We start from the raw sequence: 57,671 nt of genomic DNA, 5'->3' as shown, positions 1-57,671 counted from the left end.
TTAAGCTGATTTACTTTCATTTAACGGGGCAGAACCGATATACTGAAATCAACAAGTGATACGAGGAGGATTTATAATGAAAATTATCGTCATTGGCGCTACCGGCCGTGTTGGCGCTCAAGTCGTTACCAAACTGGCAAGTGACAAGGAAAATGAAGTATTTGCCGGTGCCCGAACACCCGAAAACGTTCCAAACGCTTCAAACGTGAAGGCATTCAAGATTGACCTTCACGATACAAAGGACACAATCTTATCTGAACTACCGGATGCCGACGCGCTGATTTTTACCGCCGGATCAGGTGGTAAAGATTTACTCCAAGTCGATTTAAATGGTGCTGTTAAAGTAATGATTGAAGCTGCTAAAAAGGGGATCGATCGTTTTGTCATGCTAAGCTCTCGTGACTCACTAACCCCAGATTCATTTAGTGGTCCGAATCCATCACCACTGGCTAACTACCTCATTGCCAAGCATTTTGCGGATCTCTGGTTAATTAAAGCAACTAACTTTGATTACACAATTTTGCAACCCACCGCACTAACTGAAAAACCTGGAAGTGGCAAAGTCACCCTTGGCTCATATAGCAGTAACGAGAACAGCATCAGCAACGTTGCCGCTGTGTTGGCCGCGATTGTCCAAGATGACAGCACGATTGGTAAAATCATTGAAATGAGCGACGGTGACATGGCGGTTGATGATGCATTAAAGAACTTAATATAAAATCGCTAAATTAACTTAATCAGTCATAAACGGTTCATTTATTAAACGGCCAAACAGAACTAGCTTCTTGATAATCATCGGTTGCTGATCGTCGTATCCGGCCGGTTGATTAATCAGATTCCAATCCAATACTAGCCAGAACTAAATATAACAAAAACAGCTATTTATTCGAATGATAGATAGCTGTTTTTGTCATATTTGTGATAATTGCTAACATGGGGCGGTTACTTGTAAAAATATTTTTAATAATTCATTTGAATATTAGATGCGTTGTTTTTAGGCATTTGTGACCGGTTTCATCTTAAAGCCGTATTAAAATTCGCTAAGAATCAGCTTAACATCGACTAGACGAAGAATCTTGTCAATGTTAGAATTTATGACATTAAAGCAAGAAGGAAGCGAATGTTATGAATACTGCAAACACCTCATTTATGATTCTGTCCAGTATCTTGGTCTTATTCATGACACCCGGCCTCGCCTTTTTCTATGGTGGGCTAGTGTCAAAGCGAAACGTTGTTAACACCATGTTGTCGGTTTTTATTATGACTGGTGTCGCAATCGTCCTCTGGGTAATGGTTGGTTACAGCCTGTCATTTGAAGGTAACATTGGTGGTGTCATTGGAACACTATCTAATTTCTTTATGAACGGCGTCAAATTGGGTGCCCTCACAGCAACAAAGATTCCAACCGGTATCTTCTCTATTTTTGAAATGATGTTTGCTATTATTACTCCGGCATTGTTCGTCGGCGCCGTTGTTGGTCGAATTAAGTTTAACTTCTTATTAGTCTTCTTAATTCTCTGGTCAATCCTGATTTACTACCCAATGGTTCATCTGGTTTGGAGTCCCAATGGTCTTTTGGCCGGTCTGGGAACTTTAGACTTTGCTGGTGGAACCGTTGTTCATATTAATGCCGGGATTACTGCGTTTGTCTTGTCAGCCTTCTTGGGCAAACGAATCCACTATGGTGATATTCCTCATACCCACTACAATTTGCCATGGGTTTTACTTGGGGCCACGATTCTTTGGATCGGTTGGTATGGCTTTAACGCCGGTTCAGCATTAGGCGTTGATAACATTGCCGCGCAGGCAACGATCACAACAACCATGTCAACTGGGACTGCCATGGTAACTTGGATGATCTTGGATATGGTTATCTCAGGAAAGCCAACGTTAGTGGGAGTTTGTACCGGAACACTTTGTGGCTTGGTTGGGATTACCCCAGCCTGTGGATTTGTAACCATCGCAGGCTCATTCTGGATTGGCATGTTTTCGACATTCGCCAGCTACTTCTTTGTTAACTATTTAAAGGATCGAATCGGTGTTGATGATGCCCTTGATGCCTTTGGCTGCCACGGTGTCAGCGGAATCGTCGGTAGTATCTTTACTGGCTTGTTTGCAACCAAAGCAGTTAATCCCATCGTTGCCCATAACGGTCTCTTCTACGGTGGCGGCTTTCATCAACTTGGTGTCCAAATTATTGCGACTCTAGCAACAATTATCTTCGTTTCTATTGCAGCAGCAATCATTATTAAAGTTATGAGTTTGGTAATGCCAATGCGAGTTGATCGTAAAGAAGAAGAGCTTGGCCTCGATCAAGGTGAACACGGTGAGGAAGCTGACTATACTGTTCAAATGAGCGATGATTTAAATGAATACCGTTCTGACCTGAATCTCTACTCCAAGGAGTTTAGAGGCCAGATGGCCCAACTTCAACACCCTAAAGCACCTCATGAATAAATGATTTCATTTTAAGAACTAACAATGCTTTTGAATTTAGGTAGCGTATACTAAATTCAAAAGCATTTTTTATTGAGGTGATAAGATGACGTATTCACGATCAGAACACATTGAATTAGTTAATATGTGTATGATTTATAACGAAGAAACGAAGGAAGTCTTAGTTGAAGACAAAACAGACGTTGCCTGGAAGTTCGGCCACACCTTTCCTGGAGGCCATGTTGAGAAAAATGAGAGTTTGGCTGATGCCATGGTTCGAGAGGTCTTTGAAGAAACCGGGTTAAAAATCAGTCACCTTGAATCCTGCGGTACCGTTGAGTGGTTCAACGATGATCCCAGTTACCGGCGAATAGGCTTTCTCTATCGAACTACTCATTTTTCGGGTCAACTGACTCAAAGTAACGAAGGAAAGATTTATTGGTTTCCGTTAAAGGAACTAACCGAAGCCAACACCGCCGAAAGTTTTATGCAGTTTCTCAAAATTTTTACCGATCCCCACACCGTAGACGCCACTTCGCCAGTAATGAACGGCTCATTAACGATAATCCGCAAGTAAGACACCTGACACAAATCATATTATAATTGACTTAGTCAAGATGATTGGTAGGAGGTGTTGACAAAGATGGAAAAGATTATCATTATCTTCAACGGAACCGCTGGTAATTCTAATAATGAAGAGATTGCAAAGCGAGCGAAAAACTATCTGGAAAAACACGGTAAAATCGCCACGCTTAGCAAAACGAATTCTGAACAAGATGCAATTAATCAGGCAGCTCAAGCAGTTGATATCTACGATTACTTGGTTACAATCGGTGGCGACGGATCAATTAATACCGTTTGTGCCGGGTTCTTAAAAGCCAATAAAACGATTCCTTTAGGTATCATTCCCGGCGGTACCGTTAACAATTTTGCCAGGGCCCTAAAAATTCCTTTGAATACCGATAAGGCAATTGAGAACTTACTAACCGGGACACCCAAAAACGTTGATCTTGGTCATATTGACCGTCAACCGATTATCAGCAGTTTAACTTTAGGCCGATTAGCAGATATTTCTCGAAATGTTAAGCAAACCGAAAAGAAGAAGTTTGGTCGAATCGTCTATTTATTTAAAGGAATCAAGGAATTATTTACCAATCGATCGTACAAGCTCAAGATAACCGCTAACGGTAAAACCGAGACACTCCGGGCACAAATTCTGCTCATCACAACCACCAATTCAGTTGGCGGTTATGTTGAGTTCAATCCACAAGCAGCGTACGACGATGATTATCTACATGTTTTTTTGTTAAAAAAGTTTACACTTCCTAAAATATTAACTTACGGATCATTCTTTTTATCTGGAAATTTAAAACAGGCCCGCGGAGTTAAATATTTTAAAACCAAGGAGGTCAAAATTGAGAACCTATCATCACGGGATATTAAAACCCGAATTGATGGTGATCCAGCAATGGCATTGCCAATTACTGTTCAGACAATCCCAGACTTTTTAAAGGTTGTTATGCCCGACAAATAACGATGAAAACCGTTCTTCGTATTTAATAAGTTGGCATAGGCAAAGGCCGAACGGGTGGTTCCTGCCACACAAACAAGCCCAACCAATATTCCTGAATTTGGGAATGCTGATTGGGCTTGTTTATATCCTGGAAACTAACCGCCAGTTAAATGCACGCTGTTTTTTATACTTTCTTTTTAAGCCAGAAATACTTTTTCAAGTAGTCGTTCAATTCTTTTTTATTAAGTTTTCCGCCATCCGGTAGGTAGTCAATTTCATTCAACCATTTAACAATATCTTCATGCTCCGGATCGTCTGGATCATTTAACGATTCAAGCATCATCAGCCAACCGCCGACACCACCAGAGTCCTCTGGCGGCAAATTTCCTTGGCCACTAATGACTTTGGGATAGCCAACCGCATAGTCATCGAGCAACCTGATCAGTTCAATCGTATGTTCCCAATTGTCACCAAGATCATAAATATATTCAAATCCTCGGTAATTTTGTAAATACTTATCAATCTTGTTGGATAACCGCCGTACCTTAACTTGCTTTATCCCTTTAATTGGAGACTGATTTTTCATTTCTTCATACAAGGAATCTTCAGGAATCGTGATATTCTGCTGCCGAATTAAAAATTTGTACAAGTGAGCATCATCCCACCCCATTACAGTTTGAATCGTATCATGCAGCTGCTTAAATGTAATATCAGATGGGATATCCACCGTTCGTACCACATCCGGCATCTCACCATCCATCGGCAGTGTAATTTTAATTCGATAGCCCTTTGTCTTTTTTATTTTTAATGGCATTAATTGTTCTCCTTGAATTGATCGGTTAATTGTCCTTTAGTATACCAAATTATTTGTCATTAAGGATAATAAGGTTCTGCTTTAGCTATCAAGAACACATTAAGTAATGTTGCTTCTCAAATCATAATATTGCAGTCAAAAAAGTGGCTGAGACAAAAGTGATTTTGCTCAGTCTCTGTTAATGTAAACGCGGGACAAAAGACAACTTCCGGCCGTGCAACCGAATTATTCAAATATTCAAGTTCAGAATATCTCGCTGAAACTTGTTACCTAGCTAAAACGTGGACCAGCAAGCAGCCCCGGCCATATAAGCCCCCTAACTTAATCTTCCAAAATCAGGAACATCAAGTTAGGGGGCTTATATTCTGGGGCTAACCGCTTGCTGGCCCCACTCTGGTTTAGTAATTAATTATTTTAAATCTTAAATAATCGTTAGTCACTCACTTTTTAAAGGTGAGCGACAATCATTGATTATTTTTCAGGGTCAGTTGCAACTAATCCACCAGCCAAGTTACCCAGATCTGGTTTATCAGCCTTAACGATTAATTGTTCGTTAACAAACGCCATTTCACCGATGTGGCTCATTTCACGGCCGTAACCTGACAGTTTAATGCCACCAAATGGCAATTCAGGTAAGGTGGCCATAAAGTTATTAACGAATACCATTCCAGTTTCAATTTGTGACGCAACTTCGGCACCATGATCGGGATCGCCAGCAAAGACGATTCCACCAAGTCCATAAGGTGAATCATTAGCAATATCAATTGCTTCTTGTTCACTATGAACCTTATAAACACTGGCAATTGGGCCAAATAACTCAGTCTTATATGCCGGATTATCCTTATCAATGTCAGTAAGGATGGTTGGCATGAAGAATTGTCCAGGCAAATCAATTGGCTTATTGCCATAAACAACCTTTGCGCCATGAGCAATGGCATCATCAAGTTGACTTTGAAGCTTATTCTTAGCCTTCTCAGTATTCATCGGTGCCAACGTCGTTGCAGGATCCATTGGATCGCCAGGTTTTACGGCAGCAAACTTAGCCTTCAAGTTATCAACGAATTCGTCATAAACATTATCCATGACAATAAACCGTTTTGATGACGTACATACCTGCCCATCATTATATAACCGTGCTCGCCAGGCAATATCATTAACTTGGTCCATATCCGCGTCGCCCAAAACAACAAACGGATCCATACCACCAAGTTCCATAGTGTTCTTCTTTAAGTTCTTACCAGCGGCTTCTGCAACAGCTGTTCCACCACGTTCGGAACCAGTTAAAGCAACGCCTTGGATTCGGGGATCTTCGATTGCTTCAGTTACTTGATCGTAAGAAAGGAAAAGATTGGTAAGCGATCCTTTTGGTGCACCGGCTTCAGCAACAACATCGGCAAACATTTGGGCAGATGTTGGTGTATTAGCAGCATGCTTTAAAATCATCGGGTTGCCAACCATAAAGTTAGGTGCAAAAACACGCATAATCTGATAGTATGGAAAATTCCATGGCTCAACCATCATAATCACACCGGTTGAATGATGTTGAATTTCAGCATCACCGGTTGCGATGGTATCAACTTTTTCTGATTTAAGGATATCAGCACCATGATCGGCAAACCAATCGGCAATAATGGCAACCAATTCAACTTCTCCTTGAGACTCACGGTAAAGTTTCCCCATATCAACAGTACAAGCTTTTGATAATTCATCTGAATGCTCTCTCAACTTTGCAGCAACGTTATGAAGGATCTTGGCACGTTCGGCAATATCCTGCTTCTTCATCTTTTTATACAGATCATGAGCAGTTGCGATAGTGTCTTTTAATTGATCATCGGTTGCATACGGATATTCCTTAACAACTTTATTGTTATAAGGGTTAACAGTTCGATATGCCATCCAAATGGCCTCCTCTATTATCTGAATCGATATCTTCAAAACATTTCTAATGACTAACCATTGCTGGGGCCCCAGATAATGGTTATGAAAAGAACAAGTTCTTCGGCGATATCCTATCGTCAAATAAAGAATATCATTCACTGAAAACGAATACAATCATACGGCTTGTGATGTTCATCATAATCAATCTAGTCAACACTGACCGCATATTTTTGTGAAAATCGTTTACATTTCACAATGATCATTCATGCATGAATTGGGGCCTTCTGTGTATCTTTAATCATAAAGACCAGTCCCATTGCAATGATCTCTAGAATCAAAAAGGTCAAGAAAACACCGTTAAAGTTCCGATCTCCTAAAACAACGGTAGCCAAAACAATTGCTGTTGATCCCAACACTTGCCGAAAAGTAGCAATAATTGATGATCCATGTGGAATCAGGTCGTTAGAAAGTGAGTTAGCCCCTAGTGTTGTTGCCGGCATCATTGCAAAGGCATTTCCCGATTCAATAATCATGGAGCAAACAACCGCTATCCAGATATTCTTAAACCCTGAACAAATTAACAGCAGTAACCAGCCAATAATGAATAAACCAAAACCAACCATAATGACTGGCTTAAAGCCAATTCGATCAGCTAATCGACCACTTCGCCGATTTAACCATGATAATAAAGCTGCTGCCGGAACTAATGCAAGGCCGGACCACAAGGGGGTTAAGCCAAGAATTTGTTGATAATAAAGCGGCATGACAATCGTGACCGTGATTAGTGACATATATGAAAGTGATGTTAATGCAACCCCGAGATCGAAATTTAAAATTGATAAGATATCAAGATGAAGTAATGGTTGGGACATTCGTAGTTGCCGACGGACAAACAAATAAAGCAGAATTAGTGAAACAACCAGAATTCCCCAATTGACGTAACTTGTTGCTGTCATATGAGAAATTTCATTAATAAAGTACAGCAGACCAATAATTCCCAATGACATAAATACTGAGACAAAATCGAATTTTGTTGATTTTATTTTCAATGGACTCACAACAGTTTTTAATGCCAAAAGAAAAACAACTGTTAAAACAACCAAGAAGAAGCCAAAAATAGCTTGCCAATTCATGACTTGCAGTAACACCCCAGAAATAATCGGCCCCACCGCCAATGCTGAACCCATCACCAAGCCAACGGTTCCCATAACTGTTCCACGCTGACTTTGTGGTGTGATTTCCAAAATAATCGATTGATAAGAAGGAAATAGTACCCCGACACTAAATCCTTCCATTAACCGACCAACCATCATAATCGGAAAATTCGGTGCAAAAATAATGATCAAAGTCCCAATAACAAAATTAATCAACAAGCTAATATATAGTGGCTTAAAATGGAAGTTATCCATCAACCACGGTGATAACGGCATAACTACTGACATAATCAACATAAATCCAGTTGTCAGCCAAGCAACCGTGCTAGCTGGTAAATTAAAGTATTTCATAAATGTCGGGTATGCCGTCGATAGCGACGACTGACTAATCGACATTGTAAATGTTCCAAGTAGCAAAGTGGTCACAAACCACTTACGACTTTTTTCAGTTAAGGCCATTTTTAAAATCCCCTAGTTCTATATAGTATGATATATTGCTGATTTGTAAGGACTTCAAAAAATCCACATCTGGCAACAATCAGCCTCGAAAAAATTTTTGTACAAATTCCTAAAAAACAGGACCGAAAGTTAGACTTCCGATCCTGTTTTTTAAAGACACATAACTGTGTTTTAACTATCATCCAGTGCCCAACATAACATGCGCATTAAGCATTAAGGCTTAATTGAGTATTCCGGTTTCAACTCATTGAATTAGGTATAATTCAACGGTTCACATGTTCAGCCTATCTAACAACCATTACAGAAATTGGTGAATACTTAGCCATATATGCGGCCTGAGACCCAAAGTACTTACGAACACCCTTTTTTGAAAGTGAACCGACAATCAGCAAATCCGCCTTAACTGCTGGAATAATTTCCTTAACGATAACTTCGCCAGGATCACCTTCCTCAATAACCGTATCTACCTTTTTAACGCCGGCTCGAAGTGCCAAATCACGGTACTGTTTAATATGTTCAGCTAATTCTGAACGTTCACCATGGACATAGTCCTTACTAAGTGCTTGATAAACATTCATTTCTTCATGTTCAAGAATTGAACAAATCACAAGCGATGCGCCCGACAAACGCGCTTCAGAAATCGCATATCGAAATGCTAACTGGGCATCAGGTGAATCATCAACACCCACTAAAATTCGATGAAATTTTGTATGTGGCGAATTATCATTGTCCATTTGATATATCCCTCCTGTGAACTTCAAATTTAATCACTAATCTTCTTTGCTTTCATCATAGTGCTCTTCCGTAGATTCAAAACGCTTTGGCATTTTGTTTCTGCTTTGATATAAATCAAAAATCGTCCAAATAAGAAGTGCAACAATTGCAGCGATAAGAACATAAGCAATCGTATGAGCTAATGATACCGTACTTGCAGAAGGATTGGCACCAAAGAAACTAGTAATGTTGTCTGGAAGACCTTTCATGTTCAAGAAGGTCAGAGCAAGAACCGAAACCCATCCAAGAACTTTAACCCACATTGTGTTCTTGAATCGATCACCCATTTCCTTAGCATTATCAGTCATCATCAATAATGGCAACATTGAGAATGGTAAAGCGAAGGCTAAGAAGACCTGCGAGTTATTCATTAACGTATTTAACGCCTCATGTTGCTGAATTGGTGATTGTTTGCTTGTCATTGCAACACAGATCAGAACAGGAATAACTGAAATCAATCGGGTAACCAAACGACGAAGCCATAATGGCATCTTCATGTGAATGAAGCCTTCCATGATAACTTGTCCGGTTAAGGTACCGGTAATCGTTGAATTTTGACCTGAGGCTAACAGAGCAACGGCAAACAATACCGAAAGAACCCCTGATTTAGCAACGGCAATCAAAACGCCGTTACTTAACATGGAAGAATTTGACAAAGCTTGGAACAAACCAAAGAACGAGGGATCCTTAACAGCACCTGTCTTAAATACGGCAACACCCATAATCAATAAGAGTGAGTTAACCACAAAGGCAAACGATAGTTGGATGTTTGAATCCCAAGTTGAGAACCGAACTGTACGAGCAACGTCATCTTGATCACTATGATCAACTTTTCGAGTTTGTGAAACAGCGGAGTGCAGGTACAAGTTATGAGGCATAACAGTCGCACCAATAATTCCCAAAGCACCGGTTAATGGTGTATCACCATTAACACGATCAGTCCCTGAAAAGGTTTGACCAGTTGGAATCAATCCCTTGAAGATCGCACCAAAATCAGGCCCTGATAAAGCAACTTCATAAACGAAGACAAATAAAATAACTAAGATCAAACAAACAACAATTGCTTCAATTTTTCTAAAACCAACTTTAGTCAATAATAGCAAAAGCAAAACATCAAACACGGTGATAAACACAGCGTAGACCAATGGAATATGGAATAGCAAATATAGTGCAATCGCGGCACCAATAACTTCCGCGATATCAGTTGCCATGATGGCCAACTCAGTTAGAATCCACAGAACAATCCCTAAAGTTTTACTTGTTCGTGCTCGAATTGCTTGTGCCAGATCCATTTGACTCACAATGCCCAGTTTAGCCGCCATGTACTGTAATAACATTGCAATTAAACTCGACATTAAGATAACCGACATCAGTAGGTATTCAAAATTTTGACCACCGGTGATTGATGTTGACCAATTTCCTGGATCCATGTATCCCACAGCAACTAATGCACCAGGCCCCGAATACATAAATAATGTTCTCCAAAAGCCCTTACCTTTTGGGACAGTGATTGACCCATTAATTTCTTCCAAAGAAGGACCATTTGCATAATGAATCAAATGTTGTTTCTTTGGACGTTTATCTTTTACCATTTTTCACTAGTACCTCCTCTTAAATCCATATCCAATGTTACCATAATTTATTCCTAAGTAAATATGATTTTAGGCAACCCTAAACTTAGTCTTGGAAAACGCAAAAACAAGTTTTGTGATACGTCAACAATGAAAGCGGTTATTATATTAGCAGAATTTTTTTAAACTTTTTTCTTATTTTTAGTCAATATTTCGAATTAGATTGATTTTTTTCAAAAATTCGTCAATCACTTTTAAATCATCTTTTGAAAATTCATCTGTGAATTCGATTAATTGCTGATCCATTTTTTGATGATAATGGTTATGGATATCATTAATTTTTAACCCATTATCTGTTAATTCCACATACGTATCCTTTTTATTCGTTGGGCGATGTTTCTTTAGAATCAATGAATCATCAGAGAGTTTATTAATAATTTTTGAGACTGCTCCCTGAGTCAATGGAACATGATTAGCAATATCAGAAATCCGAATATTCGTTGCTGTACCAATGATCTGTAAAATATGTAAATCATTAATGTTCAACTTATCGGTAATCATTTCAGACTTCAAATCAGCATTTTTAATTCTTCCCAGAATCTGCTCGTCAACATCATGACTGCGAAATGTCTCTAATTCATCTTTAATTGCATCTACTAAAACTTTTTTCTTCATTTTATTCATTCCTCGGAATATTTATTGACAATTTTTAGTTGCCTGCTATACTCATTATATTCCATGGAATATAAAATTAAAAGAGCAAAGCCATTTTACAAGAAAGAAGAATCTTGCTTATGAAAACTATCCTTATTTTTGACCATCCTTATACGCTTGCTGCCAGCCACAACCAACCTCATTTTCGAAGTTATAGTGCGGCTGTTGCACAAAAGGTCATTGATCACCTCCATCAGAAAAATATTAACGTTGATATCATCGATCTCCACCAAGACAAGTTTGATCCCGTCATGCATGCCGAAGATTTGAATAATTGGCGAACCAAAAGATCCCTCAATTCCCAAGTTGATCACTATTTTAATCAACTTCTCCAAGCAGACCAGATCATTTTTGTTTTCCCAATCTGGTGGGAATTAATGCCAGCCATGACTAAAGGATTTATTGACAAAGTCCTCAGTAAAAACCGCTTGCAGTCCTCAAATCCAAGGGTTGTTCTTCCCAAAAATCCTAAGATTACAATTCTAACGATTGCTGGAACCCCAACCTTTCTTTACAAAGTAAAGTATGGTAATCCGGTTCTCAAAGCACTTTACCGCGGCACTTTTAAAAAAATCGGCCTAAAAAATGTTCACTGGCATAATTTCAACGCCGAGGACGAATCTGCTAACAAACGCACAGCTGATTTGGAACACATCAGTAAATTTCTTTAACATTTTCGCCCTTCAAAGATTAGTTACGAGAAAAAAGCCACTTTTCTACTAAAAAAGTTATAATTTAGGCAGACTATTTTTTTTGTGGGGGGAAGTCAATTTGAATTTAACCAAACGCATTAACCAAATCGGCTTAACCATCATTGCTGAAATAATCGCGAGCCTGCTGATTGTCAGCCTAGTCAGCGCCAATCAATCAAATTCTAAAATTAACGGTACTGAGATTAAACTTTCGGGAACAGCCAATACCTTTGACCTCGGTGGCATTCAAACTAAAGATAATCGGTATATCAAACAGAACCGACTCATCCGATCCGATGCCCTTAGCGCCCTTTCCAGCCATGATAAGTGGCGGTTAACTCAACAGCATCACCTAATCGTTGACCTTGATTTCAGATCAGCCGGCGAGGCACACCAGCAACCGGATAAGAAAATTCCTCATGTCACTTACCACCGCCTTAGTGTCATGCCCGACCCCAACTTTGGTGTCCATACTCAACGACAATATGCTAACCAGTTAGCTTTAAAACACCCCAATAACATGACGCTTTTTTACCAGAAAATGGTTACCAATGAACACAGCATCAAGGCCTATCAGGCAATGTTTAAACGCCTGCTGCAGCAAAATCACGGTGCCGTTCTTTACCACTGTACTTACGGGAAAGATCGGACCGGCATTGCAACGATGTTGATTCTCTCAAGTTTGGGTGTTAGAAAAACCACTATCATGAAAAACTATCTCCAATCAAATCAAGCATTAAAGAAGACAACCCATAAAGAAATCATTGCGATGAAAAAAGTGACTCATAACAGAAATGTTTTGGCGAACCTCAAAAGATCCAGAACCGCCCGCCGTTCGTACCTGACTGCGGCCTATACGGCAATTGATCAAAAGTATGGATCTATCAAACATTATTTAAAGATAAAAATGAGACTAACCAAAACGGACATCCAGAAGCTTAGGCGATTGTATTTAACAAAGTAAAACGATGAGGTAAACGGCTGGGTTAGCTCTCAAAATACAAAGAAAGCATCTCATTATTCCTTGCTATGGAATAATGAGATGCTTTCTTTGCTATGGTCATAAAACCACCTGTTAGACTATGGCTTCAATCTATAATGCTTGCGGTCCAAAAAGCCGGATAGGATGATATTTTTCTCAACCGTTCATTTCCCGTTGGAATTGCTGAATATCATCAGATAAAAAATCATTTTCAACCAGGTGAGGTACCTACAAAGCTTTAATTTTTCGACGTTTGTTCAATCTTTGCCAATCGCAACTGGCAATGTGGCCTATACACCATATCCGATAGCCACAGTTGCTTCCCACTTAATCATTACGTTCTATTTTTAAACTCACTATGTGGCTTCCTATTTGTATCCAATCTATATTTGGAATAAATTTGGTTAATCTTGTCAATCAACTTCGTATTATGATTGAATTTAGCAAAAGCATAAGCATCGTTTAATGCCTCACGAATCATTTTAAAGTCAGTCTTTTGAGCAATCAAGTTCAAGGCCAATTGATACTGAGCCCGTGCAACATAAAAAGTAACGTGTTGCTTCGAACTCACCTCGATTAAAGCCCTTAGCAACGCATCACTGGTCACTAAATCCTGCTGTGCAGCATAAAAATGGCCTGTATAAAATAACATCGTCAAGACCTTCCACGTCGTGTCAATATCAGCATACGATGCCTTCTTTAATCGTTCAGGCATTTTCGAAAAATAAAAGGCCGCTTTATCGACGTTTCCCGCATGTTCATAAGAAATCCCCATACCAACATATGCCAATTGAGAATAAATGGTACTATGGCTTTCATCATACCCATTCAAAATTTGGTCAAAACAAAAAATAGCTTCATCAATGTTTGCGTCACTTAAAGCCAATAAATAGCCCTTGATAAATAAATATTCCATTTTTGTATGATCAATTTCCATTTTATCAATTGAAATTGCCTGTAAGATCTGTTGTGCTTCATCGTATTCAGTCGTAATTAAATCGAATTCTGCTTTTCGCAAATCTTCACGAACTTGTGCATCCCCCTCAGCAGCGCTTGGAAAGATATCACTTAAGGATATGCCTAATCGTTGACATAGTTGTGTTAAAATTTTGGTTGAAATCATTTTGCCGTTATTCTCAAATTTACTAATCGTTGCCTGAGTACAAATTCCCTTGGCAAGCTCGCTTTGAGAATATCCTAATTTTTTTCTTCGCTGAACAAACTTTTCAATATTCATTGTCTGAGCTCCTTCGCACTTGACCAGTTTTTCAAATTCGAATACTCGTTATGTGCTCATTATAGCAAATTTCTATATATAAAAATATATTAACATTTGGAATAGTTTAAGCTTGTCACAATTGCCCAAAAGAAAGGTTGGGACAATAGTCATTTTGCCCAGCCTCTGTTAGTGTATACACGATTGTTGCCAAGCAAAAACGCGGGATAAAAGGCAACTTCCGGCCGTGTAACCGAATTATCCAACTATTCCGTTCAGAATATTCAGATAATCCGACTACACTCCAGTAGTTAAGCGCCTTTTATTCCGCTCTGTTTAGCCCTACACCTATATTTTGTCACATGATAAACCAGTAGTTCAAAATGACCAATACTCGTCACAATTTTTTAATCAAAATTAAGCATATCTTATAATTTTCGATCGGGGTTCAGCACGTTATTGGGATCAAACGTCAATTTAACTTTCTTCTGTAAAGCCACCAAGTTCTGACCCAACTGTGGTAATACCCACTTCTCTTTCAAATCGCCAATACCATGTTCCGCGGAAATTGTCCCGCCAATTGATTGAACATATTTAAAGATTTGATTAATCGCGTCATTAACATCATCAGGCGTCTGGTCCAACTCCTTTGACACCGCAAAGTTTGGGTGAAAATTACCATCACCTGCATGACCACCCAAAAACGCCGTCACGTTGGATGAAAACTTTAGATTTTCAACGAACTCTGCTAAATCAGGTAATTTTGAGAGTGGCACAGCTACGTCTTCAACAATTAATCGCCCGTATGCTGCTTCGGCTTGATAGTAGTCTTGACGAATTTTGATGATTTTCTTAGCATAATCAGGATCATCAGTAACATTAACTCTTAACGCCCCTGAACTCTTTAAGATCTTTTTAAGCGCATCCAAAGCCCCGGCCGGTGCAACATCCAGTTGGAAAATCAATAGCGATTCAGCTCCGCCCTGACCAAGATCTGAATGTTCCAAACGATCCAATGCTTCAATCGAAGTCTTATTAAGGGCCTCCATCATTGAAGGATACAAACCACTTCCGGAAATATTCTGAACCCCTACACTTAGCTGCTTCATGTTGGCAAACGTTGCAAGGCCGGTTACGGGATTGCCAAATGGAACTGGCAGTAATTTAACAGTCGCTTCGACAATAATCCCCAGCGTTCCCTCTGAACCGACAAACAAGTCGGTTAAATCATATGGCGCGTTGTTCTTGAATGTTTTACCACCTGTCTCAACGACCGTGCCATCAGCCAAAACAACTTTCAAACCAATTACTGACTGTTTTGTCGTGCCGTACTTTAGTGAACTCATGCCACCAGCGTTAGTCGCGATATTGCCGCCAACTGAACTAATTGGCTTTGAACCAGGATCAGGTGAAAAGAAATACCCTTGTTTTCGAGCTTCATTATCCAAATCAGAATTAATTACGCCTGCTTGAACCACGGCATATTGATTAGGAATATTGATTTCCAAAATTTTATTCAGCTGATTCAAGTCAATAATCAATCCATCTTTTTCAGCTGCTGACCCATTCACAATTGAAGTTGCTGCAGCCCGCGCAGTCACTGGAATTCGATGCGCGTTAGCAAACCTGACAGCTGCTTGAACATCGGCAGTGCTTTGAGCTTCAACAACTGCCAACGGCTGATTGACAGCCTCAATTGCTTCAGTGTATTTATCGCCACTAAATTTTTGAACCTCTTGTGCGTCGGTAATAATCCGACCATCTGGAATTGTTAATTCGTCAATAACTGTTGCCATTTCTTATCTCGTCCTTTCGTAAATAAAAAGTCCCTTATCAAACTATTTACAGTTTGATAAAGGACGACGTTGCCGTGGTACCACCTTACTGAATGCATTTGCACCCACTCATTGTGTGATAACGCGCAGCTCGCGAAGTTAATGATTATTTTTATTAATTATCCATAAAGACCATATTCGCTAAATTCCCCATTGCATCTTTCAGCCACCCAATGCTTCTCTGAAATAGGAAAAACAGCTACTCATCTTTATTTAATATAATTTTATTATGAATATTTCATGAAAAAATGTCAAATACTTCTATGACTCTTTTTTGGATAAATGTCTTTATTCATAGCAATTTCCCTAGGAGTTATAGGAAAAGTCCAGATTTTAAAAACCGTTTATGAAAAAAGTCGTTGACAAATTAAAAAATGTTGAGTATAGTTTGGACAACAAATTACGGAGGTGTCGTTTATGACCTATTTTATGTCTAATGCAATCAATAGCTGTTGTCGAACAACGCGTTTTTGGCGATGTTCGGCCTGTTAGCATTGACATTTTTTAAGGGATAACGACCTAAAAAATTCAATGCCCATTCAGGGCTTGAATTGACCAAGGGCGCGAGAATTCATTACGAATTTTCGCGCCCTTTTTCTATCTAAAATTTAGCAATGACCAAAGAGAGGAAAAAAATCATGATAATCAAATCTGTCTCACAATTAATTGGTGATACACCGTTAATCGACTTACAAATTAACGTTCCCAACCATAGCCATATTTATGCCAAGCTTGAGATGTTTAATCCCGGCGGTAGCATTAAAGATCGGCTTGGCCAGTATTTAATCCAAGATGGTTTTAACCGCGGCAAAATTAATGATCAAACGACCATTATTGAACCAACCGCTGGTAATACCGGGATCGGTGTTGCGCTAGCAGCCCAGCAGTATCATTTAAAAACTATTTTAGTCGTTCCAGAGAAATTTAGTTACGAGAAACAAACCCTGATGAAGGCGCTCGGTGCCCAATTAATCAACACACCATCCGCCGAAGGAATTAAAGGCGCCATTAAAAAAGCTCGTGAAGTTGAAGCGAATACGCCAAACAGTTTTGTCCCAATGCAATTTGAGAACCCCGCCAATCCAGCCACCTACTATCACACATTGGCACCAGAGTTGCTTGCAGATCTTGACAGACCAATCGATGCCTTTGTTGCTGGTGCCGGTAGCGGTGGCACATTTGCCGGCATTGCAAAGTATCTTAAGGAACATCATTCACAGACGCAAACAATTGTTGTTGAACCAGAGGGATCAATCCTAAATGGTGGTCCCGCCCATTCACATCGGACAGAAGGCATTGGCGTCGAATTTGTACCACCATTTTTTAAAAACGTCGAAATTGACCAAACATTAACGATTTCAGATGACGATGCTTTCAAACAAGTTCGTCAAATGGCTGAAAACCAGGGTCTATTTATCGGCAGTTCCAGTGGTGCGGCTTTAGCAGCCAGCTTAAAGATCGCGAAAGAATTGCCTGAGAACAGTACCATTGTGACAGTTTTTCCCGATAGTAGCGAGCGTTACATGAGTGAGCACATTTATAGTCCGAACGAACAATCTACAGAAATGGTTTCCCGTTAGCAAGCAACTTACCACAAAAATCACCTGCTTCTCAATTCAAATACAACAATAAAAATAGCGAGGTAACTGATATGGAATTTGATACTAAATTATTACACGGTGGCATTAGTGAAGACAAAGTAACCGGAGCCACTTCAATCCCGATTTACATGGCATCAACCTTTCACCAACAAAAAATTGGTCAAAACAAGTATGAATATTCACGTTCTGGTAACCCCACCCGTGAAGCTGTTGAAAAATTAATTGCCGATCTTGAAGGCGGCGTGGCCGGATTTGCCTTCGCTTCTGGATCAGCTGCTATCGACACCGTTTTTTCCCTGTTCTCTGCCGGCGATCATTTTGTGGTTGGCAACGACGTCTATGGTGGTACTTTCCGTCTGATTGATGCCGTCTTAAAACGATTTGGCATGACATTTACAGTTGTTGATACCCGTGATCTCAATGCAGTTGAAGCAGCCATTACACCAGCAACCAAAGCTATTTATTTGGAGACGCCAACCAATCCACTGCTGCGGGTCACAGATATCAAAGCGGTTGCGGACATTGCTAAAGCGCACAACATCCTCAGTATCATTGATAACACCTTTGCTTCTCCCTATGTCCAACGGCCCCTTGAATTTGGTGTCGACATTGTTTTACACAGTGCATCCAAGTACTTGGGAGGCCATAGCGATGTCATCGCCGGTTTAGTCGTAACAAAAGATGCTGAATTAGCCGAAAAAGTTGGCTATTTGCAAAACGCCATCGGTGGTATCTTGGCCCCTCAAGAAAGTTGGCTGCTTCAACGAGGGATGAAGACCCTCTCACTACGAATGCGAGCCCATTTAGCAAATGCCGAAGCCATCTTTCACTACTTAGCCAATCAACCGCTGGTCAGTAAAATTTACTTCCCAGGTGATCCGGAGAATCCGGATTATGACGTTGCCAGAAAACAAATGAATGGGTTTGGTGCTATGATCTCATTTGAATTACAACCAGGACTCGATCCCAAAGCCTTCGTCGAAGAACTCCAGGTCATCACATTAGCGGAAAGCCTTGGGGCTCTTGAAAGTCTCATTGAGATTCCAGCATTAATGACCCACGGCTCAATTCCTCGCGATATCCGTTTAAAAAATGGCATTCAGGACGAGTTAATTCGCCTTTCAGTTGGCGTTGAAGATCAAAAAGATTTATTAACCGATTTGGAACGTGGATTCCAGAACCTGCAAGGGAGCAAAAATAATGTTTCAAACAGCACGGTCCATTCTGAAGCGTGATCCGGCAGCCCATAGTCTAATCGAAATTCTATTGACATATCCTGGTATCCACGCCCTGTTCTGGTATCGAATTGCCCACTTTTTAGCTGACCGACATCATTACACCTTGGCAAGTTTGATCAGCCAATTCAGTACCCGGCGAACCGGAATTGCAATTGCACCGGAAGCCAAAATTGGCAAACGAGTCTTTATCGATCATGGTATTGGCGTCGTTATTGGTGCCACAGCGGTCATTGAAGACGACGTCACGATTTTACACGGCGTGACCCTTGGCGCTCGACGACCGGTTAACGGCCGCCGGCATCCCCACATCAAACGTGGTGCTTTTATTGGTGCAAATGCCCAACTTCTAGGTACCATTACTGTCGGTGAGGCCAGCAGGATCGGCGCTGGTGCGGTCGTGTTGTCAGACGTTCCGGCGAATGCAACCGCAGTGGGAAATCCTGCCAAAATCATTAATAAAGCAGTTCCCAAAATTATCAATGTCACCTTCAATCAGCAGTCTAAATAGTTGATTAAAACCCCCATATAATCGGTATTTTCATCACAACTACCGATTTATATGGGGGTTTTCATTGATGATGCTTAATGATTAACTGACAACAACTCCCAACATTGCCATTAGTTGGCCGGCCTGCCACACATTAATCTTTAACCCTTTAATGTTTTCCGGCGTAATGATTAACGTTTCAAACTTAGCTTTCGACAAATCAACACCCTTTAATTTCGTATCAAGAAAATCAATTTCGTTGATTTGGCTGCCGTCAAATTCTAACGTTTTTTTGACAGTGACAGCTTGAAAGCTGGTTTCATTTAGATTTGAATTAACAAAGCGACTATTTTCAATTTTGGTTTCACTAAAATTTGCATACTGTAGGTTGGAATCTTCAATTCGAGAATTCTTAATCCGGGTTCCAATTGAAAAATCAGCACCCATTAATTGCGAATTAATAAATTGGCAGTGAGCAAAATAGCTTTCGTGAAATGTGGTATTCAATAAGTTAACACCTTTAAATGTCACATACCCCCAATCACCACGATCAAAGTTGGTCTGGTCAAATTGACAATGGTCAAATACCACATCATTAATCCGAATCAGTTCATTAGAAACCGTCATATGGCAATTCACATAACTATTTTCGGGTTCGACGTCATCCAAGCTGAGCGTCTGGTCATTAATCGTTGTCATTTACCTATCTCCTATCTGCCAAATCGACGGCGCTTTCTTATTGCCACAATATTCTTCAAACTAAATTCCATCATGAAAATAGCGACCACAATCAAAGCCCCACCAATTAACAGGTTGCTTGTTAGCGGATCAAATCCCATTAAAACCGAAAAGAGACTTCCAAACAGTGATTCTGTCATCAAGATCAGGCCAGAAGAGGTTGAATCCGTGAACTTTTGGCCGACTACCTGCATTGTTTGAGCACCAAATGACGCAAATACCGCTAAAATCAGGACCGGCCAAATTGAAACGGACCAGTTAATACTTGAATAATCACCCCGTTCAAAGATAAGTGACCATATTAGACTGGCAACTCCTTGAACAATTCCCAACATAAAAGCAACTGTGAATGGATTAGATTCAGCTGCTTTACTGCTAAAATAAACAATTTGGGCAGCAAAGACAAATGCGCTCAGCAATGTCAACGTATCACCAATCTTGAAATTAAATCCGGTCTGAATTGTGTTTGTTAAAAACAAGGTGCCAACAAAACAAATTGCAATGGCTAAATAACTTTTACCAGCCGGTCGTTGGTGCAAGAAAAGCCAAACAATAAACGGGATCATGACCACGTACGTTGCCGTTAAAAATGCGCTCTTACTGGGCGTTGTGTAATTTAGACCAATGGTTTGAATTTGGTAACCAAGGAAATTAATAATTCCGGCGATCAATCCAATCCGGAAATCATCCCGGGTCATTTGCCGAATGATTCGGTGGAAAAAGACGAATATTAAAAGGGCATAAATGAACCCCCGAATGGCATTCATCATCCCCGCTGTCATATGTCCTTCATAAGCCTGTTTAATAAATGTATAGGTTGTTCCCCAAATCATGGCGGTGAGCAGCAGCATGATATTAGCCTGCCATCTAGCTAGTTTCATTTTTTAAAGCCCCTCTTCATTAAATTTTGCAAAATAAAAGCCAGCAACCTGCTTGGGTTACCAGCTTTCTTTTTGATCCGATATCGTGTTTGAAAGCCATCTTCAATGATAGCATAACCATGTCACATTTAAACGCGATGCCGATAAACCATCTTGCTAACGAAGACGTAAATGACAGCAGCAATCAGCATTGAAATAAAGGTTGCTCCCACGCTGTCAGCTAATACAGGAACACGTTTAATCAATGCATAGGCGATGACCGCAATCAACCAAGAGCCGATCGCAACCCAGTTAATCCCACCGGTATACCAATACTTACCTGTCCGTGAGGCAAAATGATCGATCCGATAGTCCTGTTTGGCAACCAAATAAAAGTCGACAAGAAAAATTGCGATTTCCGGCCCCAAGAACATTCCGATGCCGTCCAAAAAAGCGGTAAAAACATCCAAGAACGTCGCATAAAAGATTGGAATAAAGGTAACGAAGACCGCCACAACCGTTACCGATACGATACTCACCGTTAAAGAAAGTCGTTTGGTCATGTTAGTCAACGCAGAACCGGCCGACATGAGATTAACCGCGTTGGCCGTTGTACTTGTAATAATAATGACCAGCATGGCTAACACACCAAGGCCCAGTTTACTGGCAATCGTTGAAGGATCCGAGTTATTCGCATCAAAATGATTCAACGTAATCGCCGTAGCAATCGTTGAAATGACTCCGATCATCGCAAACCAAATCAAACCCAAGTTTGCGCCAAAAAACGGTGCCCAAGTTGAGCTGGTTTTCTTTTTAGCAAAGCGGGTAAAATCACTTGTCGCTGTCACCCATGCTAAATTAAAGGCTGCCAAGACATCAACGGCCTGGCCCGGACTCATTTTTAAATTAACCGGTGGCCGCCAGGAAATAATTTCTGAGAGCGAAACATGCTGAAAAACAACGATCGATTCCCAAATAACCAAAATAAAAACTAAAACAATCCCAACCCGTTCAATAATTTGAACCGACCGCTCACCCATTGAGATACTTAATAAATGAAGAATGCTCATCACGATAATCCCTAAGATCAACCCTTTAAGGCCACCTGGTTTGCCATAAACCGGCCACCCTAAAACATCATGAAGAATGTAACTAATTGACGTTGCGGCAATGAAAGTATTCACGGCTGCCCAGCCAATGAATTGAACAACATTAATGAGGGATGGCAAGAAACTCCCCTTCAATCCAAATGAGGCCCGGGTTAACGCCATTGCCGGTAAGCCGGTTTGATAACCCATATATCCAGATAATGCCAATAAAATATAGGTCACCACACCAACAATAATTAGGGTCGTTGAAGCTGTCGCAAATCCACAGGCCGCAATAACCCCACCAACATACCAAGTCCCGTTGTTCGCATTGGCGCCAACCCAAGTCGCAAACATATCCCAGTATGATTGGTGTCGATGGTCTTTTGGAATTGATTCAACCCTGCCAAAACTTTTATCCGCCATTCGTTTTTCTCCTTACTGTTTAGTCATCAAAATTTTTCGCAAAAAATGCCCTTCACTCAACGCGAGTAAAGGGCACATTTACCCAGACTATCACTGGGAACAGAACAATGTTCATTAATGGCTTCCTTAACAGACTCGCTGGACTATTTAAAGGACATAAATTTACTTGTCATTATACGGGAGATGGCGCCAAATTGCAATTTGAGTTGAATTTCAAGAATGATTATTTTGTTATCGGACAACTGGTAGCATTGTTTACCCGATTGCGATTTCTACCAACAGTGACATAAAGAACAACTTTTTGATGGCACCTCATATCCTGATTAAAACCACCATCCATTTAAAAAATATGTCACAAAAAAAGCGCCCGAGAAGGCGCTTTTTAGAATCACTTAATTGCTTAATCAGTTAAATTTTTGATTTATTGAGCCAAGTAGCCACCATCAACAACAAACTCTGCACCGGTTGCAAACTTCGATTCATTAGATGCCAAGTAAACGCACATCCAAGCAATATCATCTGGCTCACCAATATGGCCCATTGGTGTCTTGGTTCGTTTCGACATTTCTTTTTCAGCATCCAAGTCTTGAACCAATGGTGTCTTGATGTAGCCTGGATGAACAGTGTTTACTCGAACATCATAGTCCTTCAGAGCACAATCCAAAGCAGCTGATTTGGACATAATCCGAACGGCACCTTTAGAAGCATTGTAAGCACCCAAGTTAGGATCACCAACAAAGCCTTCAATTGATGACATATTAATAATTGATGCGCCCAACCCTTTATTCTTCATCCGCTGGATACCTAAACGGGTTCCAAAGAAGACAGCGTCAAGGTTTACAGCCAGTAATTTACGCCATTCCTCAGTCGTTGTGTTTTCAACACTCTTACCAATTGCCATCCCAGCATTATTGACTAATGTCGTTACTGGGCCAAATAGCTTCTCTGTTTCATCCCAAAGATCAACCCAACTTTGTTCCTGTGTTGCATCACATTTAACAAAACGAACTTGATCTGGCGTACCAATTTCTTTAGCAGATTTTTCACCAACATCGGCATGACGACCGGTAATAACCACTTTAGCGCCTTCATCAACGAACCGACGTGCGATTCCTAAACCAATTCCTAAAGTACCACCGGTAACAATTGCAACTTTACCCTTTAAACGATCTGTCATAATAATAACCCGCTTTCTATATATAAATTAATAATTCCTTCTACATGTGAATTGTATCACTTATTCCATTTTATGAAAAGGCTTTCGTTTTTTAAATGAGCATGTGTTCAACCCCTACCAGCGCTAAAGGATCGTGAATAATCGAATTATTTCCACCATTTAATTTTTGATTTTATTTGATAATCGTTTTGCTTTTATTTATCACAACAGACTGTTGTTAATGATTCGCCGCCATCCGTTTATGCATTCCATAACAGGGGATGGGAAATCAGTATGAATATTCAATATGCGACAATCGGAAATAAGAATCAGTTTAACTATCATGAACAACCACAAAAATAATCATTTAACTACCAGTAAACTAATTCCAAATCAAATTGAGCAAATTAAAACCAAAGCTGCTACAAATTCACTTATTCATTCTTATTTCCAAGCACTGCCAATTATCACAGCTGTCCAATTATTAAAGTTAGCAGACCAGTATCCCAAAAATTGATAATTATTTTGAAACTCTCAACGGCCTATTTCCTGTTATGCCAGCAAATAAGATCATTTATGCCATCGACTCTATAGATGGTTTCAACATAACAGTTGACAAATATTAAAAAGTCGACTACTATTATCATCAAATTTTAATGCTAATCCGATTAGGGAAAAGCTCTGAAGAGAAGAGTAACTGATTTAACAAGATTCAAAGAGAATCCGGTTGGTGAAAAAGGATATCTTAACAATCAGCGAATATGAACTCTGAATAGTGCAATTAAGTTAACGCTTGGTTGTCGGCTGTGACCGTTAACTCACAGGGTATCAATTATGAGAATTTGGAATAATTGGCACTTTCAGAGGTATTGCTTGCGAGAGTAATACGAATTCAGGGTGGTACAGCGAAGCATTCGCCCCTCCGTCAGATTATTTCTGATGTGTGGGGACGAATGCTTTTTTATTTGCTGAACCGCTCTAAGGGATTTTATTATTCAGCAGTGACTGTTAAGATAGTAACTGTAATTAATAAATTTTAAGGAGATATGATATCTTATGGCAAAAGTTGAAAGTTTTACATTAGATCACACAAAGGTAAAGGCACCTTACGTTCGTCTCATCACTGAAGAAACTGGAAAAAAGGGCGACGTCATTTCTAATTACGACTTACGACTTGTTCAACCAAACACCAATGCCATTCCTACTGCAGGGTTGCATACGATTGAACATCTCTTAGCCGGATTACTTAGAGATCGCCTTGACGGGGTTATCGATTGCTCACCATTTGGCTGCCGAACCGGTTTTCATTTAATTACTTGGGGTGAACACAGCACCACTGAAGTCGCAAAGGCTTTGAAGGGGTCACTCGAGGCAATTGCCAACGACATCGAATGGAAAGACGTTCAAGGGACTGACAAGTATAGTTGCGGTAATTACCGTGACCATTCATTGTTCTCTGCTAAAGAGTGGAGTAAAGAAATCTTGTCACAAGGGATCTCTGATCAACCTTTCGAACGCCACGTTATCTAGTTTCTGAAATGATCCATTAATACTGCTTTTTATGGACGCTACAATCTGACAAAGATTGCAGCGTCTTTTTCTTTAACCTTTCCCAAATGATTAGCGAAAATCAGACATTCTCATTAACAATTGCGCACTTAAATCAAGGAGGATTTAACAACTATGACAACAACAATTATTGGGTTCCCACGCATTGGCCATCACCGTGAATTAAAATTTGCCACTGAACATTATTGGAAAAATAAAATTAACCAGGAAGAATTACAACAAACAGCTTACGAAATCAGAAAAAATCACTGGCAGGCTCAAAAAGATGCCGGCATTGATCTAATTCCAGTAGGTGACTTTTCATTCTTTGATGGTGTTTTGGACACTGCCAACCTATTAAACATTATCCCTTCCCGTTATAAAGATCTTCACTTATCCGAATTGGACGAATACTTTGCTCAAGCCCGGGGCTATCAAAATGGTTCTGAAACCGTGAAGGCTCTCCCAATGAAAAAGTGGTTTAACACCAACTATCACTACATTGTTCCTGAATTTTCAAAAGAAACTAACGTTAAATTAGTTGGCAATAAATTGTTTAATGAAATTAACGAAGCCCTTGAACAAGGGATCAATGCCAAGGCTGTTGTTATCGGTCCTTACACCCTTTTGAAGCTAAGTCGGTTTATTGAAGACACCAAGCCCCGAGATTATGTTGAGGCGTTGGTTGAAGCTTACAAACAAATTATTGACCGCTTGAGTCAAAAGGGCGTTAAGTGGCTTCAAATCGATGAACCCGCTTTAAGTTTCGACGTTGACTCTGTTGAAAAACAACTCTTTGACGACTTATATGACGGCATTCTTGCCGAGAAACGATCAACGAAGATTCTTTTGCAAAACTATTTTGGCGACATTCGTGATATTTATAATGATGTCACTTCAAAGAACTTCGATGGCATCGGTTTGGATTTCGTTGAAGGCAAGTACAACAATGAGCTGTTAAAACAAAATGGGTTCCCGGATGATAAAATTCTATTCGCTGGAGTTGTAAACGGCAAAAATATTTGGCGTAATCATTATGAAAATACCATTAACTTTTTAAACCAGCTCAACACCAAAGCCCCGATTGTATTAAATAGTTCTACATCCCTTCTGCATGTCCCATACACTGCAGAAGACGAGACAAAGCTGCCTGGCGATGTGAAACAGCATCTTGCTTTTGCCTTACAAAAACTGGATGAGATTAAAGAACTCGATAATATTTATCATGATGAAGCGGATGGTAAAATTGCTTTAACGAAAAACGACAACCTGTTTCAAAGCGTCAAACATCCAGTCAATCCAGTTGTTCATCAACGAATTGCCAGTTTAAGTCAGGCTGATTATACCCGTTTGCCAGAACGCAGCGAACGTGAAAAAATTCAGAAGAAAGAATTCAATTTACCAGTTTTACCAACAACAACAATTGGCTCATTCCCACAAACTAAAGATGTTCGTCAAAATCGTTCAAAACTTCGCAAGGGTGAAATTACCCGTGAACAGTACGACAAATTTAACGAAGATAAGATTGTTCGTATCCTCAGAAAGCAAGAGGAAATCGGTTTGGATGTCCTTGTTCACGGTGAATATGAACGAAACGACATGGTTGAATACTTCGGTGAAAAGCTTGACGGTTTCGTCTTTACGCAAAACGGTTGGGTTCAATCATACGGTACCCGAGGGGTTAAACCACCAATCATCTGGGGCGATATCTCACGAACCGCACCAATCACCGTAAAAGCTTCTGTCTTTGCGAAAAACCACACTGATAAATTAATCAAAGGCATGCTGACCGGTCCGGTTACGATTTTTAACTGGTCATTCCCACGTGAGGATGTTTCACCTAAAGAATCAGTCACCCAGATTGCTTTAGCCCTTCAAGATGAAGTCCTTGATCTTGAAAAACACGATATCAAAATTATCCAAATCGATGAACCGGCTTTGCGAGAAAACTTACCGTTGCGTAAATCCAACTGGTATTCTGAATACCTCGACTGGGCAGTTCCAGCCTTCCGGTTAGTCCACAGTAAGGTTCAAGCAAGCACCCAGATTCATACTCATATGTGCTACAGTGAATTTGGCGATATCATCAAGGCGATTGATGCACTGGATGCCGACGTCATTTCATTTGAAGCTTCCCGTGCCGACTTTACCTTAATTGATCAACTTGTTGCTGCAAACTTCCAGACTGAAGTTGGCCCCGGTGTTTACGATATTCACTCACCACGAATTCCATCTGAAAAAGAAGTCGAGGACTTGATTAAACAACTCGTTCATAAACTACCAATCGACAAGATTTGGATTAATCCGGATTGTGGCTTAAAGACGCGAACTGAAGAAGAATCCTTTAAGAGTCTACAAAATATTGTTGATGCAACGAAGAAAGTTAGAAGTGAGATAAATGAGCCTAACAGCGTTATTTAAAAATAAAACTGTCTTTTCCCTGGAAGTCTTCCCGCCTAAGAAAGACTCGCCCAAAGAAGCAATTTTACCAACCCTTCAACAGCTCCAATCAATTAATCCGGATTTTATCTCGGTTACATTAGGGGCTGGTGGATCTGACCACTATACCGGTACCGTTCAGATTGCTGATTTAATTCAAAACCAGCTGAACATCCCGGCAGTCGCCCACGTCCCCGGATTGTACCAAACCCGCGAACAGGTTTTAAACCTACTGGATAATCTCTCAGAAATTAATGTTAAAAACATTTTAGCCCTTCGCGGTGATAAAATTCCCGGAAAACAACCAGTTGGTGACTTTAATCACGCCAATGATCTGGTAGCCTTTGTTCATCAAAATCGACCAGACTTTAGCATTGCCAGTGCTTGTTACCCAAATTGTCACGCTGAGGCCACTGGGTTTGTTGATGATATTGCCCATTTAAGAACCAAAGTCGATGCTGGCGCCGATCACCTGATTAGTCAACTATTTTTCGATAATCAAGCTTTTTATGATTTCCAGGAAAAGGCTGAAATTGCCGGGATTCACGTCCCAATCGAAGCCGGCATCATGCCTTGTACCAACAAGAAACAAATTGAACGAATTACTCAAATTACAGGGGTTCCACTACCTAAAAAGTTCAGTGCTATTTTAGATCGTTATCAGAACAGTAAGGAAGCAATGCGGGATGCCGGAATTGCGTTCGCTGTTGATCAAATTATCGATCTTGTTTCTGAAGGCGTTGACGGAATTCACCTTTATACCATGAATCATGCCGACATTGCCGAACGAATCTGGAATGCGACTAAATCAGTATTTGATGCTGCTAATGCAAGAACCCGGACAACTATAAAGCACCGCTCTTAAAAAACAGAGTGGGCCAGCAAGCGGTTAGCCCCCAGAATATAAGCCTCCTAACTTGATATTCCTGATATTGGAATATTAAGTTAGGAGGCTTATATGGCCGGGGGCTGCTTGCTGGTCCACGTTTTAACTAAATAAAAAGTTCAACAAGATATTCCGAGTTTGAATATTGAGATAATTCGGTGACACGGCTGGAAGTTGCCCTTTGGCGCACATTTCCACTCGGTAATAATCGTGATTACACAAATAGGGACTGGATAAAATTACTTTTATCCAGCCTCTTTTTTGCGCCCTCAACATTGCAACGAAATAACCGATAGTCATACGGCTTACCACCGGTCATGCCAAATACACTGCGAAAATTAAAAATAGTAATGCAATGATACCTAAAATAATAGCCATTGCCCGGTTATTCTCACGACTTCTAAAAGCGTAATACCCCAGGAAAATTGCAAACAATAACGAAATCAGCATGATCCAAAATCCCATTTGACATCCCCCTCATTTCAATTACGCGACTTATTCCAACGTTTATTTAGCATAATTAGTTATCAACTCCAGCCTATCCAATCATTAATGATTAATCAACCTCAAATAAATATGACGGTCATGTTGTCTGCAACCGTCTGTCGTATCCCTTATTTGTCATTGACTTATTAGACAGAACCAATAGAAGTGTAAATAATTGCAAATGCTTTTGGAACCGATTACAATTCACTTGCAGTAGTGGAAGAATGTTTGATTTAATCTTATAGGGGGATTTAATTATGACAACAGCATTTGCAAGCCCATCGACTTATGTTCAAGGTAAAGATTTATTGAAGACCGCTTCGAAATATATCAAACCATTTGGTGATCATGGCATTTTGCTAACCGACGATATCGTTTGGGGATTAGTCGGCAAACGATTCTACACTTACTTAACAGATGATGGTTTGAAAATTGAACACGTTCAGTTTGGTGGTGAAAGTTCACCGGAAGAAATCGACCGGATCAAAGCAATTGCCGCTGAAAACGACGCCCAATTTATCATCTCATTGGGCGGTGGTAAGACTAACGATACGACCAAGGCAGTTGGCGAACAATTAAAAATTCCAATCGTGATTACACCAACGCTGGCTTCAAATGATTCACCATGTACCCGGCTCAGTGTTATTTACTCAGAAAATGGCAGTTTCTTAAAATATATGTTCTATGATAAGAATCCCGATTTGGTTCTGGTTGATACTTCAGTTATCGCGGGGGCACCCGTTAAATTCCTCGTCGATGGTATTGCTGACGCATTATCAACCAACGTTGAAGCTCAGACCGTTCGCCGAGCACGGCAAACAACATTGTTGCCACTCAATACCCAACAAACTCAAGCCGGGTTGGCATTGGCCGAAAAATGTGAATCATTATTGTTCAGATACGCTGAACAGGCCGTTGCAGCTGCCGGTGATCACACCGTAACCCCTGCATTGGACCACATTGTCGAGGCTAACATTTTACTCAGTGGTGTTGGTGCCGAAAGTTCCGGTTTAGCTGCGGCTCACAGCTTCCAAAACGGATTAACCGCCCTCTCTGGTGACGTTCATAAAATGTCACATGGCCAAAAGGTTGCTTATGGTACCTTATTGAACCTGGTTTTGGAAGGTGCCAGTGACGAGCGCTTGATCAAGTTCTTAACGTTTGAACATCACTTTGGCTTGCCAACAACTTTAAAGGACCTTCATCTGGAAAACGCAACCGACGATGACCTTCGCAAAGTTGCCGAATTAACTACTCAAAAGGGCGAAACCATTCACAACATGGGCTTTAATGTAACTGCTGATGATGTCTTCAATGGGATCAAGGCTGTTGATACCTTCTCAAGAAACTATTTTGGCGAAAATTAAAAGTGTGTGAACCTATTTTTTAGGCCAATATGTAACCTAAATAAAATGATTACGTTTTCTAGCTTATGACCTTAATTGTCTCGTGATCATCAAAATATTTTCCTAAACATTAGTCGTTCTTTACTTGATTTTAATCGGTAAGGGACGATTTCTTGTTCTAAAATTATAAACTGCTTGACATCACTAGCATGCCCTTTCCGTTTTCCGTGAAAACGCATTCTTTTAGTAAATTAAGTTCACCCTGCGTACATTGTATTCATTTTAAATAATGATAAATAGATTGCTAACAAATTGAATTTATCCGTATAAAATAAGTGTTTATAGTTTCACAAGCAATTCACTTGTGTATTTGACATTTGTTATATTTATGGTAATATGGATATGTAAGTAAATGAGGTGAAAGCCTATCCAGTTCACCAATCATTGTCACGTGGATATAAAGGGGGAAAAGTTGCTATGTTGAATTTATATGTTGCACCAAGTAGCGCTTCAAGTCGAAAGGCCCGTAAATGGTTAATCGACAATGGGATCGAATTCAAAGAACGAAATATTTCAAGAATCCCATTAACTGCTGATGAAATTAAGCAAATCCTTCGTTTAACTGAAAATGGAACTGAGGATATTATTTCTACCCGTTCGAATGTTTTCCGTAAATTACACGTCAATGTTGAGGACTTAACTGTTACTCAGTTAATCAATTTGATGGTTAAATACCCTGATTTGATTCGTCGACCATTAATTTTTAACGACGAACAACTGCAAGTCGGCTTTAGTGAAGAAGATATTCGTAGCTTCCTACCACGAAAAGTCCGTGAAGATAGTCTAAGAGAGTTAATGCAAAAGATTAGTTGAAGAGAAGTTGTTTTTCAGCAGAACATTCAATTTACCGTTTATTCAAGTTAATTATTTCATGTTAAAATAAAAAAAACGAAGCTGATGCAAAAGTAATTTTGCCCGGCTTCGTTTTTTATTTACGAAAAAAGTTGTGTCAGAACATTTAAACTTCTAGAGATAAACGACTTCGGTCACGTTAATTGCCAATCCCAGTCCTCTCAAAATCATTTTGTAGCCGTTGCGTCATTCTTTTTAAGGGTGATTTCAAAAATAAGCCGACTAACAGTGAAAAAATCAGCATAAACGTTAATATGAAGAAATCTACGACTACCGTTTCAATATTGGGACCGGCAATCGCTTCCCGGAAACCACTCACACTATAGGTAAAAGGAAACATCGGCTGCAAAATTCTAAAGACCAGTGGATTCAGCTGGACTGGGTACATTGCCCCACTTCCTGCTAATTGCAGTGCCACCATCATCACTGCCAGTGCCTTGCCGAGATTGCCAAAGATAGCTACCATCGTAAAAACAATCATTGAAAACGTGAGTGATGACAAAACGCCAGTAATCGTCATCAAAAACAAATTTACAACGTGGACGTGCAGGATTAAGACCGTTGACAGCACAATAATTCCTGTCTGAATCAACGATAAGGTGAGAAACGTTAGTAGTTTGCCGATGTATTCCTGCCGAGTTGTTAGTAAGCGATAGCGGCGAGCTCGTGGTGCAGTTGTGCGCAAGACCGATACCAACATGGCACACCCCACCCAAATTGATAAAGCGATATAAGTTGGTGAAAAAGCTGCCCCAAAGGTGCCCATTTGATAAATATTCTCATTCTTCATCTTAAATGGACTAGCCAATGAACTCCCCATTAATTTAGGATTGTTTTGTAAAATCGTAATGACCGATGCAATATTATGATCATCGGTTAATTTTAGCTGATTGCTGGCAGCTAATATCATACTTTTGTACTGAAGCAATTGATTTTCCAACTTTTTGGAGGAACTGCCGATCAATTGATTACCTTGAATAACCGTATTTAACGATTGCGCGTTTAAATGTCGAACCTTTTCAACATCCGACAAAATATTAGCGGATCGATCTGAATAGGAAAGCAGGTTATTACTAATGCCGGTCAGGTCACTGTTAGTCTTGTGATTATACTTTGCTAACGTTAAACTCAGGCTGTCTGCTATGTGGTACACATTACTTAACAATTGCTGCTTTAAATTCGTATTGATACGATCAGCTTGATTTAACTGATCTTTTAGATGAGTTACCTGCTGCTTTACCGTTACCAGCGTTTGCTTAACTGTTTTTAACGAGCCAATTAATTCAGCAACATTTTGAGAATTCATATTTTGATTAACCGCAGTTAAAAATGTGATAAGTGGCTTCATTTGACTGCTTAAAAGATCAGTTTGAATATCAATTTTAGTGACCAAGGCATTTAATTTATCATGATTCATATTCTTAGTAAGATGATTCAGTTCACTAATCAGTCCCCTTAGTTGAAGGGCCGTTACTTGAACATTTCTTAAATTGGCATCACCGTTGCTGAATGATTGTTGTAGGGAACTTTTTGTTAATTTAAGCAATTTTTTGTTGCCACTCCGAGCAACACCGTCAATATCAACGCTTTGAGAAGCCGAAATAACTGGTTTAAGCTCAGAAAAAACTGTTGCAAGTCCATTGGAAGTATCAGTGATTTCGCCAAGAGAACTGGTTGCCAACCCCAATGTATCACCAAGATTGATAATTAAATCTTTTAGATTCAGCAACTGATTTTGATGATCCCCAGCTTGTTTACCGACAAAATTGATGTATGAAAAGACTGTTTTATTAACTTCATATGTAAAGCGTTCCTTAACAACATTCACCAATGTCGTGGCCGCATTTTCGGTGATCTTTGTTCCCATCGGACTGTTCTTCGTGTTCGCTGTATAAATAATTTGAGCCTTCTGGGGATTGGTTGATGCAATACTGCTTAACTTTTTAGAAAAGTTCTTTGGAATCTCAATTTCTGCATAGTATTTGCCAGTCCGCAAATTTTGCGCGGCCTGATTCGCCGATATAAACCGCCAACCAATTTGATGATTCTTTTTTAAATTACTAACAATCGTATTTCCAAAATTAACAGATTTTCCTCGCAATGCTGCACCTTGATCTTTATTCACAATAGCAACCGGAATATTATCAACCTCACTTGTCGTATAAGGATTCCAAATTGCTTTAACATTAACCAGCGTGTACAAACATGGCAAAAAGCATAAAGCCACCACAGTAATTAGAGCCGCCCGATGGTGAAAAATTGCGTGAATATCACGTTGATAAACGCTCATGATATTTCTAAGGATGGTCATAGATACACCTCGATGTGATTTTTAATGGACAGTTCTAAAATTAATGAGATTCCAAATGTTAAACAAACTAAAACTAGAATCCCATTATTACTCAGTAATCCGCTATTCGAAAAAGTAGTCGTGATTGGCACAAATGCCATTTTATCTCACCATTGCTCTTTGTTCATAACTATTGCCAAGTCAAAATGTGCAACAAAAGATCATTTGCAACCTCTCAAGCAAATGATTTAAATGTTCAATCAATAACATTCGAATTATTACTTGATCCCTAAAGCTAATTATCTTCTGTCACACTGCCCCAAATAACATATTCATTATTCTAAAAATCACATGGCCCCTCAGCCTGAGCACATTAGAGCAGTAAAAAAGGCTTCACGCTCTCCAAAATGTGTCTTATAATAAGTGTAACGCGCTCATTAATCATTAACAACTGAAATTATACAGGAGATTAAGCAAAATTGAAAAGAGTCATTATTAAAGCTATGATTACTAGTTTGACAGTAATTTGCAGTGCCGCTACTTTGCTTGTTGTAACACCAACCTCATTTGCAAATTCAACTTATGTGTCAGGGACTCATCAACTTACAACCGCCTCCTACCGGGCAGTAAGTGGTTATCTTTATCGTTCTCCAAAATTAATCACCAAATTACATAATGCCGATAATTACCCCTTAACAACTTTTTATGCGTCAAAGTCAGTCAACATCACGCGATCAAACGGTAATCGGGCTGTTTACTATTACGTTAAAAATGGTAATGGAAAAATTCATGGTTGGATCTGGCGCGGTTACTTGGTTCGTGTCATTAATATCACTCAGCAACGCCAACAGATTAATCACTTAGTCTCACTCATCGATTCAATGACCACCAGTAATCATAATCGGGTTGTCTCACTCTTAAAGAAAATCAAGACCCACGATCCAATCAGCACCTTATCAAAAGAGATTCAAACCATCTCTCAGTCAATTAATAACAGTCTTGATCTAACCAAACTGAGTCAAATTACCTCAATCATCAAATCAGATGGCCAAACAATGAGCACTATTTTCCAAAATGGATTAGATAAATTATATACAGGTATTGTCGTGATCCATCACTTCAACAATCGTGCCTTTGCTCTGGCCCAGGGTTTACTTAACCTAATCCATTAAATGCCTGTTAGAAAAGGAACGGAATTTCATGCAAACTATTTTCACACTGCTAAGGCAGGACTTACATAATATCTTTCATAGCCGTCCCGTTTTAATTACATTACTTGCTTTCTGTATTATTCCGGCCGTTTATGCACTTTTAAACATTCAAGCTTCTTGGGATCCTTATTCCAAAGTTAATACCAGCCGGATGCCAATTGCTGTTGTTAATAACGATGAAGGCAGCACTATTAACGGTAAAAGTGTAAATGTTGGCACACAAATTGTTCAGGAATTGAAGAAGAATCATCGAATTCACTGGATATTTATCAACGATTGGCAAGGAATGACGGTTTGGATCAAGGTAAATATTATTCTTTAATTGAAATTCCGGATGATTTTTCAAGTCGGTTGGCAACCTTAGTTACAAGCAGTCCTCAAAAACCAAATATCATTTATAAGTCAAATGAGAAATTAAACGCGGCAGCAACCAAAATCACCGGCCAAGCTGAGGATACACTGGCCCAAGAAATCAAAAGTAATTTTACCAGAGTCAGTACTAAAGAAGCACTTAAGCAAATGAATGCCGTGGGTGACAAAATCGATACCCACAAACCACAGATTTTGCAAATTCGGACATCCCTACTCGACGCGATTCATACAATCAATCGAACCCAAAGGTATCTCCAAAGGGTTAATGGCGATTCCAAAGATACGCAAATTTATTTAAAAACAATTAAAAACGATCTACCAAAGGTTGCCAAACAAATCAATGAACTTCAAGCAATCGTGAATCATGGAAAATCATTAAGTATCGCTACAAGACAAACTTTAAACTCCGCCCGTAACAATTTATCCAATGGGTTAAACTCGTTACATTCACAAACTGACCGGTTACAAACCGCACTTTCAGACCTCCAATCGCTCAATTCAAATGGTGAGTCCCCAATTGCCACTGACGAGCTTAATCAGGTACAAAATTTGAACAATGCAATGATCAATCAAATTAATAATGGCCTAAAAGTTCTGGATGTTATCAATAATCTCCTGCCAAATAATCGTTCAACAACGCTTATTAAATTATTAGCCAGTATCAAAGGAGACATTCACGCTCAGCAAAAAAATATTGACCAACTAAAAAGCTTGGCCAACAGTTCCAAATCAAGTCGGCTGATTCGCCAGCTAATTAATCGCTCATCCCAAATTGGTAACCGTATCGAGTCAACTATCACTAATGCTTCAGCTGAATTTGATGCGACCACCAGTCAGAACCTAGATAGCATGGAAAATACACTCAATACGGGTTTAGCAAATGACAATAATGTTTTATCGGCAATGAAGACATTAATTCCAGAGCTTAAAGCCTTGGCTAATGCTGGCAATTCCGTCAGTCAGCTTTCAGTTTCACGAATTAATTCGATGAATAACCGGCTGAACAATATTCAAGATAAGCTAAACGGATTAAATCACAAAACCGGTTTTATTAATGAAAAGAATCTGACTCGGTTAGTTAATGCTTTGGGTGAAAGCCCTCAAGTGTCCAACTTACTTTCATCCCCAATCTCACTAAAAACAACTAATCTGTATCGACTCGGAAAATTCGGTTATGGTGTGACACCATTTTATACGGTTCTCTCAATGTGGATTGGTGTTTTATTATTAACAACAATCATGGCATGGAAATATCGAACTAATCAGGGTAAACGCTTAACCCCTAACATGGTTCAAGGCTACTGTGGCAAATTATTACTCTATTTATGTATGACACTGGGTCAGACGACCGTAACCCTGTTTGGTGAAATTGTTCTTTTAGGTATCCATCCAGGAAGCTTTCTTTCAATGATTGCCTTTGCTTATTTGATTACATTGGTATTCACAATCGTTATATACACGCTTGTTTTTATGTTCGGCAATATTGGTAAGGTGATTAGCGTCCTATTGATGATTTTACAAATTTTTGGAACAGGTGGGATTTATCCATTGGAGACCATCCCTTCACAATTGGCCGCCCTAGCACCATTTTTACCTTTCACATACGCAATTCAAGGGCTTCGAGAAGCAATTGCAGGTCCAAACTGGGCAACATTCAGTCACGATATTCTGATGCTGATATGCTTGGCAATTACATTTATAGTAATTGCCCCACTGAGACGGATCTTTAAAAGACCAATTGACAAGTTGGAAAAAGGAATGAAAAACAGTCGATTATAGTTTACAGATGATCATTTAATGATATTCTGATCCCTCAATTTACTGATTGTTTTTCGTTTCAATAAATCGTAAACTTGACCTAATTCAAGAAAGAGGGCAGTTAGTTATGTGTACCAGCGTCAATTTTTTATCTACAACGGGCGATTATTTTCTCGCCAGAACTATGGATTTTGACTTTAACCTTGACGGCCGACCAGTTGTAATTCCGCGTCATCAACACTTTAACAGCGACGCTCACGATGCCGGCTATGACACCAAGTTAGCTTTTGTGGGTGCTGGTAAAAATATTGGAAGTTACATTTTAGTTGACGGCGTAAATGAAAAGGGGCTGAGTGGTGCCGCCCTTTACTTTAGTGATGAAGCCCAATACTCAGATCAACCTCAATCTCATAAAACTAATTTAGCTTCCCATGAAGTCTTAAATTGGATTCTGGGTAATGCTGAAAGTTGTGCGGACCTCGCTAATCAATTAGGTGACCTGAACGTCGTTAATTCGCCCATTAAATTACTGGGTCAAGCAGTTCCATTACACTGGATTGTCGCTGACCGTTCGGGTGACTGCCGCGTTTTGGAAATTAAAGCGGACGGCATTCATTATATGACCGATCCAGTTGGCGTCATGACTAATTCTCCCGATTTTACGTGGCATCTGCAAAACCTTAGTAACTATACGGAATTACAACCAACTCCCCACCCCGATCGCAACTATAACGGGTATCAGATTTCATCATTTGGCCCTGGAAGCGGCGCACTTGGGATGCCTGGTGATTACACATCAGTTTCTCGATTTATTCGGACTGTCTTTATGCGCCAATATACAGAGGGGGTCTCCAGTAAAAACGCTATCAATGCATTAAGTCACATTCTCAATTCGGTTGAAATTCCCAAGGGCGTTAAACTAAAGGCAAACGGTCAATCAGACTATACACAATATCGGGGTTATATGGATATGAGCAACTTAACTTACTATATGCAGCCTTATGATGATCAAAGCATTTCAAAGGTCACTATGACTGAAGCCTTGATGAATAAGTCCGTTCCAACGGAATTTCCCATCAACCATAGTCAACAATATCAAGAATTAAATTAAACTAAAAAGTGTCAGATCTTCGCTTTAACTGAAAGGCGGTTGACAAGTCTAATGAAAGATATTTTCAGCCTGTTTTGGAATATGAATGGATGGGTCTTCTTTTTACTTTTATTGGCAATTGCTGACTATTTTGATCTTCCAGAGCACATCAAGTCGATTCTAACCAAATTTAAAAACCACCAGCCTGGTAACCGAACCTAATAAAAAGCGAGATGCATGCAAATGAATTGCCTGTATCTCGCTTTTTATAGTCACGACCCTTACTAAATTAAGGTGAATAAAGTTGGAAAACACATCTGTCTTGCCCACTTCTTTTTATACAATCATCATTAATCGCAACCAAAATACGAGAGAAACGTAACTTTCTGCCGTGCAACCAAATCAGCAGACTGTATATACCGGATATTTTCTTTGCCAATTGACTTGAATTCAGAAAAGGAGCCGCCCGACACCTCATAATCAGCTTACTTGGCTCTTGTTAGACTCACCGTCAGAACATTGTCCTTTGTTGTATTGTAATCCGCCAATATGCCATTCACAACATCCGCCGCGTGCCCATGGCTGGAAGTTGAGCGGTGGTACGTATTGATCCACGTTCCCAGTGCATCTAGCCCAAACTCAAAGCCTTCAAATACCTGCATGTAGGTTGATGACTGAGGAACCGGCGTCACAATGGTTATTTTTGTGACCCGTTGATTGTCAATTTGCATTGTTAGGTGAATTTCATCGGTATCAAAAAATACTTGTTCCCCGTTTTCAGCGTTCTTTGGCAACTGGTAATCTGCCAGCCGCATATTCTCATTGTAAACTCGAGATACATAACTGTATGTTCCCAGGTCATTGGTACCTAATTCTTGTGCCATCAAAATAACCCCCTTTTGACAGTCATTATAAAGGATGACAATCAAAAAGAGGTTATTTTTGTTTTACTGTTTAACTATTAACTACAACCCAAATTACGATAACAATTATTGAAACCACTCATAGCGTAAAAGACGATGATCCTACTTATAGCAACTCTTCTTCGGACATATCCTTCACGTTTTCTTTAATAATTTCATGTAACCGTTCAAATAAGATTCCTTCACGAAGACCACTGGTAGAGAATGTGATTCGATCAGAATCCAAGAAATTCATCAACAGAATAACTGGGATTAGGCCACCAACAATAATATCAGCCCGGTCTTTGCTGATACCGGGAACTTCCTTTCGTTCTTCTAAGTTTTTACTAATAATCCGCTGGAATGTGTCGTTAACATCACTGTTTCGAAGTTGGTAACCGTGGATATCATCCGTGTCCAATAAATTGTTAAATCGTCGATTAATCTTAGCTAACGTCCGATTACTGCCACCTAAACCAATAATCGGCAAATTTAGTCCATTGCGCAACCACCAAACATTTGAATAAATTTTATTAACAAAGATAACTGCTTTAAAAAGTTCAGCGGCCGATACTTCATTAGACAGATCAAATTTAGAGGACAACGTTACTGATCCAATCGGAATACTAATCAGATTGCTGACTTTGCCATTTTGAACCAAAATGATTTCAGCACTGGCACCCCCAGTATCGATAATGACACCATTCGTTGCCGGCAGCGTTTCGCTGACCCCAACGTAATCATAATAGGCTTCCTGTGATCCGGAAATAACGTTAAGATCAATTCCAATCTCACTCTTCACCTTTTTTAGGAACTGTTTCTGATTGGCTGCCTGTCGAACCGCTGCTGTCGCAACTGCTTTGATCTTCAGATTATCAAGCTTTGAATAAACTTCTTTAAATTCCCTCAAAGCTTTAATCGTCCGTTCAATTGCATCTGGCTGAAGAATCTTCTCAACTCCCATATTTTCAGAAAGTCGCACATATTCTTTCATTTGAGTCATCGTTTGATAGGTGCCATCCCCACCAACCTTACTAATTGTCATTCTAACTGAATTGGAACCTAAATCGATTACGGCAAAATTTTCCATCACTGGTTTTCCCCTCTATCTTGGTCTTCCTCATCAAATGGATCTGGTTGATTCTGTGGGCTCATCATTGGCTCAAATTGTTTATCATTCTTTTGGCGGGGGACTGCTTGCTGTGCATTCACCATTTTAGTTGCCTGAGCAGCAAAGTACTCCTGCGAATTGAGAGGTGCATGGCCTCGACGATCCACTCGTTTATACGTACCGTCGTCAATCATGGTTCTTGTTTTGACGTTATCATCCCACATTGTCTGATAAATGTCGAGAACTCGTTGGGTAAGGTCTGGTTGAAGAACCGGGAATAATTGTTCAACTCGTCGGTTCAAATTCCGAGTCATTAAATCAGCGGATGATAAGTAAACTTGTTGGTCCCCATCAAAGTCAAACATATAAATCCGACTGTGCTCCAGGAAACGACCAACGATTGAATGAACCGTAATAGTATCACTAATTCCTGGAATCCCGGTTCTAAGACAACAAATTCCCCGAACAATCAGATCAATTTTGACGCCGGCGTGCGAAGCTTCATACATCTTGGCGATCATGTCCTTATCTGAAAGTGAATTCATCTTCATTCGAACGTAAACGGGCCGACCTTCTTTAGCGTACTTGATGGCATGGTTTAACTTGTCATTAATAAAGTCGCGAATACCGTGTGGTGAAATATGCAGTTGGTGGAAAAACGGCGGTTGAGAATAACCTGATAACATATTGAAAATATTAGTAACATCAATGCCGATATCATTATTACATGTTAGTAACCCCAAGTCGGTGTAAAAGTGAGCCGTGACATCGTTGTAATTACCGGTCCCCATGTGAATGTACCGTTGGATACCATTCTGTTCACGCCGAACAACCAGCGACAGCTTAGAGTGAGTCTTTAAGCCAACTAAACCATAGATGACGTGGCACCCCATCTTCTCAAGGGTTCTCGCCCAGTGAACATTATTTTCCTCATCAAACCGAGCTTTGACTTCCACCAAAACCGTCACTTGTTTACCATTTTGGGCCGCCCGACCAAGATACTTAATGATGGGCGAATCACCGGAAACTCGGTATAACGTCATCTTAATCGCCAAGACTTCTTTATCAATCGAAGCTTGTCGAATAAATTCAACGACCGAATCGAACTTATCGTATGGATGTTGCATCAACCAATCATGCTTCTTGATGGCATCAAAAATATTATGATCCGAATTGAGTTCCTTAGCTTGATAAGCTTTAAATGGTGGGTATTTTAAATCATCGTGGCCGACAACCGCACTCGCCAGCTTGTTTAAGAAGGTCAAATCAATCGGACCATTTACCTCATAAACAGAATCCTCGTCAATCTTAAGTTCCTTAACCAAACGCTTTCGAAGCTTACCACTAATGTTGGAGTCAACTTCCAGTCGAATAACGTGACCATGTTCTCGCAGTTTTAATTGCTGCTGAACTTTTTTCAATAAGTCAGAAGTATCCTCTTCGGCCACATCAAGGTCCATATCGCGAGTCGCCCGGAACGTTGAGACTTCTTCAATATCGTAATTAACAAATAGCTGATTGGCAAATTGTTTGATAATTTCTTCCAGTAAGATAAAATCATTAGAACCTCCCGGCAGTTTAACAACTCTCGGAAAAATACTTGGTACCTGCAACGTTGCATATAATGATTTGTCACTGTCCTTACCAGTTAATCTAAGTGATAAATTTAATGAATCATTACTAATGAATGGAAAAGGCCGTGAACTATCGTCGGCCATAGGCGTTAGAACCGGATATAATTCATCATGGAAATAGCCCCTGATAAACTGATATTGTCGCTCAGTTAAATCCTCAACGTTGAGCAGATGGATGCCCACCTGATTAATTGCCGGTAAAATCATTCGGTTCAATGTCGTATACTGTTTATTTATCTGATCATGAGCTTTACGGTTAACCTCTTTTAATTGTTCAATAGGAATCAAACCAGATGCATCGGGTTGCTGATATTTAACTTCAACCAGCTTAACCAGCGATGCTACCCGAACCATGTACCATTCGTCAAGGTTACTCTGTGTAATTCCTAAAAACTTGACCCGTTCCAATAACGGATTGCTTTTATCACGGGCTTCCTCTAAAACCCGATCATTAAAGTCCAACCAACTAAGTTCCCGATTGGTAAAGAACTTAGGGTCGTAATAGTCAACTTTTGTCTTCATTTCTCTTTCACACTCCTCTGCTTTAACATTGCGCGATACCCAAATGCTTCTTGGAAGAATTGACTTTTCGAATTAAATATCCAATTTTCATACGCTAAATTAGCATTACTAAAAACAGAAATAATAATGTTGGGTTCTTTAATCGAAACTGAAATTCGCTTGATCTTTTGCTGCCGATCATCATCCAACGCATCTGCCAACCTAAGAATGGCAGCTAATTTGGCAATTAATCGCCGATTAGTAGCAGAAATATGCTGAAAGTGACTGAGATCTTCACTTGGCGTCGTTGAACTATGATACCTCGCAACTGCAGCTACTAAGCGCCTTTCTGTATCTGAAAGACCAGTAATATCAGAGTGGCTGATAATATATTCCGAATGTAAATAATGTTCATGAATACCAATATAATTACCAACATCGTGCAGAATTGAAGCAACTTGCAGTAACAGACGTTCGCGATTCCCCAGTTGATGTAATGGCTTTAATTGGTCAAACAGATGCAATGCAAATCTGGTAACCAACCTTTGATGAACTGGTTCAACATTATAATGGTCGGCCAGATTATTTGCCATAATAATTGTTTGCTGAGTAAAGTCACGCTTGGAATAACCATGGGCCACTGCTTCACTATTAACCAAACCGTCAACAATTCCCGAATCTGAGAATCCAATTTCATCCGCGTGAGTTAGCCTAATCACTCGACGAATCAGCAATAGTTCCGGCAGTACTAATGGTACGTATTCTTCATCAGCTTGTAGCCGCTCAATTAAATATTGATCGGAAACATCCACTAAATCATCCACCAACCTATTAAATGCATCAATTGATAATGAATTTTCTGAATCTTTTTCATAGTTATCAACCAATCGTTTAAGAGGTAATGTCCCCAGCAGAATGATCTTGCTTGGTTGCTTTTTATCAATACCACTTGCCGGATTATCACTATAAAAATCATTTAGCTTACTATCAATATAGTCATTTAACAAGCCAATTGAATTTGGAGCTGTTTCACGTAAACTTTGCAGATCTTCGGCAATCTTAATTGGCCCCAAAGCAAAATTAGTCGAGGAAATGAACTTACCATCATCAAACTGTGTTACAGAAGTATTTCCTGAAGTAATTCCTACTAAGAAGACTGTTTCATGTTTCATTTTCTTTTTCTTGCGCATGTCGATCTGGATATCCTGATTTCGATAAAATGCTTCTTCACTCATCGATAACCAGCGGATAGTTAAGCCTGTATGCAGGAACAACTGATCCGCAATAAAATCGGCGTTAAATGCTTGTGATAGTGCCTCACTGCCAAACAGCTTATAATCAGTAACGCCATAGTCACTTAAAATCTGAATAAATCCCGTTAAAGCTTCCGAGACCCGGTCAACGGATTCGTACTTAACCGGCTTATCCTGGTAGACATCGTCCCCTAAATTAATGTCTTTTTGAACCCGCTCCAACGGCTTTAAATTCTTGAGATTTACAATCAATAGCTCCAGCCCAGAGACATTAACCATAATCACCCCGAAATATTTTGCTGCCATAAAAATCCTCTCTCTTCTTCTTGACTTTGAGGTTTCTAACCATTCGATAACAAAACATTTACTTGTTACCGTTAGTATACAATAATTCTCAGTGGGAAGGTTCACCCTAATATAGTTAGATACGTAAAAATTTAACCATATTACTGAAAAATTACTGAAAATTTTTTGATAATTGAAAATCAGGAAATCATTTTATCAGCTACCCGTTAGCCGCCCTTCAATGACCAGCGTATTTTGACATCCCATCATTTGACAGCACTGCTTTAGCGGTTGAAAATAGACTCGTACCAAATTTTAAATGAAAGAAGTGGCAATTAATGGCAGAACTAAATGCAGCAAATGCCGGCACTTACAAATTTGACAACGATTTTGAAATTAACCGCTTAGGATATGGCACCATGCAATTAACTGGAGAAGGTACTTGGGGTCCTTACAGTGATCCTGACCAAGCCGCCAGTGTGACCAAACACGCGGCTGAACTTGGCATTAATTTCTTTGATACGGCTGATTCCTATGGCCCATGGTTTGCTGACCGTTACTTAGCTGCCGGTTTGAAACAAGTTTCAAACCGAAACCAAATTTTCATTTCAGATAAGGTTGGTCAAACTCGCCAAGGCCCAAACGTCTGGACACCGCTTGGTGAATCCAGCTACCTGCGTCAACAAGTCGAAGTTTCAATGATGACTTTGGGCATTGACCATGAAGATTTACTATTTCTCCATCGGATCGATCCCAACTACTCTGTCGCCGATCAGGTTGGTGAATTAGTTAAGATGCAGGACGAGGGTAAAATCAAGCATATTGGGCTCAGTCAAGTAACGGTTGATCAAATAAAAGAAGCTCAAAAATACGCCAAAATTGATGCAATTGAAAACTTGTACAATGTTGCTAATCATAAAGACGATGACGTGGTTGATTATGCCGAAGCACAACACATGGCGTTTGTTCCATGGTTCCCATTAAACACCGGTAAATTAATCGGTGCTGACAGTCCTCTTAGTACAATCGCTAAGAAATACAACGTTTCCGAAGCTCAAATTGCTTTGGCATGGTTACTCAAACGCTCACCAAATATTTTGCCAATTCCAGGAACCAGTTCCATTAAACATTTGGAAGATAACGTGGCGGCAGCTAACGTTAAATTAAGTGACGAAGGCTTCGACAAACTGAGTAAGCTAAGCCACTAATTTATCCAGATTCAGTCGGTGCTCAATTTAAAACCTTATAAAAAAGGATTTCCAAGATGCAATGACTGCATTTTGGGAATCCCTTTTTATTTCTCAGATAATTTACTTTTTGCATGCAGCCGCCAAGCACAGGTGCCGGCAGTTTTAAGTGAATTGACCATGATATAATCTAGTAATCATGGTAAAAAAGGAATTGGTTAGACTGATCAATAATTATCGCTCCGAATGCGTTTGCCAAAGAACCGCGATAAATGATCCCAAATAAGTTTCAGAACACATTAAAAGTCACGATTAATGAAAATCTGTTCATGTTTGCATTCATTAATGGCAATAATCGGGGCGTGCCACGCAAAGCAACTACATATAAAATCAATAAAAAATTTCTCTTTAAATTTTTTATTATTATACGCGCTGATGTCTATTCAGGCAACGTAAATTTTACTAAATTATTAATCACAAGCCGAAAACTATAATTGCTAGTTTAGAATTGTTATAATCTAGATAGAATGTTAATTACGTCTGGAGGAACTACTAATGAGTAAACTGTCAAACTATATGCGTTTAATTGGTGTCCTTGCCGTTGGTGGGATTGCACTCATTCTTGAATTCGTTTTAAGATTGCCTTTCTATTCCCAAATCGTCATTTCCACACTTGGCTTGTTTATCGCATTACTCATGTTTATTGATATGGTTAAGACACTACGATCCGGAAAATTTGGTGTCGATTTATTGGCAATTACCGCTGTTATTGCCACCATCGCCGTCGGTGAGTACTGGGCCGGCTTAATTGTTCTACTGATGTTAACTGGTGGGGACGCTTTGGAAGATTACGCTGCCAACAAGGCCAACTCAGAACTCCAATCGCTACTTGAAAATTCACCTCAGTCCGCCCATTTAATCACAGGTGATAACCTCAAAGCAGTCCAGATCGATCAAGTTAGTGTTGGTGATCGGCTGGTTGTTAAGCCAGGCGAAGTCATCCCAGTTGACGGCACGCTTACACGTGGGAACACAACCGTTGACGAAGCATCGTTAACCGGTGAATCCAGGCCAATTGACAAAGCCGTCGGTGAGACAGTTATGTCCGGTGCGATTAATGGTGATAATTCGTTTGAAATGATCGCTGATAAAACAGCTGATGACAGCCAATATCAAAACATCATTCGTTTAGTCAAGCAAGCCGAAAGTACGCCTGCTCACTTCGTGCGAATGGCGGACCGTTACGCCGTGCCATTCACTCTATTAGCCTATGCAATTGCAGGTGTGGCATGGTATGTCGCCGGAGATCCAATTCGGTTTGCTGAAGTGCTGGTCGTGGCATCTCCCTGCCCACTGATTCTAGCGGCACCAATCGCGTTAGTTTCAGGAATGAGTCGAGCAAGCCGAAATGGTATTATTGTTAAGAGCGGTACAATTATCGAAAAACTTGCCACTGCAAAAACGTTTGCTTTCGATAAAACCGGAACCATTACCAAGGGTCATCTCACTGTTGATCAAGTTTATGCAACAAATGGTTATACCCAAAAAGAAGTCCTTGCTTTGGCGGCTGGTGCCGAACAGCAATCCAGCCATATTTTAGCCCGTTCCCTGGTGGCGGCAATTCCCGAAAACATCCCGACGGCTACCAACGTGGTTGAAACAACTGCCCAAGGTGTTACAGCAACTATCGATAACAAGACAGTTAAAGTTGGTAAACCGTCTTTTATTTCGAAAAAACCGATCAAAGCAATTGATCAAACAACCGTTTACGTTTCGGTCAATGATCACTATATTGGTTACGTTTCGTTTTCTGACGAATTACGACCAGAAGCCAAAAAGGTCATGGATCAATTACATGACCAAGGCGCCAAACAAATTATGATGATTTCGGGCGACCGAAAATCAATCGCTCATGAAATTGCGCAACGAGTCGGTATTGACAAAGTTTACGGCGACCGTTTACCTGAAGAAAAGATCTCCGTTATTGAAAAAATTGAAAACCAATTTCGACCCGTCGTCATGGTTGGTGATGGTGTCAATGATGCGCCGTCATTGGCCATGGCCGACGTTGGGATCGCAATGGGTGCTCATGGTGCTACCGCAGCCAGTGAGTCGGCAGATGCCGTTGTGCTAAAAGATAACTTGGGGTTGGTTAGTAAAGCAGTCAAAATCTCTAACGATACGATGAACGTGGCGAAACAATCAGTCTTAATTGGAATTGCGATCTGTACGATCTTAATGTTAATTGCCAGCTTTGGCGTTATCCCGGCAATTATTGGCGCGCTCTTCCAGGAAGTTGTCGACACTATTACAATTCTATGGGCATTAAAAGCCAGAGTTGACCAATAAAAAAGTCAGAAATAAAGCCTAAACAGCTCGCAGCCGACAAGTCAAATCAGGACTGTTGGTTGCGAGCTGTTTGTCCATGTTACAAATCTAAATTGCTTCTAACTTAGCCTGACACTACTTCATAATCCGCAATAAATCCCGAATAATAAAAAGTATTAAAATTTAAGCTTTACTACACAAACTGATGTTCGTATAATATAAAACATAAGCACTTTTTCAAAAGAAGTTCAGAGGGGGACTTACGATGCAGCAACCAAAGACTAAACGTAATTACGGGCTTGCCATCTTGGCACAAATGGACAAGCAAAAACTACCACTAACCTACTTAAGCCGTTATGGCGTTAACAATCAACGGAAAATGGCAGACTTTTTCTTCGGAATGGGTGACATTTCAGAATATCAACAAATCTATCGAGATCTTTTAGATCGTGAAAGTCAAACAAGTAATGCTGATTAATTAGTTGCTATCACATCTATACGATAAGGAGATCATTATGGCAAATTTTAATATAATTAAAGGCGATATTACTAAAGTGCATGTTGACGCAATTGTAAACGCGGCTAATACCGCATTAGCCGGCGGCGATGGTGTCGATGGCGCTATCCATCGGGCTGCCGGTTCTCAATTAGATGAAGCATGTCGAAAACTAAACGGCTGCCCGACAGGAGAAGCAAAAGTAACGCCTGGTTTTAATTTACCAGCTAAATTTATCATTCATACACCTGGACCAATTTGGCATGGTGGAAACCACAATGAAGCCCAACTGTTACGTAACTGTTATGTGAACAGTCTAAAACGGGCAGTTGAGAATCATTGTCTAACAGTTGCATTCCCTTCAATCAGCACCGGCATCTATGATTTCCCACTTAATCAGGCCGCAAAAATTGCAACTGAGGCTATTAAGAATTTTAACATGCCATTGGATGTCACCATGGTTTGCTTTGATTCAGAAACTTACCAGGCTTATCTGCAGGCGAAGTGAGAGCCACATCATTTATCTCACACCATTTAAAGTGCAAACAACCCTTTCTACTGGGTACTAGGCAGGATTACAATAACCGTGTAAGACAAGGGCAGATAAATTCCAGCATTTAATTGGATTACCCAAAACGGGGGCTAGACAAAATTATTTTTGCCTTAGCCCCCGTTTTGTAATTAAAAAGGATTGCCATATTCAACTACCAACTAACAAGACGGTTTTCACCGATAAACCACATTTAAGTCTACTCAATCATCAAGATTCGAACTGGTTGTTAGTTATATGAGTTGGTTTTCGAACGCTCATTCGACCATCCAGAATCTCATATGTTTGATCGGCAAAATCCATTAGTCTTGTATCATGGGTGACGATTACAACCGCCTTATTATGTCTCTCTGCTAGTTCTTTAAACATTTTGCCGACCTCGATTACTCGCGCACTATCCAAGGCAGCCGTCGGCTCGTCTGCAAGCACAATTTCCGGATTAGCGTATAAGGCTCTGGCAATTGCAACTCGTTGAGTCTGACCACCGGAAAGCTGACCTGGGTACTTATTAACTAAACTTTCTATACCTAGCTCATTTAAAAGATTTTCAAGTTCCTCATGACCCAGGTTTCCGTTCGGCTTAATCTTTCTTACAAATTCAAATTGTTCTTTCACCCTAAGATAAGGCACGAGAGAATACGATTGAAGAACAAACCCCACTTGATTTAGCCGCAATTTGTCCCGCTGCTTTTTATTTAATTCGCTAACGGGTTTTCCTTCAACAATAACTTCTCCAGAACTGGGAGTTTGCAATCCTCCCGCAATCGTCAAAAATGTGCTTTTTCCGGAGCCGGATGGACCAACAACCACAATTAAGTCGCCTTTGGCAGCTGAAAAGTTAATATCATGGAGAACATGGACTTTTGCAGTTCCCGTTCCAAAATACTTATTAATATTTTTCAATTCAATTACTGACATGATTAACCTCCAATCACCTGAACCGGATCAACTGTCGCAATCTTCCGAGCCGGAATTGCGGCACCGACAACTCCCATAAACAGAAGTCCAACCGAAATCATACTCAACATGGGAACATTAAAGGCAATCGGCACTCCAATTGGGATCATTCTGGAAGTCAAAAGTGTCAGAGCAGCGCCAATAATAATTCCCGCAGCCATCAAGATAAGTGATTGACCCATAATCGTTCTAACCAACGCAGCGGCCGGAATTCCCTGTGCTCGTAAAACCGCATAGGTCGGTAATGCCTGAACCGTCAAGATATAGAGGAAAACCGCAATGATGATTAACGAAATAATCATTAAGAATCCAATCATAAAATCAAAAGTGGTATTTTGTGCCGAATAACCTGGTAGTTTTGAAATAAAATATGCAATTGAATATTTTTTTAACTGCGAATTGTTTGCGTTGTAGTTTACGTTCTTGGAAGCAATCGCACTTCCAAAGGCATTTGTATTTTCCATTCCCCGCAGCTGTTTCCACGCAGATAAGGTTCCGTAAATCACTGGTGCTACGTTGAGTTTTGCATCTTTTGTAAAACCAACGATTTGATATTTGTCAGAAAGTGAATTCAATTGAATTTTATCTCCAATTCGATACCCATCTGATTTGAATTGATCATCAACCACGACTTGACGATTATTATGAACTTTATGACCCGAAGCTATTTTCAAATTTTTAGCAATAAATTGGTCATTTTTAATACCAACAAATGAAGATGATTCTTTAGGGCTACCTTGGTGCTTAGCGACAACCGGTGCTTGCCCAATAACCGCTTCACGGTTGGTAAGATTGGCATCCTCTGCCTGACGATCAGTAATAAGCGACTGGTTCAAATTAACGTTGGCATCTTTATTCAAAACCATGCTTTTAGCACCCCAGGAATCAATTGCTTGCGTATTCTCACCAGCAAGCCCCGTTGAGAGTCCTGATAAAATAAAAATTAAATACGTAATCAGAACGATCATTGCAATAATTAAACTATATCGTAATTTTTCATGAAAGATCTCTTTTAACGCTAAATACATTAGCCCATCTCCTCTCCATCCAGCAATTCAAGGACTTCTTTCAATCGTTTCATAGTCTGAACTTTCCGCTCGGGATTTAATAAAATTGTTTTGATAACCTGATGACTTAATATCATCGCTGCCCACTGACGGCTGTCTAATTCTGAAACCGGTTGAGAACGATCTTCACCAATTAGCGACTCATTTTTATCCAAATGCATCTTAATCAATTCTTGATACCGGCTATTTACCACGCCATCAACAAAAGTAGCGACTTGGTTTAAATAAAATTGGGGATCAAACGAATCGTTACTAACTTTCTGATTAATAGCGGCGTGAATGTCATGCATTGCAACGCCGTACAAATATCTGTAAGAATCAGCCAAATCATCAAAATACTTATAAAATGCCCCACGTGCAATTCCCGCCATTTTAACAATCGGCGCAACTTGTGCCTTAGCCAATGGCTGATTACTAAATTCCACCAAAAGCGCTTTACGAATTTTGGCTTGCTTTTCAGTTTTTAAATTTAAAAAAGTTGTTGATACCATCGCATTTCCTCCTAGTGACATCCTGTCATTTAATAAATGATACCTCATTAGTGACACGGTGTCAAAAATGAAGTATAAAAAAAGAGACTGGGCAAAATAATTATTGTCCTCCAAGTCTCTTCTTCCTAAATAAACAATCGGTTTAAAAAATAAATTTTAGTAAGCAGTTGTTGATCGAAGTAATTCTGGATTACGGTTTGTTAGCAGCATACCATGGCCACTTCGATCAAAGATGATACTTTCAAATTCTCTACCAGAATGGAATCGTGTATATTTAATATCTCTGCGCTTCAAACTACCCCGACCCGCTAGCTTGCGTGCTGGTAATGTTTGAATTGAATCATCGGAAACCAGGTATAGGCGACCATTATGTGGATTATACCCCATTGACTGCTCATGAGTGCCAGTGCTCTTTTTGAGGAGTTGCTTAGTCAAACTGACTTTAACTGATCGATTTCCAATCACTGCCCGATAAATTTTAACTTTACCACCAGAGATACCCCACCAGTATGCATGACCTGAATTATCAAATGTGAGATTATGACCTGCCGGCACCATGGCACCACGATTATTCATATGAAATTTAATGACTTTATTCGGCTTTAACGATGTTGAACTGACTCTTTGGATAGTTGACCAAGCAGTCGGCTTCATATCAGGACGATCTCGCCAAGTCCAAATTGAGTGGTGTTTACGATCATAGGCTAGAGATTGCCCATGACCAACTTCAAACATTGGTCCGACTTTTATCCCAGCCATCCGCTTGGGTGCCAAGGCACCTTGAATTGCTGATAGACTTGAACTGTTCAACTTGTGCATGTCAAAACGGACCACAAATCCCCGGCCATGATTTTGATGTGGCGCGTATAAAACAAATAAATAATTACCTGCAAACGTCGCTGCTTGTGGATTTGTCATATCCCAATCGGTCTTACCAAGTGCCTCATGATTATTAGGCAATAAATATTTGGTTTTCAGCGTCCATTTAGTGCCACTTACACTATGAATCGAATCTTTCCCTGTTGGATTATTTGACCAGTTGTAATCCGAACCTACTTTGACAAAGTGAACTTGCCGATTGTTCACCGTGCGTAAGCTTGAGCCGGAATACTGATAAATCGCGTTACTCCTTTGAACGTATGTAGCCGCATTAACTGTTGCAACAGTCATTAATCCCAACGACAAGCCAGCCAGTACCCCTACCAACAGTTTGTTAAATTTCATATCTAATTCCCTCCAACTGATGCCGATATGCATCACAAGATAACTTTATTGTACTGCATTTTCTTAGAACTACGACGCCTTTTTCAAACAAATCAAAGCAATTACATTTACTGCAAACACAATCCCAGTTAATAAGACTAACCTAATAAGCATGATTTGCCTGCAACACTTCAGGACAATGATTGACTAGTAAATTGCCTTTAGCAGTGCCATCATACGCGATTCCCTCGAATTCACGTTTGGGACCAAATTGGGTCCATTCAAAGGATCCATTTGTTAAATGACCATGCCCCTTTAACTTCTTAGCAGGGAAACTGGCAACTGAAGCATCTGACAACAATAACAGCCGCTTGCGAATCGGGTTATACCCCATACTTTGAATTCGCGTACCAGGCCAATGGCGTAGTTTCTGATAAGTCAATTTGAATTTAACGGAACGGTGATGAATTTTGCCTTTGAAAACATACGCGCACCATCCTGGAAACGACCAAAAATAAGCGTTTCCCTTTTTATCAAATGTTAAATCATGGCCACCAGGAACGGTTAAACCGTGGCTGCTAAGTCGAAATCGAATAGCGAAGTCAGGTCGCAAACTTTTCGAATTAATGTGTTGGATATATCCCCAATTGCTAACCGGAATCCGCGGAGCCCGTTCTTTATCACGCCACATGTATAAACCATGATTTTTCCAATTGTATGCCAATGACTGGCCATGTCCCGTAGTAAAGATTGGCCCAGCTTTAATACATTTATGAATTTGCTTTTGAATATACGAAAATTTTCCGTGACTTTTAACGTAGGCATCCCGTAATTCCTTTGGGTGAAGTCGCACACCAATGGAATCAAGGTTTGCGATATTGAACCGAACAATTCGTCCTTTATTACGCAGGTTGGTCGGGCAATATACGATATACATATATTTTTTGCCATCCATGGCAATTGATTGGGGATTCCCCCAATGCTGACTATTTTTGCCGGGATACGGTAAAATATATCGCGTTGTGAATGTCACTTTCTTTCCGCGCTGCGACTGAATCTTATGTTCAATTCCGACATGATGAACATGATAGTAACGTTTAGGCACTCTAACATAATGAACCTTATGATTATTAAGATAGCGCATATGTCGTCGGTGGTAGATAAGCCCTGACGATTTTTGATGATAAACATGATATTTAGCTTGAGCAACCGGCGCCCCCAGCGTCATTGCCAAAACAAAGCATAAGAGAGTTTTAACCCATCTCATGCAATCCCCTCCCTTGATAACAATTCGATTCTTGTTAAATCGTTAAAATTAAACTGCAGATTCAATTCTAGCTTTTTAAGGCGTAAAAACAAGTGGGAAAAGGTTATGTCCGACAGAAAGATACTTTTTACCACTGATTTTAACCTGTTTCTTAAATCACTCGCACATTTGAATTTTAAACATTCGGTTTCTTTTCTGTTGTGTTGGAAATTTTTTGTCACATGGTTCAATTTAATACTCATCGTGATTACATCAAAAAAGACCAGACAAATTGATAATTGTCACAGTCTCCCGTACATCAACTATTAAAATCAGTTACTAAAAATACTAACTGGCGTTATAATTGCTGTTCTACTCACTTGATAATGAATCAAGCATTCGGATATTTTTTAATTTATAGTGGGTAATCACGCCAACAATTAAGCTAAACAGGATGGTTAACAACGATGACCAAATGTAACCTGGATAATGAATGGTTAGTGGAAAGAGGATTGCACCGGTTTGCGCCTTAATCATAATGAAATGATGTAAGACAATGCCGATTACCCAACCAAATAAAATTCCTGCAAGAGTCAAAATTACATTTTCCCGAGCAACGTAAGCCGTCACTTCGCGATCGTAAAATCCCAGAACCTTAACGGTCGAGAGTTCCCGCATTCGCTCAGAAATATTGACATTTGTGAGGTTATAGAGCACCACCAACCCTAAAGCAGCCGAAAGCCCAATGAAAATCAAGACTACCGAACTCAGTCCCACCGTTCCCATTGAATTACTGGAATAGCGCGAATAAGTCACATTCAAGACACCCGATTGTTTTAAAAGGTCCTTGCTCAACTTTTGTCGCTGCGCTGACTTAGTGTGCTTGACCTTAATTAATCGTGACGTTGGCTGATAATTAGTTCCCGTTATTTTTTGATAATATTTAGGCGTTAAGTAGAGGTAATGGCCAGCGTAATTTTTCACAATACCTGAAACTGACACTTTAACAGCGCGGTTACCAATTTTTACCGATAATTTGGTTCCTTTCCGGGCATTCATATCAGTAGCAAGTTTTTCAGTAAGAATAACCCCGTGGTTGGTCAACCTTTCCGTTTCGGAATTATCCGGGTTAATAAGCGAAATATATTGATTCAGATGTCTCGTTGTTTTGGGTGCAACCATCGTAACAGTAGCGTTTCGCTTGATCCCTTTTGTTGGCGAAACCGTTACTGATTTGACCATTGCTGCTTTTTGAGCGGTTATATTTTTATCATGGATGGCTATACTAGGATCCGCTAATGTCACAATACCTTGATAATGTTGAACTTGCGTAAATTGATCAGGAATCAAGTCATTCACAGAATCCCGAATGCCAAAGCCCGCCAGCATTAGTCCTGTACAACCGGCAATGCCGACAATTGTCATAATCATTCGGCCCTTGTAGCGGAACAAGTTTCGATAACTTACCTTTTGATTGAAATTAAGGCGATTCCATAATGGTTTAACTCGTTCAAGTAAAATTCGCTTACCAGCTTTAGGTGCCCGCTCACGCATTAACTCAGTTGGCTTCTCACGCAAATTAATAATCAGAACAACCGCTGAACTCCCAAGGGTAGCAATCAATCCGGCAAAGATTGCCTCAATTAGATAAATCCACGGAAAAACACCTACATAATGGGTTAGATTATTATTACTAAGCATCCCAAAAATAAACTTCGGTAATGTCAGCGTTCCAACAAGCCCACCAATGACTGACCCGAGTAGTCCGGCTAATAACGAGTAAACGATGTATTTCATAGAAATAACACCCTTCGTATAACCAAGTGCCCGCATCAATCCAATTTCTCGTCGATTCTTTTCAATCATTCGCGAAATTGTCGTAAAAGTGATTAAAACGGCAATGAATAAGAAGAAACCGGGAAAGATAACCGCGATTGCCGCAATACTTTTTGACTCATCAAAATAATCTTGATACCCAACGTTGGTCGTTCTGTCATTATACATGTAAGTTGCTTCCGGCGTTTTTATCAGTTGACTGCGCATTTCCCGCAACTTTTCAGAGCTAACCTGAATCTTCTTAATTGCCGACTTTACCCGCGGCGTTCGATAATCTTGGGGGACTTGGGTTAATTCTTTGGCCTGAATTTGTAAGGATCTTAACTGCAAATTGATTTTAGCCAACGCTGGTGCAATCACTTCACTCCGACGTTGCTTTGGTCGACGACGAAACATTTTTTCGAGTTGTTCCTGATCCTGCTGCACCCGATCGTTATAGCGACCGGTGCCAGCTGCCAATCCCTTTGTGTCATTGAATTTGATAGCAATTAAAGCCGCTTCTTTTTGATTGAAAGCCTGGTTTAAGACATACGCAAAATAGTCAACCTGACCACTACCAAGATTAGTTGTCCCACGATCCGTTGAACTCACAAACAAGGGTGAATTAATAAAACCGACGATCCGATACTCTCGACCCTTTAATCCTGCCGTCTTTGGCAAATGGTAATCTTGGCCGATCCGGTAACCATCTTTCTTAGCCTTCGTGTCTAACACAATCTCAGTTTGCGTTTTTGGAAAGTGTCCGGATACCAGTTCCAGTCGATTCAATTTAGCGTTTTTCATAAACGAATAAACAACGGCAACCTCGTTTTGCGACTTTTTAACGGTTACCATATGACTTGGTTCAGCTATCTGAACGTTTGGGTCATTCTGAACAACTTGGAGATCCCTTTTCGTGAGCCCCAATGTTGAACTCATCGTCATATCACTTAATTGGTGCTGATCAAAGTAGTGATCCGCTGACTTATCCAAACTAGGTCCCGTAGCCCGAATACCAACGTAAAGCAATGACCCCAACATAATAATCAGGACAATCGAAATAAACTTTCCCCATGAATATGTAATTTCTCGTAAAGTGGCTTTTAAATAGGTTGAATTCAAGTTAGTCACCTACCATTCAATCTGCTCAACCGGTTCTGGAGACTCATTTAACGTAATCTCTTGAACCTGGGCATCCTTAATATGAATCACTTTGTCTGCCATTGGCGCAATCATTGAATTGTGTGTCACAATGATAACCGTCATCCCAGATTGACGCGCAGTATCCTGCAGCAGCTTCAAAATCTGCTTACCAGTTTCGTAATCCAAAGCGCCAGTTGGCTCATCACATAACAGCACTTTAGGGTTTTTGGCTAACGCCCGCGCAATCGCGACCCGTTGCTGCTCACCACCAGACAGTTGGGCCGGAAAATTATCAATGCGGCCAGCCAGCCCAACTTGGCTTAACGTTTTCACCACGTCTTTTGCATTTGGTGCAACTTGACTGGCAAGTTCAACGTTTTCCTTGGCGGTTAGATTGGGAATTAGGTTATAGAATTGAAACACAAAACCGACCGTTGACCGTCGATATTCAGTTAACTGACGGTCGTTAAACTGAGCAATATCTTGACCATCAATCAAGATTTTTCCTTCACTTGGTTTGTCCATTCCGCCAAGAATATTTAACACCGTTGATTTCCCAGCTCCTGACGCGCCAAGAATGACAACCAGCTCCCCTTGATCAATGTCAAAACTAATATCGTGGTTGGCCACAATTGTATTAGTTCCCATTTCATAACGTTTCGTTTCGTTACGAACACTAATGAATGCCATTAAAATCCCTCTTTCATTTTTAGACAACAAATAATTCGTGTTTGTGAACCAGTTGATCATTCTTATTAATGAGAAGTCTTCATGTTAATATCAATATGAAGTCCGGCTTATTTTTATTTACTTGCCATCATCTCAGCTCTGGTTCTCAATTAAGTATAACGTGAACTACTCGCCCATGAATGACCGAGCTTCTGGGAACACAAAGTAGTATTTAGGATATTATATCGGTATGCCGAAAACCTAACTTACAGAACTCCGCTCTTTTACCATGGCTAGTTCCTAACCGATAGCTTTTAATCCGCGATTAAGGATATTAACTGCCGCATTAATATCGCGGTCGTGGTGCGTTCGGCATCCAGAACACGTCCATTCCCGAATAGCTAAGGGTTTAGCGCCGTCATTATGCCCGCACGCTGAACAGATTCGAGAAGTGTTCTTGGCGCTCACCACCACTAATTGCTTACCGTACCACGCACACTTATATTCAAGCATGGTCCGGAATTGATACCAGCTGGCGTTAGCGATTGACTTAGCGAGGTGGTGATTGTGCATCAGATTTTTGGTTTTCAAATCCTCAATCACAATCACATCGTATTGGCTAACTAAGTCCGTCGTCAATTTATGGAGATAGTCCTTGCGCTGGTTGGCAATTTTAGCTTGATAACGCGCTTTAACCATTCTTGCCCGTTGCCAATTTTGATAATCGTTAAGTACCAGCTTGGATAATTTATGGTTATGATTCCATTGGCGCATCGTAACGGTGGCTTGATGCCGACGCCGACTAAACTTGGATTGCCATAGCGTCGCTTGTTTTTCCAGCCATCGCGCATTGAACGTCCCGT

49 protein-coding genes and 1 other annotated feature (1 of these 50 cut by a window edge) are annotated in these 57,671 nt (G+C 40.1%); of the genes, 23 read left to right on the top strand and 26 right to left on the bottom strand.

The window, feature by feature from the left end:
* Positions 1-76 precede the first annotated feature (76 nt).
* The 4 genes from FC85_RS08990 (at position 77) to FC85_RS08975 (ending at position 3,970) form a co-directional block, all read left to right on the top strand.
* On the top strand, positions 77-718 hold the full coding sequence (locus tag FC85_RS08990; protein ID WP_057865193.1) for an NAD(P)H-binding protein: 642 nt from the start codon (positions 77-79) through the stop codon (positions 716-718).
* Positions 719-1,125: 407 nt separating this feature from the next.
* Entirely contained in the window at positions 1,126-2,457 is a 1,332-nt protein-coding gene (locus FC85_RS08985) for an ammonium transporter (protein WP_057865192.1), read from the top strand.
* A gap of 85 nt (positions 2,458-2,542) precedes the next feature.
* Positions 2,543-3,013 (top strand): 8-oxo-dGTP diphosphatase, encoded by a 471-nt coding sequence (locus tag FC85_RS08980; RefSeq protein ID WP_057865191.1) that lies wholly within the window; start codon positions 2,543-2,545, stop codon positions 3,011-3,013.
* A gap of 66 nt (positions 3,014-3,079) precedes the next feature.
* A complete protein-coding gene (locus FC85_RS08975) occupies positions 3,080-3,970 on the top strand; it encodes a diacylglycerol/lipid kinase family protein (RefSeq protein WP_057865190.1) in 891 nt (296 codons plus the stop codon).
* A gap of 163 nt (positions 3,971-4,133) precedes the next feature.
* Here FC85_RS08975 and FC85_RS08970 read toward each other — a convergent pair whose 3' ends face one another.
* From FC85_RS08970 to FC85_RS08945, 6 genes are all read right to left on the bottom strand, one after another.
* Positions 4,134-4,763 (bottom strand): plasmid pRiA4b ORF-3 family protein, encoded by a 630-nt coding sequence (locus FC85_RS08970; RefSeq protein WP_057865189.1) that lies wholly within the window; start codon positions 4,761-4,763, stop codon positions 4,134-4,136.
* 471 nt (positions 4,764-5,234) lie between these two features.
* On the bottom strand, positions 5,235-6,659 hold the full coding sequence (locus FC85_RS08965; protein ID WP_057865188.1) for an NAD-dependent succinate-semialdehyde dehydrogenase: 1,425 nt from the start codon (positions 6,657-6,659) through the stop codon (positions 5,235-5,237).
* Between the two features lie 245 nt (positions 6,660-6,904).
* Positions 6,905-8,254 (bottom strand): MFS transporter, encoded by a 1,350-nt coding sequence (locus FC85_RS08960; protein ID WP_057865187.1) that lies wholly within the window; start codon positions 8,252-8,254, stop codon positions 6,905-6,907.
* A gap of 284 nt (positions 8,255-8,538) precedes the next feature.
* Entirely contained in the window at positions 8,539-8,988 is a 450-nt protein-coding gene (locus FC85_RS08955; protein ID WP_057865186.1) for a universal stress protein, read from the bottom strand.
* Between the two features lie 36 nt (positions 8,989-9,024).
* The gene (locus FC85_RS08950; RefSeq protein ID WP_057865185.1) at positions 9,025-10,620 is read right to left on the bottom strand and encodes an Nramp family divalent metal transporter; all 1,596 of its coding nucleotides are present in this window, start codon (positions 10,618-10,620) and stop codon (positions 9,025-9,027) included.
* 180 nt (positions 10,621-10,800) lie between these two features.
* Complete coding sequence (locus FC85_RS08945) at positions 10,801-11,274, bottom strand: MarR family transcriptional regulator (protein ID WP_057865184.1); 474 nt, start codon at positions 11,272-11,274, stop codon at positions 10,801-10,803.
* 119 nt (positions 11,275-11,393) lie between these two features.
* Between FC85_RS08945 and FC85_RS08940 the strand changes: the two genes are divergently transcribed.
* A complete protein-coding gene (locus FC85_RS08940) occupies positions 11,394-11,984 on the top strand; it encodes an NAD(P)H-dependent oxidoreductase (protein WP_057865183.1) in 591 nt (196 codons plus the stop codon).
* 100 nt (positions 11,985-12,084) lie between these two features.
* Positions 12,085-12,969, top strand: a complete 885-nt coding sequence (locus FC85_RS08935; RefSeq protein WP_147008524.1) for a tyrosine-protein phosphatase — start codon at positions 12,085-12,087, stop codon at positions 12,967-12,969.
* A 352-nt stretch (positions 12,970-13,321) separates the two neighbouring features.
* On the opposite strand, the gene FC85_RS08930 is transcribed toward FC85_RS08935, so the two are convergent.
* Together FC85_RS08930 and FC85_RS08925 are read right to left on the bottom strand one after the other, a co-directional pair.
* The gene (locus FC85_RS08930; RefSeq protein ID WP_057865182.1) at positions 13,322-14,224 is read right to left on the bottom strand and encodes a helix-turn-helix domain-containing protein; all 903 of its coding nucleotides are present in this window, start codon (positions 14,222-14,224) and stop codon (positions 13,322-13,324) included.
* A gap of 407 nt (positions 14,225-14,631) precedes the next feature.
* Entirely contained in the window at positions 14,632-15,999 is a 1,368-nt protein-coding gene (locus tag FC85_RS08925) for an FAD-binding oxidoreductase (protein WP_057865181.1), read from the bottom strand.
* A gap of 56 nt (positions 16,000-16,055) precedes the next feature.
* Positions 16,056-16,264 (bottom strand) — a binding site (T-box leader).
* A gap of 412 nt (positions 16,265-16,676) precedes the next feature.
* Between FC85_RS08925 and FC85_RS08920 the strand changes: the two genes are divergently transcribed.
* From FC85_RS08920 to epsC, 3 genes are all read left to right on the top strand, one after another.
* Entirely contained in the window at positions 16,677-17,618 is a 942-nt protein-coding gene (locus FC85_RS08920) for a PLP-dependent cysteine synthase family protein (RefSeq protein ID WP_057865180.1), read from the top strand.
* Positions 17,619-17,689: 71 nt separating this feature from the next.
* Positions 17,690-18,874 carry a trans-sulfuration enzyme family protein gene (locus FC85_RS08915; protein ID WP_057865179.1) on the top strand — a complete coding sequence of 395 codons (1,185 nt, stop codon included), beginning with the start codon at positions 17,690-17,692 and terminating at the stop codon, positions 18,872-18,874.
* Entirely contained in the window at positions 18,840-19,385 is a 546-nt protein-coding gene (epsC, locus tag FC85_RS08910) for a serine O-acetyltransferase EpsC (RefSeq protein WP_057865178.1), read from the top strand. Before FC85_RS08915 ends, epsC begins: the two co-directional genes overlap by 35 nt.
* An 81-nt stretch (positions 19,386-19,466) precedes the next feature.
* On the opposite strand, the gene FC85_RS08905 is transcribed toward epsC, so the two are convergent.
* The 4 genes from FC85_RS08905 to FC85_RS08885 form a co-directional block, all read right to left on the bottom strand.
* Positions 19,467-20,063 (bottom strand): pentapeptide repeat-containing protein, encoded by a 597-nt coding sequence (locus tag FC85_RS08905; RefSeq protein WP_057865177.1) that lies wholly within the window; start codon positions 20,061-20,063, stop codon positions 19,467-19,469.
* A gap of 11 nt (positions 20,064-20,074) precedes the next feature.
* Entirely contained in the window at positions 20,075-20,983 is a 909-nt protein-coding gene (locus tag FC85_RS08900) for a DMT family transporter (protein ID WP_057865176.1), read from the bottom strand.
* Between the two features lie 128 nt (positions 20,984-21,111).
* Complete coding sequence (locus FC85_RS08895; protein WP_057865175.1) at positions 21,112-22,476, bottom strand: cytosine permease; 1,365 nt, start codon at positions 22,474-22,476, stop codon at positions 21,112-21,114.
* A gap of 421 nt (positions 22,477-22,897) precedes the next feature.
* Positions 22,898-23,653 carry an NADP-dependent (R)-specific alcohol dehydrogenase gene (locus tag FC85_RS08885; RefSeq protein WP_057865173.1) on the bottom strand — a complete coding sequence of 252 codons (756 nt, stop codon included), beginning with the start codon at positions 23,651-23,653 and terminating at the stop codon, positions 22,898-22,900.
* Positions 23,654-24,688: 1,035 nt separating this feature from the next.
* Between FC85_RS08885 and FC85_RS08875 the strand changes: the two genes are divergently transcribed.
* The 3 genes from FC85_RS08875 to metF all read left to right on the top strand — a co-directional run bounded on the left by FC85_RS08875 (position 24,689) and on the right by metF (position 28,484).
* Entirely contained in the window at positions 24,689-25,162 is a 474-nt protein-coding gene (locus FC85_RS08875; RefSeq protein ID WP_003625268.1) for an S-ribosylhomocysteine lyase, read from the top strand.
* Positions 25,163-25,315: 153 nt separating this feature from the next.
* Positions 25,316-27,601, top strand: coding sequence for a 5-methyltetrahydropteroyltriglutamate--homocysteine S-methyltransferase (gene metE, locus FC85_RS08870; protein ID WP_057865171.1), 2,286 nt, complete (start codon positions 25,316-25,318; stop codon positions 27,599-27,601).
* Positions 27,579-28,484, top strand: a complete 906-nt coding sequence (metF, locus tag FC85_RS08865; protein ID WP_083485067.1) for a methylenetetrahydrofolate reductase [NAD(P)H] — start codon at positions 27,579-27,581, stop codon at positions 28,482-28,484. The genes metE and metF overlap by 23 nt, the downstream gene beginning before the upstream one ends.
* Positions 28,485-28,820: 336 nt before the next feature.
* Here the strand turns inward: metF and FC85_RS15730 are convergent, their stop codons facing one another.
* Positions 28,821-28,970: a hypothetical protein gene (locus tag FC85_RS15730; protein WP_157051285.1), complete on the bottom strand. Its 150-nt coding sequence runs from the start codon at positions 28,968-28,970 to the stop codon at positions 28,821-28,823.
* A 278-nt stretch (positions 28,971-29,248) separates the two neighbouring features.
* Between FC85_RS15730 and FC85_RS08860 the strand changes: the two genes are divergently transcribed.
* Positions 29,249-30,358, top strand: a complete 1,110-nt coding sequence (locus FC85_RS08860; protein WP_057865170.1) for a glycerol dehydrogenase — start codon at positions 29,249-29,251, stop codon at positions 30,356-30,358.
* A gap of 456 nt (positions 30,359-30,814) precedes the next feature.
* A complete protein-coding gene (spx, locus tag FC85_RS08855) occupies positions 30,815-31,210 on the top strand; it encodes a transcriptional regulator Spx (RefSeq protein ID WP_057865169.1) in 396 nt (131 codons plus the stop codon).
* Between the two features lie 178 nt (positions 31,211-31,388).
* Here the strand turns inward: spx and FC85_RS08850 are convergent, their stop codons facing one another.
* Positions 31,389-33,560 (bottom strand): YhgE/Pip domain-containing protein, encoded by a 2,172-nt coding sequence (locus tag FC85_RS08850; protein ID WP_057865168.1) that lies wholly within the window; start codon positions 33,558-33,560, stop codon positions 31,389-31,391.
* A gap of 458 nt (positions 33,561-34,018) precedes the next feature.
* On the opposite strand from FC85_RS08850, the gene FC85_RS08845 reads away from it, so the two are divergent.
* The 5 genes from FC85_RS08845 (at position 34,019) to FC85_RS15725 (ending at position 38,192) form a co-directional block, all read left to right on the top strand.
* Positions 34,019-34,711, top strand: a complete 693-nt coding sequence (locus FC85_RS08845) for a D-alanyl-D-alanine carboxypeptidase (protein ID WP_083485065.1) — start codon at positions 34,019-34,021, stop codon at positions 34,709-34,711.
* 28 nt (positions 34,712-34,739) lie between these two features.
* Entirely contained in the window at positions 34,740-35,072 is a 333-nt protein-coding gene (locus FC85_RS16140; RefSeq protein ID WP_225427580.1) for a YhgE/Pip domain-containing protein, read from the top strand.
* Positions 35,027-36,901: a YhgE/Pip domain-containing protein gene (locus FC85_RS08840; protein WP_225427581.1), complete on the top strand. Its 1,875-nt coding sequence runs from the start codon at positions 35,027-35,029 to the stop codon at positions 36,899-36,901. The genes FC85_RS16140 and FC85_RS08840 overlap by 46 nt, the downstream gene beginning before the upstream one ends.
* Positions 36,902-37,007: 106 nt before the next feature.
* Positions 37,008-37,991 (top strand): choloylglycine hydrolase family protein, encoded by a 984-nt coding sequence (locus FC85_RS08835; RefSeq protein WP_057865167.1) that lies wholly within the window; start codon positions 37,008-37,010, stop codon positions 37,989-37,991.
* A 51-nt stretch (positions 37,992-38,042) separates the two neighbouring features.
* Positions 38,043-38,192 carry a hypothetical protein gene (locus FC85_RS15725; protein ID WP_157051284.1) on the top strand — a complete coding sequence of 50 codons (150 nt, stop codon included), beginning with the start codon at positions 38,043-38,045 and terminating at the stop codon, positions 38,190-38,192.
* A gap of 263 nt (positions 38,193-38,455) precedes the next feature.
* On the opposite strand, the gene FC85_RS08830 is transcribed toward FC85_RS15725, so the two are convergent.
* The 4 genes from FC85_RS08830 to FC85_RS08815 form a co-directional block, all read right to left on the bottom strand.
* Positions 38,456-38,854 (bottom strand): hypothetical protein, encoded by a 399-nt coding sequence (locus tag FC85_RS08830; protein WP_057865166.1) that lies wholly within the window; start codon positions 38,852-38,854, stop codon positions 38,456-38,458.
* Positions 38,855-38,999: 145 nt separating this feature from the next.
* Positions 39,000-39,962: an exopolyphosphatase gene (gene ppx / locus FC85_RS08825; protein ID WP_057865165.1), complete on the bottom strand. Its 963-nt coding sequence runs from the start codon at positions 39,960-39,962 to the stop codon at positions 39,000-39,002.
* Complete coding sequence (locus tag FC85_RS08820) at positions 39,962-42,139, bottom strand: RNA degradosome polyphosphate kinase (RefSeq protein WP_057865164.1); 2,178 nt, start codon at positions 42,137-42,139, stop codon at positions 39,962-39,964. Before FC85_RS08820 ends, ppx begins: the two co-directional genes overlap by 1 nt.
* Positions 42,136-43,677, bottom strand: a complete 1,542-nt coding sequence (locus FC85_RS08815) for a Ppx/GppA phosphatase family protein (RefSeq protein ID WP_057865163.1) — start codon at positions 43,675-43,677, stop codon at positions 42,136-42,138. The genes FC85_RS08820 and FC85_RS08815 overlap by 4 nt, the downstream gene beginning before the upstream one ends.
* A 317-nt stretch (positions 43,678-43,994) precedes the next feature.
* On the opposite strand from FC85_RS08815, the gene FC85_RS08810 reads away from it, so the two are divergent.
* The 4 genes from FC85_RS08810 (at position 43,995) to FC85_RS08790 (ending at position 48,175) form a co-directional block, all read left to right on the top strand.
* Positions 43,995-44,864 (top strand): aldo/keto reductase, encoded by an 870-nt coding sequence (locus FC85_RS08810; RefSeq protein WP_057865162.1) that lies wholly within the window; start codon positions 43,995-43,997, stop codon positions 44,862-44,864.
* Between the two features lie 534 nt (positions 44,865-45,398).
* Positions 45,399-47,192, top strand: coding sequence for a heavy metal translocating P-type ATPase (locus tag FC85_RS08800; protein ID WP_057865160.1), 1,794 nt, complete (start codon positions 45,399-45,401; stop codon positions 47,190-47,192).
* A 244-nt stretch (positions 47,193-47,436) separates the two neighbouring features.
* Positions 47,437-47,649, top strand: a complete 213-nt coding sequence (locus FC85_RS08795) for a hypothetical protein (protein WP_057865159.1) — start codon at positions 47,437-47,439, stop codon at positions 47,647-47,649.
* Between the two features lie 37 nt (positions 47,650-47,686).
* Positions 47,687-48,175, top strand: coding sequence for an O-acetyl-ADP-ribose deacetylase (locus FC85_RS08790; protein WP_057865158.1), 489 nt, complete (start codon positions 47,687-47,689; stop codon positions 48,173-48,175).
* Between the two features lie 252 nt (positions 48,176-48,427).
* Here FC85_RS08790 and FC85_RS08785 read toward each other — a convergent pair whose 3' ends face one another.
* The 8 genes from FC85_RS08785 to FC85_RS08750 all read right to left on the bottom strand — a co-directional run.
* Positions 48,428-49,135, bottom strand: a complete 708-nt coding sequence (locus tag FC85_RS08785; protein WP_057865157.1) for an ABC transporter ATP-binding protein — start codon at positions 49,133-49,135, stop codon at positions 48,428-48,430.
* A 2-nt stretch (positions 49,136-49,137) separates the two neighbouring features.
* Positions 49,138-50,202, bottom strand: a complete 1,065-nt coding sequence (locus FC85_RS08780) for an ABC transporter permease (RefSeq protein WP_057865156.1) — start codon at positions 50,200-50,202, stop codon at positions 49,138-49,140.
* On the bottom strand, positions 50,202-50,732 hold the full coding sequence (locus FC85_RS08775; protein WP_057865155.1) for a TetR/AcrR family transcriptional regulator: 531 nt from the start codon (positions 50,730-50,732) through the stop codon (positions 50,202-50,204). The genes FC85_RS08780 and FC85_RS08775 overlap by 1 nt, the downstream gene beginning before the upstream one ends.
* Before the next feature lie 156 nt (positions 50,733-50,888).
* Positions 50,889-51,956 (bottom strand): hypothetical protein, encoded by a 1,068-nt coding sequence (locus FC85_RS08770; protein WP_057865154.1) that lies wholly within the window; start codon positions 51,954-51,956, stop codon positions 50,889-50,891.
* Between the two features lie 142 nt (positions 51,957-52,098).
* Positions 52,099-53,202: a hypothetical protein gene (locus tag FC85_RS08765; protein ID WP_057865153.1), complete on the bottom strand. Its 1,104-nt coding sequence runs from the start codon at positions 53,200-53,202 to the stop codon at positions 52,099-52,101.
* Between the two features lie 351 nt (positions 53,203-53,553).
* Positions 53,554-56,118: an ABC transporter permease gene (locus FC85_RS08760; protein ID WP_057865152.1), complete on the bottom strand. Its 2,565-nt coding sequence runs from the start codon at positions 56,116-56,118 to the stop codon at positions 53,554-53,556.
* Positions 56,119-56,127: 9 nt separating this feature from the next.
* Positions 56,128-56,829: an ABC transporter ATP-binding protein gene (locus tag FC85_RS08755; protein WP_057865151.1), complete on the bottom strand. Its 702-nt coding sequence runs from the start codon at positions 56,827-56,829 to the stop codon at positions 56,128-56,130.
* Between the two features lie 279 nt (positions 56,830-57,108).
* Positions 57,109-57,671, bottom strand: partial view of an RNA-guided endonuclease TnpB family protein gene (locus FC85_RS08750; protein WP_057865150.1) — the 3' portion only. The gene runs 598 nt beyond the window's last position; only the last 563 of its 1,161 coding nucleotides appear in the window; its start codon lies beyond the right edge, outside the window — the gene reads right to left on this strand; the stop codon is at positions 57,109-57,111.

Source organism: Lentilactobacillus diolivorans DSM 14421, from assembly GCF_001434255.1.
GTDB lineage: Bacteria > Bacillota > Bacilli > Lactobacillales > Lactobacillaceae > Lentilactobacillus > Lentilactobacillus diolivorans.
Note: the sequence above shows the minus strand (reverse complement) of the source record. Positions and strands in the feature narration are given on the sequence as shown.

Excerpts from the sequence above, each read along its gene's own strand:
- FC85_RS08990 (WP_057865193.1), top strand. The coding sequence starts at position 77 with ATGAAAATTATCGTCATTGGCGCTACCGGCCGTGTTGGCGCTCAAGTC.
- FC85_RS08985 (WP_057865192.1), top strand. The coding sequence starts at position 1,126 with ATGAATACTGCAAACACCTCATTTATGATTCTGTCCAGTATCTTGGTC.
- FC85_RS08980 (WP_057865191.1), top strand. The coding sequence starts at position 2,543 with ATGACGTATTCACGATCAGAACACATTGAATTAGTTAATATGTGTATG.
- FC85_RS08975 (WP_057865190.1), top strand. The coding sequence starts at position 3,080 with ATGGAAAAGATTATCATTATCTTCAACGGAACCGCTGGTAATTCTAAT.
- FC85_RS08970 (WP_057865189.1), bottom strand. The coding sequence starts at position 4,763 with ATGCCATTAAAAATAAAAAAGACAAAGGGCTATCGAATTAAAATTACA.
- FC85_RS08965 (WP_057865188.1), bottom strand. The coding sequence starts at position 6,659 with ATGGCATATCGAACTGTTAACCCTTATAACAATAAAGTTGTTAAGGAA.
- FC85_RS08960 (WP_057865187.1), bottom strand. The coding sequence starts at position 8,254 with ATGGCCTTAACTGAAAAAAGTCGTAAGTGGTTTGTGACCACTTTGCTA.
- FC85_RS08955 (WP_057865186.1), bottom strand. The coding sequence starts at position 8,988 with ATGGACAATGATAATTCGCCACATACAAAATTTCATCGAATTTTAGTG.
- FC85_RS08950 (WP_057865185.1), bottom strand. The coding sequence starts at position 10,620 with ATGGTAAAAGATAAACGTCCAAAGAAACAACATTTGATTCATTATGCA.
- FC85_RS08945 (WP_057865184.1), bottom strand. The coding sequence starts at position 11,274 with ATGAAGAAAAAAGTTTTAGTAGATGCAATTAAAGATGAATTAGAGACA.
- FC85_RS08940 (WP_057865183.1), top strand. The coding sequence starts at position 11,394 with ATGAAAACTATCCTTATTTTTGACCATCCTTATACGCTTGCTGCCAGC.
- FC85_RS08930 (WP_057865182.1), bottom strand. The coding sequence starts at position 14,224 with ATGAATATTGAAAAGTTTGTTCAGCGAAGAAAAAAATTAGGATATTCT.
- FC85_RS08925 (WP_057865181.1), bottom strand. The coding sequence starts at position 15,999 with ATGGCAACAGTTATTGACGAATTAACAATTCCAGATGGTCGGATTATT.
- FC85_RS08920 (WP_057865180.1), top strand. The coding sequence starts at position 16,677 with ATGATAATCAAATCTGTCTCACAATTAATTGGTGATACACCGTTAATC.
- FC85_RS08915 (WP_057865179.1), top strand. The coding sequence starts at position 17,690 with ATGGAATTTGATACTAAATTATTACACGGTGGCATTAGTGAAGACAAA.
- epsC (WP_057865178.1), top strand. The coding sequence starts at position 18,840 with ATGTTTCAAACAGCACGGTCCATTCTGAAGCGTGATCCGGCAGCCCAT.
- FC85_RS08905 (WP_057865177.1), bottom strand. The coding sequence starts at position 20,063 with ATGACAACGATTAATGACCAGACGCTCAGCTTGGATGACGTCGAACCC.
- FC85_RS08900 (WP_057865176.1), bottom strand. The coding sequence starts at position 20,983 with ATGAAACTAGCTAGATGGCAGGCTAATATCATGCTGCTGCTCACCGCC.
- FC85_RS08895 (WP_057865175.1), bottom strand. The coding sequence starts at position 22,476 with ATGGCGGATAAAAGTTTTGGCAGGGTTGAATCAATTCCAAAAGACCAT.
- FC85_RS08885 (WP_057865173.1), bottom strand. The coding sequence starts at position 23,653 with ATGACAGATCGTTTAAAGGGTAAAGTTGCAATTGTTACCGGTGGTACT.
- FC85_RS08875 (WP_003625268.1), top strand. The coding sequence starts at position 24,689 with ATGGCAAAAGTTGAAAGTTTTACATTAGATCACACAAAGGTAAAGGCA.
- metE (WP_057865171.1), top strand. The coding sequence starts at position 25,316 with ATGACAACAACAATTATTGGGTTCCCACGCATTGGCCATCACCGTGAA.
- metF (WP_083485067.1), top strand. The coding sequence starts at position 27,579 with ATGAGCCTAACAGCGTTATTTAAAAATAAAACTGTCTTTTCCCTGGAA.
- FC85_RS15730 (WP_157051285.1), bottom strand. The coding sequence starts at position 28,970 with ATGGGATTTTGGATCATGCTGATTTCGTTATTGTTTGCAATTTTCCTG.
- FC85_RS08860 (WP_057865170.1), top strand. The coding sequence starts at position 29,249 with ATGACAACAGCATTTGCAAGCCCATCGACTTATGTTCAAGGTAAAGAT.
- spx (WP_057865169.1), top strand. The coding sequence starts at position 30,815 with ATGTTGAATTTATATGTTGCACCAAGTAGCGCTTCAAGTCGAAAGGCC.
- FC85_RS08850 (WP_057865168.1), bottom strand. The coding sequence starts at position 33,560 with ATGACCATCCTTAGAAATATCATGAGCGTTTATCAACGTGATATTCAC.
- FC85_RS16140 (WP_225427580.1), top strand. The coding sequence starts at position 34,740 with ATGCAAACTATTTTCACACTGCTAAGGCAGGACTTACATAATATCTTT.
- FC85_RS08835 (WP_057865167.1), top strand. The coding sequence starts at position 37,008 with ATGTGTACCAGCGTCAATTTTTTATCTACAACGGGCGATTATTTTCTC.
- FC85_RS15725 (WP_157051284.1), top strand. The coding sequence starts at position 38,043 with ATGAAAGATATTTTCAGCCTGTTTTGGAATATGAATGGATGGGTCTTC.
- FC85_RS08830 (WP_057865166.1), bottom strand. The coding sequence starts at position 38,854 with ATGGCACAAGAATTAGGTACCAATGACCTGGGAACATACAGTTATGTA.
- ppx (WP_057865165.1), bottom strand. The coding sequence starts at position 39,962 with ATGGAAAATTTTGCCGTAATCGATTTAGGTTCCAATTCAGTTAGAATG.
- FC85_RS08820 (WP_057865164.1), bottom strand. The coding sequence starts at position 42,139 with ATGAAGACAAAAGTTGACTATTACGACCCTAAGTTCTTTACCAATCGG.
- FC85_RS08815 (WP_057865163.1), bottom strand. The coding sequence starts at position 43,677 with ATGGCAGCAAAATATTTCGGGGTGATTATGGTTAATGTCTCTGGGCTG.
- FC85_RS08810 (WP_057865162.1), top strand. The coding sequence starts at position 43,995 with ATGGCAGAACTAAATGCAGCAAATGCCGGCACTTACAAATTTGACAAC.
- FC85_RS08800 (WP_057865160.1), top strand. The coding sequence starts at position 45,399 with ATGAGTAAACTGTCAAACTATATGCGTTTAATTGGTGTCCTTGCCGTT.
- FC85_RS08795 (WP_057865159.1), top strand. The coding sequence starts at position 47,437 with ATGCAGCAACCAAAGACTAAACGTAATTACGGGCTTGCCATCTTGGCA.
- FC85_RS08790 (WP_057865158.1), top strand. The coding sequence starts at position 47,687 with ATGGCAAATTTTAATATAATTAAAGGCGATATTACTAAAGTGCATGTT.
- FC85_RS08785 (WP_057865157.1), bottom strand. The coding sequence starts at position 49,135 with ATGTCAGTAATTGAATTGAAAAATATTAATAAGTATTTTGGAACGGGA.
- FC85_RS08780 (WP_057865156.1), bottom strand. The coding sequence starts at position 50,202 with ATGTATTTAGCGTTAAAAGAGATCTTTCATGAAAAATTACGATATAGT.
- FC85_RS08775 (WP_057865155.1), bottom strand. The coding sequence starts at position 50,732 with ATGGTATCAACAACTTTTTTAAATTTAAAAACTGAAAAGCAAGCCAAA.
- FC85_RS08770 (WP_057865154.1), bottom strand. The coding sequence starts at position 51,956 with ATGAAATTTAACAAACTGTTGGTAGGGGTACTGGCTGGCTTGTCGTTG.
- FC85_RS08765 (WP_057865153.1), bottom strand. The coding sequence starts at position 53,202 with ATGAGATGGGTTAAAACTCTCTTATGCTTTGTTTTGGCAATGACGCTG.
- FC85_RS08755 (WP_057865151.1), bottom strand. The coding sequence starts at position 56,829 with ATGGCATTCATTAGTGTTCGTAACGAAACGAAACGTTATGAAATGGGA.